We start from the raw sequence: 57,671 nt of genomic DNA, 5'->3' as shown, positions 1-57,671 counted from the left end.
CGGTGCGAAAGCACTAGTTATTCCTACCAATGAAGAGTGGGTAATCGCTCAACAGTCGGTGGAACTGCTGTAAAACGGCAAAAATTTTGGGAACTAAGTCAAAGCCCTTTCCTTTTTGGAAAGGGCTTTTTTTTGATCCAAATACATCCTTTCTCCATACAACTATCCGCATTAATACGGAGCTCTAATAGCTGCCAATTGCCTTAATATTGATAAATATATAAACAACTTGGGCGGTGAAGAAATTTCAGTATACTGCGCTTAAGCCATACCAAAGAAAAATAGCCTTATGTCATGTAGGTGTCTCAGCTCGGAGACAGGAATTGCGTTTGAAGAACGATCAAACGAAATCGTATCTTTGCAGGCTATTGGGCATATAAATAATAAACCGTTGACTAGTTCGAAGATTAGTCAAATGAGAGAAAGTTATGTTTTTTAATAAGTCGCTTCAGCAAGAAAACCAACGATTAAAGCAGGATCTGCAACGCTTGCAGCAAATCCAACACAGTTTAGATGAAGAAATGCTTCGCTTAACGCTGGATAAGAAAGGCTGCATTACCTCTGTAAATACAAAACTTCACCAACAACTCTTTTTCACTGATGCGGATATTTTAGCGAAACCGATTACCGAGTTGGTGCCATCAAATTCGCGCAATACAGAGCACTTTTATCGAATGGAGACAGCCGTTCAAGACAAAGTATTTTGGAATGGCGCGATGCAAGTACTTAAAGGCAACGGCGAAGAAGCGTGGTTACGAACGGTTATCCAGCCTGTTTTAAACGAACATCAAGAAGTCGAAAGCTTTTTTGTGTTTGCTTCTGAGCTTACGCGAACGATCAAAGCATCGCGTGAGCAAGAGGACATGCTGAATGCGTTGAGCCGTTCTATGGCGGTTATTGAGTTCACGTTAGATGGTAATGTATTAAAGGCCAATGATAATTTCCTTAGTACGATGGGTTATACACTGGATCAAATTAAAGGTAAGCATCATCGTATGTTCTGCGATCAGGAAGAGGCTGGTTCTGAAGCTTATCGCGAGTTCTGGCAACGTTTGGCAAAAGGACAGTTTGCTTCAGACCGATTTAAGCGAGTTAACCGTTACGGTGAAGAGGTATGGTTAGAAGCCTCCTATAATCCTATCCATAACGATAGAGGAGAGCTCTACAAGGTCGTCAAGTTCGCGACCGACATCACCCAGCAGGTGATGCAAGAGCAGCAAATGGCTCAGGCTGCGCAATTGGCTAATGAAGTTTCTCAAGAGACCGGAACACAAACACTGCAAGGTCAGCAAGTGATAGGTTCGACGCTAGAAAAGGTGCAAACACTGTCTGACCAGATGCAGCAAGCGAATACGGCCATTGACGAGCTCAAAGCGCACTCATCACGCATTAGTGAACTGGTTAATAGCATCAGTGGTATTGCAGACCAAACTAACTTACTAGCGTTAAATGCGGCGATAGAAGCAGCTCGCGCGGGTGAGCATGGTAGAGGCTTTGCCGTTGTTGCTGACGAGGTCAGACAGCTTGCCACAAGAACCAATGCGACCACTGATGAAATTGTCACAATGGTAACTGAAAACTTAGAGCGAACCGATAATGCTGTCCAACTGATCGCCAAATGCCAAAAAGAAGCACTAGATACGCTAGAGCTTTCAGAAAAAGCGGGGAATGTGATGAACGAAATACAAGATGGCGCTAGCCGTGTCGTAGAGGCTGTGGAGCAATTTAACCGCTCATTGTAGTGGGTTCTTCATGCTATCAATGGCTGTTTTCAGTTCCGATATAATCAACTTGTTTACTGCTGCTCATCGCCAACAAAGCGCTTTTTTTGGTGATGAGAAAGCTAATTATTTCCCTCCTTAATATTTCGTATTTCTATCTTAACGTGTCGCTATTTTACAACACTGTTAATAAAAAGTAGCGTAATTTAATCTCCTGTTAACTTGGTTGCGAATCACAGTTGGGGGAGACCTACTTGGACTTACTAAATTTCACCATAGATAACTTAGCGCTGCTAGGTACGCTTACCATGGAGCACATCTCTTTGGTCGCTCTGGCTGTTGGGCTTGCCATCTTAACTGGCGTACCTATCGGCATTCTTATCACACAAAATGAGCGCGTTGCGAAAGTGGTGCTTTACGTAGCGTCCATCATTATCACCATTCCTTCAATCGCACTGTTTGGTTTGATGATTCCTCTCTTATCGACCATTGGTCATGGGATTGGCTACGTGCCCGCCGTGATTACCGTACTGCTTTATTCTCAGCTACCTATTATTCGCAACACTTATACCGCCATTCACAACGTAGAACCGTCACTCCGAGAGGCAGCTCGCGGCATCGGGATGACGCCTTTTCAGCGTTTGAAAATGGTGGAAATTCCATTGGCGATTCCGGTGATTATGGCGGGTGTGAGAACGGCAGTAGTAATGAATATTGGCGTTATGGCGATCGCCGCGTATATCGGAGCAGGAGGGCTAGGCGTGTTTATCAGTCGTGGCATCTCGCAAAGTGATCCTCGACAACTGATCGTTGGTGCCATCGCCGTTAGCCTTCTGGCTATCATCGCGGATTACGGATTGATTCGACTACAAAAAAGATTAACGCCACCGGGCTTAACCGCTGCTCGATAAAGGATAAATAATAGGGACATTCAAATGATCAAAATTGACAAGCTAACCAAAATTTTTGAAACGCCTAATGGCCCGGTGACTGCCGCAGATCACATTGAGATGGAAGTTCCCAGTGGTGAAATTTGTGTGTTACTTGGCCCATCCGGTTGTGGCAAAACCACCACGCTGAAAATGGTCAACCGAATTATTCCCGCGACATCGGGCAAGATCTATCTTGGTGGTGAAGATACTTCTGGGATGGATACGGTCACTCTGCGCCGCAACATTGGCTATGTTATTCAGCAAATTGGCTTATTTCCCAACATGACGATCGGCGAAAACATCGCGGTGGTTCCCAAGTTATTAGGGTGGGATAAGGCAAGGTACATGACGCGTGCAAAAGAGCTATTGGAGATGGTGGCTCTTGATCCTAGTGTCTTCCTTAATCGTTATCCAAATGAGTTGTCTGGCGGACAGCAGCAACGAATTGGAGTTGCTCGAGCTCTAGCTGCGGATCCTCCCGTCATGCTGATGGATGAACCTTTTGGTGCGATTGACCCGATCAACCGTGAAGTAATTCAGGATGAGTTCCTTAAAATGCAGCAAGAGCTCAACAAGACCATCATGTTTGTCAGTCATGACATTGATGAAGCGGTCAAAATGGCCGATAGAATTGCGATTTTCCGTGATGGTCACCTGGTTCAGTACGATACGCCTGACGATTTGCTCGCACACCCGAAAGATGATTTCGTGAAAAACTTTGTCGGAGATGATCGCGCACTTAAACGTCTACGCTTAGTGACGGCTGAGTCCGTCATGCAGACCACTTTTGCGTACGTGAAACCTAACGATACGCTTGCCGACGCTCTAACCAAAATTGACGCGTATGGGTATCGCGACGCCGTGATATTAGTGAATGACCAACACCAACCTATCGGTTATGTGCCCAAAGCTACCGCAATCAATATGAAGGGGTACTGCGGCGAACATTATGTCGGCCTGAAAACAATCGCCCGAACCACGGATGATCTGCGTAAAGTCGCGTCGAAGATGTTCACGCACGACATTGTTTGGATGCCGTGTGTTGACGAGAATGGCCGCTTAGTGGGCGAAGTCACACAGCGCGGCATTACCCATTATCTAGGCGCAACTTATCAGCGCGATACCTCTCTTAGTGAGCCACAGCCATTGCATCAGGCTAAGGAGGCATCGTGACCAATCAGCTCAAACAAACCTACTATTTCGTTTTATTAGCGTGTGTCTTTGCGTTGGGTATTTATTTACAAGGCGCGGGTACGATCGATGATTTCCTCTACTACCAAGAAGACATTGTTTATTTGACGGTTCAGCACATTGAACTGGTGCTGCTGTCTGGTGGATTGGCGATCCTAATCGCGATTCCCGTCGGCGTATTGCTCAGCCGTCCCCGTTTTCAGAAAGTCGCAGAATCGGCGATGCAGATTTTGAATGTGGGGACCACGATTCCTACTTTAGCCATTCTTGCGCTGGCAATGAGCTTTCTTGGCATTGGCACCGTGCCAGCGGTATTTGGGCTGACGATTGCCTCGTTGTTACCGATTGTCAGAAACACCTATATCGGACTGAAAGAAGTGCCCGCTCATTTAAAAGAAGCGGCGTCAGGCATTGGTATGACCGAGTTACAAATGTTGTTTCAGGTTGAAATTCCTAATGCGCTGTTCGTCATTTTTGCCGGTATCCGCACGGCGTTAGCTGTCAACGTGGGCACCGTTCCACTGGCCTTCTTAATTGGTGGTGGTGGGTTAGGGGAGCTCATTTTTACCGGTATTGATCTGGATGAACCCATCATGATGCTGGCAGGCGCTATTCCTACAGCGATGCTGGCTATCGCTATCGACAGTGTGGTAGGAGCCGTTTCCTATGTCACTGTACCTAAAGGCTGTAACCCTATTAGAGCTAGACAATAACAATCCTAAAAATTGAACACAGACAGGAGTCAAACATGTTGAAGCAAATTACTCGCCGCTTGCTGGCCGTTGGTGTACTGCTTTCAAGTTTTCACGCATCTGCGGAAATCGTCGTAGGTGGTAAAAACTTTACAGAACAACAGCTTTTAACGGAGATCACGTCTCAATATTTAACCAAAAAAGGCTACGACGTTGATAAGCGCTCGGGCATGGGCAGTGCGGTTTTGCGTAAAGCGCAAGAAAACGGCCAGATTGATCTTTATTGGGAATACACGGGCACATCACTGATCATTTACAACAAAGTCAAAGACAAGCTCCCAGCAGAGCAAGTGTATCAACGCGTTAAGGAACTCGATGCGAAGAAAGGCCTAGTTTGGCTTAACCCTTCAAAAGCGAACAACACCTACGCGCTCGCTATGCGCAGTGACGATGCGAAACAACGTGGCATCTCAACCTTATCCGACTTCGCCGAGCAAATGCGCCAAGACCCGCCAATGACCATTGCTTTGAATGCGGAATTCTATGCACGAAAAGATGGCTTCCGACCTTTACAGAAAACCTACAAATTCAAAGCTTCACGTGACCAAGTGAAACGCATGGATACTGGGTTAACTTATGATGCGCTAAAAGGGAAAGAAGTCGATGCTGCGCTCGTATTCGCAACAGATGGTCGTATCAAAGCATTTGGTTTTACCGTTTTAACGGATGACAGACAGTTCTTCCCTGATTACGCGATCACTCCTGTGGTTCGCCAAGAAACGCTAGATGCGAACCCAGAGCTTGCCGAGCAAATGAACGCGCTTTCTGCGGCGATCGATGGCGATACGATGTCGACTTTGAATCAACAAGTTGATGTGGAGCGACGTTCGATCTCAGAAGTCGCAAGCCAGTTCCTATCTGAGCATAACTTGGGGTAATACCATGACTATCCTGCAAGTCAGTGTGGCCCAAATCAACGCCCAGTTAGGCGATGTGAATGCCAATCTGAATACTCATCAGGATTACATAAAGCAAGCTGCGGCTATAGGGTCGCAGCTATTGCTGTTTCCTGAACTCTCCTTGACCGGATACCAGCTCCAATCCTCTGTGCGTGAAGTCGCCATGAAGCGTGATGATGCTCGGCTTAAAGAGCTTGCGCAACTTGCGCCGCAGATGTCCGTGATTGTCGGCTTTGTGGAACAGGCCGCTCCGGGAGAGTACTACAACGCGATGGCTTGGTTGCTCGGTGGTACGGTGGTTGCTGTGCATCGCAAAATCAATTTACCAACCTATGGTGGGCTTGAAGAGGGCAAGTGGTTTCATTCGGGAGAGGCTACCACCAGCGTTTCTCTTGATGATAATTGGCGAGGCTCGGTTTTAATTTGTGCCGATTTATGGAATCCACCTTTGGTTCATTGCGCATTACTCGATAAGCCTGAAATTTTGCTCGCGCCGATCAACTCGGCCAGCAGTATTGTCAGTAAAGACTTTTCCAATGAAGACAACTGGTTAGTTAACGTTAAATTCTATGCGGTGCTCTACGGAACCCCAGTTTTGATGGCCAATCGTTACGGGCCAGAGGGCGAAGCGTGGTTTTGGGGAGGAAGCTGTATTTTGTCTGCAACGGGTGAGCTATTGGCGCAGGCAGAAGACGGTGAAACCTTGATAACTGCGACCTTGTCATTGGACGATATTGATAAAGCCAGATTCGAGCTGCCTACCATGCGAGACAGCAATACACCATTGATCACAACGCTATTGTCGAAGGCAAAACGCTAAAACTGGAGCAGTAGATGATGCAATCTATTCATCGATTTATTCACGAACTAACCTTTGAACAGCTTCCTGCTGACGTTATTGAACAAGCGAAATATTGCGTCTTGGATCTGTTAGGTGTCGCCGCAGCTGGTAAAGCGACGCAGCTGCAAAACATGGTAGCCAAACTCGCGCAGAAGCAGTTTTCCGGTGATACGCCGATGCTGTTTTCTGATCACACGGCCAGTGGTTGTGGGGCAACTCTATATGGCGGCATGTTGATTGACAGTATGGACGCGCACGACGGCCAAGTCCTGACGAAAGGCCATGTTGGCGTCGCTGTTTTTCCGGGGTTGCTCGCCAGTATGTATGAGTCAGCAGTTACGGGAGAAGAGTTATTAACGTCCCTCGTCATTGGCTACGAAATAGCAACTCGCGCCGGAATCGCGCTGCATCAAACCGCTTGTGATTATCATACTTCTGGTGCTTGGAATGCGTTGGGCGTCGCTGCGGTGTCTGCAAGAAGAAAAGAATTAACGGAGGCACAAACAGAGCATGCGCTCGGCATTGCCGAGTTCTATGGCCCGCGTAGCCAAATGATGCGTTGTATTGAACATCCAACCATGCTCAAAGACGGCTCTGGCTGGGGAGCGATGGCGGGCTTTGCCAGTGCAGAGCTGGCAGAAGAGGGCTTTACTGGCGCGCCAGCCGTGACTCTGCTGGACCAACAAACTCACGCTTTGTGGGCAGATTTAGGGCAGCGCTGGTATATTCTGGAGCAATACTTTAAACCGTATCCGGTTTGTCGTTGGGCTCAACCCGCGGTTGAAGCAGTGAGAGCGCTGCAACACGAAAATAAGCTAGAACCTGATGAGATTGAACTTATCGAAGTTCATAGCTTTCATCAGGCGGCGTGCTTGCATACCAAGCGCCCAGAGACAACCGAGCAGGCTCAGTACAGTTTGCCATTTTCAGTCGCGAGTGCGGTCATTGATAATACGGTCACGGTGGAGGCCGTCACCAAAGGACTGAAAGATCCTGCTCGCTTGGCACTTACGGAGCGGATGAGGTTAATTGAAGAGCCCGCTTACAATGATAAGTTTCCAGCCGAACGCTGGGCGCATGTCGTGGTGACGTTGAAAAATGGCGACAAACTGACTTCGCCTCCCTGTATTGCCCGAGGTAATCCTGAAAATCCTCTCAGTCGAGACGAGATGCGAGGTAAGTTTCGCACTTTGGCAGAGAAAGAATTGTCCGCTTCACGCGTGTCAGCGATAGAAGAGGGCTGTTTGCAACTTGATAAAGCCAGTAAAGAGCGGGTACTTGCTTGGCTATCATTGCTTTACCAAGGCACTTTGTCTGATAAGCCATCTGACACGTCGCCTAGCAAGTCACTATGAGATCGAAGAGATCGAACTTCTTTTCTTTTACTCAATCTTCTTTTCTTTTACTCAATCTTAAGCTAAACGTCGCTCTTCACGCGGCGTTTTTTCATAGCGTTTTTTGTAGCAGCGCGCAAAATACGATGTAGAACTGAACCCACAAGCGGTGCTGATTTGAGTGATGGACAGCATGGTTTGCAACAACAAATGTTGAGCGCGTTCTAAGCGCAATTGAAGGTAGTAATTGCCTGGTTTGTCTTGCAAGTATTGCAAAAATAATCTTTCCATCTGCCTGACCGACAACCCTACTTGCTCGCCAATTTCATAGCACTTTAGCGGTTCTTCCATGTTGGCTTCCATGATTTCTACAGCGTCGAGCAGGCGAGGGTGGCGGATGTTATGTTTACGAATTAACGACATCCGCTGTTTATCATGCGCGGGTCGAATCGCAGGGTGAATGCATTGCTCTGCCACTTGATTCGCCAAGTCACTCCCATGTTGGTTTGTAATTAAATGAAGCATCATATCCAAACCGGCTAAGCCGCCCGAACAAGTTGGTGTGCGTGGGTCGAATTCGTACAACTCACTGGTCACGTTAATGTTTGGAAACTCCTCTGCCAGGCTGTTGGCGGACTCCCAATGCACGGTACACGTTTTGTTTTTTAACAGGCCAGCTTTTGCTAACAACACGCTGCCTGTCGAAGTCGAGCCCACGGCGATGCCTTGACGAAGCGCCTGTTTTAACCACTGATTCACCGAGCCACTCGCAGCAGCAACATGGGCGCCAATACCTGCCACAACCAGCAGCAAGTCTAAATGAGCAATGTTGTTGATTGACTGTGTTGGCGAGAATGAAACGCCATTACTGGCCGACACTTCTTTATCTTCGAATCCATAAATATCCCACTGATACAAATCGCAACCAGCGAGGCGGTTGGCCATTCGAAGAGGTTCGATAACCGCCGAAAAAGAGAGCATCGAAAAATCAGGAATAAGGAAAAAACCAATGCGATACGTGTGTGTCGTTTTCATTCTCTGTGGTCACCAAGTGGGCAGTTCATCTATGTCGTATTTCTGGATAAGAATGTCGCAATTGTTAAATTATTGCTATCAAAATTCGAACATGATGTGACTTAAGACAAGGAGTTCTTTGTCGAGCATACACATTCATTTGGACGAGATAATTATGATTGAACAAAAAGCCCCAGTAATTAGTGATGGTCTACGCCTTGATGGCGCTTTCTTTACTGACGAGAACGTTAACAACCCAGACTTACCGATCGTTATTGTCTGCTCAGGCTTTACTGGGCAAAAAAATATTCACCCAGAGCGTTACGCGAGAGCCTTAACTGCGAAGGGCTTTACGGTATTCGGATTTGACTACCGTGGCTTTGGTGAATCTGAGGGTATTCGTGAGCGAGTTATCCTGGATGAACAAGTACGTGACATCGCCAATGCGGTTGCGGTTGTGAAACAGCGCGCTGACGAGGAAGGGCGCAAAGTCGTACTGGCTGGCTGGGGCATGGCGGGGGGATTAATTCTTGATGCTTACCGCGTTTGCCAAGATGCGATTGATGGCCTTATCTCCATGAACGGCTTTTATGATGCGGTACGTGTTCAGGTTGCTCAACGTGGCGAGCACGGTTGGAAAGCGTTCCGTCAATTTATGTTAGAAGAGCGTACACGTCTTGCTCTTGGTGGAGAAAAGCAGGGGATTGATCCATTTGAAATCTACCCGCTTGATCCAGTAAGCCGCGAATATGTATTCACTGAACTGGTCAAAGCGCCGGGCTACGGCGTGACATCTGATCTGGATTTTGCGGATTCTCTCATCAATTTCAAACCGGAAGCTCTACTGGACGAGCGATTTGCAGACGCGCCAATCTTGATTGCGCACGGTGCAGAAAACGACCTTCACCCAGTGACTGAGGCAAAGTCGCTGTACGCGAAATACCCTGGGCCGAAATCTCTATTCTTACTGCCTGAAGGTGGTCACACAGAGTGGATGTTGGACGACGATCCTAAGTTTATTCAGTTCTCTGGCGTGATCGCAAACTGGTTGAGTGAGAACTTCAGTTAAGTCTTCAAGAGGTGCTTTCGTTGATGGCACCTCTACCTTTCTGACAGGATGATTTTCGATGAGCATAATTCCATTTTGTGAAGCGGCTGACCCATTTGTACATAAACCAACAATTGCGATTCCTGCAGGCGCGGTTGATTGTCATGCCCACGTTTTTTCTTCACGTTATCCGTACAGTGAAACGCGAACCTACACGCCACCCGATGCCAGCGTCGGCGCGTACCTACATTTACACCAGCAATTAGGCATCCGTCATGGCGTGCTGGTTCAGCCGAGTGTGTATGGCAATGACAACCAGTTGCATCTTGATACATTACGGTATTTACGCCAGCAAGGTTACGACTACAAAGGCGTCGCGGTCGTGGATGCGGATGTTTCCGAGCAAACGCTGGATGAGCTACAAGAAGCCGGATTTTGTGGGGTGCGGATGAACCTGCTATTTAAAGGTGGTATTGAGTGGCGTGATGTTGAACGTTTAGCGGCTCGCCTTGCAGAGCGACACTGGCACCTTCAATGCTTAATTGATGTTTCGCAGTTTGATGACTTATATCAGCGATTAAGGGCTTTACCCGTGCCCGTAGTGATTGATCATCTTGGACATATGCCAACAAACAAGCTGATTTCTCATCCTGGTTTTCAAACCTTATTGAAGCTTAAGGCCGAAGGGAAAGTGTGGACAAAACTGTCGGCTCCGTATCGTTTGTCGCCTCAATCGCCGCCTTATGATGACGTTTCTCCATTTGCTCAAGCTTTGTTAGAAGCGAATGAAGAGCAATGTGTCTGGGGTTCGGATTGGCCTCACCCATGTTTTGCTGCTGAGATGCCAAATGATGGCCAGTTGTTAGATACCTTGTGGCACTGGACGCAAGATACGACACTGTTTAGCAAGATTCTGGTCGATAACCCCAAGCGCCTCTACCGCTTTTAACTCCGCATTTATGTTACCAACCTAAAAAGACAACCGTAAGGCACTGATTCAAATTATGCTTCCTGCACTTCCGCTACAGGTTTCCTCTGATCCTGTGGTTATCAAGTTCTTTAACACCCTTAAACAGCTTGGTTTCAAGGGGGATACTGATGCTCGCTATACCACTCGATTGAGTATGGCGACTGATAACAGCGTCTACCAGCAACTTCCTCTGTCGGTCGTCTTTCCTGCCAACCATCATGATGTGGTAATACTTGGCAAGGTCAGTGATCGTGATGAATTTAAGCACCTGACCTTTTCGCCCAGAGGAGGCGGAACGGGCACCAACGGACAATCATTGAACTCGGGGATCGTGGTTGATCTGTCTCGCTATATGAATCGAGTGTTAGAGATCAACGAGCAGGAAGGTTGGGTGAGAGTGGAAACTGGGATAGTCAAAGATCAACTCAACGACATCGTTCGCCCTTATGGTTATTTCTTCTCGCCAGATCTGTCGACCAGCAACCGCGCAACATTAGGTGGGATGATTAATACCGATGCATCAGGCCAAGGCTCTTTGCAATATGGTAAAACCTCGGATCATGTGTTGGCGCTCAAAGCCGTATTGGCGGATGGTTCGGTGCTCGATACCGAAGCAATTCAACAAAACAAATGGTTAAACAGTGATGTAGTATCGCGAGCGTTAAAAATTACGGAGGAAGTTTGTCGAGACAAGCGTCAACAGATTCTGGATAAGTTTCCTCCTCTGAATCGATTTCTTACTGGTTATGACCTAAAAAATGCCATCAACGACAAGAGTGAAGAGTTTGACGTCACGAGAATATTATGTGGCTCTGAAGGCACGTTAGCTTTTATCACTGAAGCCAAGCTCAATCTTACGCGAATACCTACCACGCGACGGTTAGTGAACGTTAAATACGATAGCTTTGATTCTGCATTGCGAAATGCTCCCTTGATGGTCGAAGCAGAGGCGCTATCGGTAGAGACGGTTGATGCAAAGGTGCTTAATCTTGCAAGAGAAGACATTGTCTGGCACTCGGTAAAACACGCGATCTCAGATGTGCGGGGCAAAGAGATGCAAGGGCTTAACTTTGTCGAGTTCGCAGGCAGTCACGACGATGATATTGAGGATAAAGTTGAACGCTTGCTTTCAATTCTCGATAAAGAAATGGCTCACCGACGCAGTGGTATCATCGGTTATCAAGTCTGTCGTGAACCCCAAGACATCCAGGCCATTTATGGCATGCGCAAGAAAGCGGTTGGGCTGCTTGGCGCGACCAAAGGTCAGGCAAAGCCGATTGCATTCGCGGAAGATACCTGTGTGCCGCCTGAAAATTTGGCGGACTTTATCGCGGAATTTCGTACGTTGCTAGACCGCAATAACCTGCATTATGGCATGTTTGGGCATGTGGATGCTGGCGTCCTTCACGTGCGTCCTGCGCTCGATATGTGTGACCCCGAACAAGAAGCGTTGATGCATCAACTGTCCGATGATGTGGTCGCGTTGGTGGCAAAATACAATGGTTTAATGTGGGGAGAGCACGGTAAAGGATATCGCTCAGAATATGGACCAGCCTTCTTTGGTGATGAGCTCTTTACTGAATTAAGGCGTATTAAAGCGGCGTTTGACCCCGACAATAAAATGAACCCGGGCAAGATTTGCACGCCACTGAATAGCGACGCTGAAATGGTAAAAGTCACAGCGACCAAGCGTGGCTACTATGATCGTCAGATCCCCGTAGAAGTCCGAGAGTCGCTTAAGCCCGTGCTGTCTTGCAATGGCAATGGGCTGTGTTTTAATTACGATGCTGATAGCCCAATGTGTCCATCATTTAAAGTAACAGCCGATCGTCGCCACTCTCCGAAAGGGAGGGCTGGGATAATGCGTGAATGGCTGCGTCGCCTTAATGACAGTGGCTTCGATTTGCTCGCTAACGAACAACAGCTTCTCAATCAAACATTATCGGTTAAGCTTTTGACTCAGAAGCTGAGTAAGTTGATATCTCGCCCCACATCTGATGATTTATCGCATGAAGTTTATGAGGTGATGAACGGTTGTCTAGCGTGCAAAGCATGTGCGAGTCAGTGTCCTGTTAAAGTTGATGTGCCTGATTTTAGAGCGCGTTTTTTACACCTCTATCACTCTCGTTATCGCAGACCTCTGCGCGACTATCTGGTGTCGAATATTGAGCAACTGCTGCCGATTATGGCAAAAGCCCCCAAGCTGGTTAATCAAATGGCATCTACTCGGCCCGTTACGCAAGTATTAGAGACATCCATCGGTTTTATTGATTCGCCAGTGCTATCTATCCCTACGTTGCAAAATCGATGTCAGGCACTTGGCGTGAGCCCGTTTGACTTTGCGTATCTAGAATCGCTTTCCCCAGAAGTGAAGCAAAATTACGTCTTGATTGTTCAAGATCCATTTACCAGCTTTTATGAAGCCGAGTTGGTTGCAGACTTTATTCAGTTATTGCAGCGGTTAGGGAAACACCCTGTTGTTCTGCCTTTCAAACCTAATGGGAAAGCTCAACATGTAAAAGGTTTCCTTAAGGCATTCGCCAGAAATGCACAAAACACTTCGGATTTTCTCAACCAAGTTGCTGAGCTTGAAATTCCTATGATCGGTATCGATGCTGCCTTAGTGCTTTGTTATCGTGATGAATACCATCAGGTTCTAAAAGAAAAGCGGGGCGAGTTTACAGTTTATACGGCTCATGAATGGCTGGTGGATACACTCAATGAATGGCCGCCAGTAAGTTTATCAGACGAAGAGCCTTGGTATTTGATGGCGCATTGCACAGAAAAGACCAAAGTACCGGAGACTGAGAAGTCTTGGCAGTCTATTTTTCATCACTTTGGTTTAAAGCTGCAAGTGATACCTACGGGATGTTGTGGCATGGCAGGGACATTCGGCCATGAAGTGGATAAGAAAAGTACGTCTGAAGCTATTTATCAGCTGAGTTGGAAACCGAATATAAAGAACCTGCCCACCGAGCGTGTGTTAGCCACGGGATATTCCTGCCGCAGTCAAGTTAAGCGTTTTGAAGGGGAGGTAGTTCGACATCCGGTCCAAGTTTTAGCCAGTTTGTTTAGTGCATAAGATGCTTAGGCAATTTAGTATACGAAAACGCTTGCCTTAAGACTTTACCTGCCTTTAATGTATCCGACCGCAGAACTTCAATCTGCTTAACAACACAGGAGAGAATTGGGCTTTCACTTCCGCTCGACAGAAACTCCTTTCAAATTGATACAACAGCGCAGCAAACTTCCCTTGCTGCGATACTGTGTTCCATATTTTGTGAGTACTTATGTTTAACTCAGAACGCAAAGCGACGGTTATTCTGGTTGCGACAACGATGATCGCGGCACTTGGTTGGATCTTTTCTAAGGAAACAATACAGGGTTTACCACCTTTCGGCTTTATCGGGGCGCGATTTACTATTGCATCGCTCTGTCTGCTGCCGTTGTGCTATCGACCTTTGTTGAAAGCGAATTTGAGAGATGTGCTTTCTGCTGGTGGTGTCGGGCTACTGTTAGGTAGTGCCGTTATGACATGGATTTACGCCATCTCCATCAGCGACACGCTCGGGGAAGGCGCATTTATCATGAGTCTCTCCATGCTATTTGTGCCGATTGTTGCGTGGGTTATGTTTCGTCAACGACCACAACGAATTTTCTGGCTTTCTTTGCCTATCGCGGTATTAGGTCTCGCCTGTCTCTCTTTAGTTGGCGGTTGGAAGCAATCGGCCAGTCAATTTTGGTTTCTTGGGGCGGCACTGGTTCTTGCGCTTCACTTTAATGTGAACAGTAAATATTCTCAAAAATTGCCTGTGTTGCTGCTTACTTGCGTGCAGCTTTTTTCTGCTGGTTGTTTAGGTTTGTTGGTTTCTTTCTTTATGGAGTCTTTTCCGGCAGAGGTTGACTCCTCCATTTGGTGGTGGTTCGCGTTGAGCACTTTGCTAGCGACGAGCTTGCGTTACGTAATGCAAACCATGGGGCAAAAATTTGTTCAGGCAGGTAATGCTGCCTTGATCATGATATTAGAGCCAGTTTGGACCGTCATTCTAAGCGTGCTGTGGTATGGCGAAGTGCTAACGGCAAATAAGCTAGTTGGCTGTGTGCTTATCTTATTCTCTCTTATTATTTATCGTACTGGCGGGCGATTTCGTTTGTCTATCCCTAGGTAGCTTCAAGAAATGTGGGTAGGGAACAATTTAGGAGTGAAGCATGGCCAATACTGAGCATCAGGAATCACTAGACTTTTTAGATATTTTAAGCGTCTGTTTATACCGTTTAGGAATTAGCGTATTTGCCTTTGGGCTTATCGCGATGACGATATCGGGTTTGCACCTTATTGAAGGTGCGGCATTTTATGATCGAAATGTGTTGCTGCTCATCGCCATTGCAGGTGTATTAACTGCAGCAAATATCCATGTCTACAGTAAAACTGTGCGTACTGTCATCAGCTGGTCAACTTGGGTGGGACTGCTCTTCATGGTGAGCGATCCAGACTTATCCCGCGTGTGGCTTTCTCTTGGTTTTGTCTTTGTCACTTTTTCCGGTGTGGCGCTGAAAGAATCCTTTTGTTTTAAAGTTCCAGGCTTGAAAGCGGTGCCAGTGCTACTTGCCATCGCAACCTTTGCGTTTTGTTTCGAAATACTGACGGTAGCGAATATTGCAACAGGGTTGTCTGGCTTAATTATGGGCTTCCTGTCTATATCAAAGTGGCGGATGCCACTTCATTTTGATATTGGTATCAAAGCAAACTACGAGGTTTAATAAACGCCTTAAGTTAGAGATGTCATACGGTTACGCAAAGCTAGCGATACTTTTGATGTGGGTTCTCGATTAAGCTCTTCGCTGATCATCCAGCCAGCTTTTGCTAACAGCTCCAAGTCGATCCCCGTTTCGATCCCTAATCCTTGGCATAAATACAGTACATCCTCCGTCGCGACATTCCCCGAGGCCCCATGAGCGTATGGGCATCCACCTAGCCCAGCTACACTACTGTCGATGGTATTGATGCCCATACTCAATGCTTGATGAATATTGGCGAGCGCTTGTCCCCATGTATCGTGGAAATGGACAGCAAGCAGGGGGAGAGGTGTAACCAACATGACGGCCTCCAGCATGGCTGCAATTCGATTTGGCGTGCCTGTGCCGATGGTGTCACCTAGAGACACCTCATAGCACCCTAAATCGATGAGGGATTTGGTCACGCTCGCCACCTGCCTAGGGTCTGTCGGACCGTCGTAAGGGCAATCGGCAACGCAGGATAGATAACCTCGAACAGGGATGCTGTGTTTGGTGGCTAATCGCATTACAGGCTCGAAGCGAGTTAAACTTTCTGCAATCGAGCAATTGATATTGTGTTGGCAGAATCCTTCTGATGATGAAGTGAAAATTGCGACCTGATTGGCACCAGCCTCCAAGGCTTGTTCGAATCCTTTTAGGTTTGGTGTCAGGGCAGAATAAGTAACATGATTTCGCCTTGTTATTGCTTTCATGACCTCTGTTGAGTCCGCCATTTGTGGCACCCATTTGGGCGAAACAAAAGAGCCCGCCTCAATATGCGTTAGCCCAGTATCAGAGAGTAAGTTGATCAACCGGATTTTAGTCTGGGTCGCAACAGGAGATTCATTTTGCAATCCATCTCGTGGACCTACTTCGACAATATTTACTTTGGAAGGCAGCATTACTTGTCCTGTGATTTGGTTACCCAACTTGGGCTTCGTTTTTCAAGAAACGCTTGCAAGCCATCTTGGCCTTGTGGCGATACCCTAATGTCCGCAATGAGCTTGCTAGTATAGTGAATCAGTTGTTGATCGATGGGGTTTTGATGACATTGGTGACAGAGCGTTTTCGCTTTGCGCATCGCATCTGGGCTATTAAGTAGTAACGTCTTGATCACGCTATCGACCGCACTTTCAAGTTGTTTGGCTTCTTTCACTTCGTGCACAATACCAAACCGTTCGGCATCCTCGGCTGAAATGACTTCACCACTTAAGATATAGCGTCTAGCTTGTCGATTCCCCATAGCGCGCATGACGTAAGGCGCAATGGTTGCCGGAACTAGACCAAGCTTAACTTCACTTAAGCAAAAGTTGGCACATTGGCTCGCGATGGCGATATCACTGCAACAAATCAATCCCAGCGCGCCGCCGTAAGCGGAGCCTTGTACAACCGCGATGGTGGGTTGAGGGAACGAATCTAGTGTTTCCATGAGTCTTGCCAAGTTTTGGGCATCAACGAAATTATCTTGCCTCGTGCTGTCGGCCATCGACTGCATCCAATTCAGGTCGGCTCCGGATGAAAAGTGCTTGCCGTTACTTCTTAATACCAAGCACCGCACATCCGTTCGTAAAGCGAGATAATCTAGACGATGGATCAGCAAGTCGATCGTACAAGCGTCAAAAGCATTGTGTTTGGCTGTTCTGTTTAGAGTGATGGTCGCTACGCCATTGTCATCGACATGCCAAAGAACATCATCTTGTCTTTGGGCGTTGGGAATAATGCTTGGTTGCATTTCCTGCATACTTACTTCCTTAATTTATCTCTGGATATTTACATTCTGAAGACGCCAAACTCGCTATCAGGAATGGGGGCATTTAATGCTGCCGTTAGCGCCTGACTCAACACCTGACGGGTTTGTTTGGGGTCAATAATTCCGTCATCCCATAGCCGAGCGCTCGCAAAATAGGGATGTCCTTGTGTTTCATACAAGTCTATGATTGATTCTCTAAAAGTGTGTTCTTCTTGCTCTGACCACGCTTCTCCCTGGCGTTCCTTCGCGTCTTTTCGAACTTGTGTTAAGACGCCTGCCGCTTGTTCTCCGCCCATCACAGAAATACGCGCGTTAGGCCACATCCACATCATGGTTGGATCATAAGCTCGGCCGCACATGCCATAATTGCCAGCGCCGTACGACCCACCGATGATCACGGTAAACTTCGGTACGTCAGCACAAGCGACGGCCATCACCAGCTTGGCGCCATGTTTTGCGATGCCTTCTTCTTCCACCTTTTTCCCGACCATAAATCCGGTAATGTTTTGGAGAAAGAGAAGCGGTGTTTTCCGTTTGGCGCAAAGTTCAATAAAGTGCGCGCCTTTTTGTGCCGATTCAGAAAACAAGATACCGTTGTTTGCCACAATACCGATCAAGTGTCCGTGAATGCGAGCAAAGCCACACACTAACGTTCTGCCGTACAAGGCTTTGAATTCGTCAAAATCAGAATCATCGACGATGCGGGCAATGATTTCTCGAACGTCGAATGATAGTCGTAAGTTGGCATTCACGATTCCGTAGATTTCTTTTGCATCGTAGCGGGGAGGTAGCACGGTGTTTTCCGGCTTAATCGATTTCGCTCTATTGGCATTGGCAATGGCTTCTCGAGCAAGCATTAGGGCATGCTCATCATTTTCAGCGTAATAATCAGCAACACCAGATTTACGACAATGCACGTCTGCACCGCCGAGCTCTTCACCCGTCACGACTTCGCCAGTGGCCGCTTTCACCAGAGGCGGTCCCGCCAAAAATATGGTGCCTTGCTCTTTGACCATAATGGACACATCCGCCATGGCAGGAACATATGCGCCCCCAGCAGTGCAAAGCCCCATCACAACAGCAACCTGAGGGATGCCTTTTGCTGACATCCTCGCTTGGTTAAAGAAAATGCGACCAAAGTGTTCTTTGTCGGGGAAGACGTCGGACTGATGAGGGAGATTTGCGCCACCGGAGTCCACCAAGTATATGCAGGGGAGTTGGCAACGTTGGGCTATCTCTTGCGCTCTAAGGTGTTTTTTTACCGTGAGTGGGTAGTAGGTTCCGCCTTTTACCGAAGCATCGTTGGCGATGACCATACATTGAATCCCCGCTATGAAACCAATGCCGGCGATAACGCCAGCGCAGGGGATGGATTCGTCATACACTTGCCAGGCGGCAAACTGGCTGATTTCAAGAAAGTCAGTGTTGTCATCAAGCAAGCGCGCGATGCGTTCTCGTGCGGGGAGTTTTCCTTTTTGCCTCTGGTGCTGAATGGCTTTTTCACCGCCTCCTTGTTTGATGGTCTCGATATGTTGATTCAGTTGAGTGACCAACGTTTCCATCGCAGCTTTATTGGAAAGAAATAACTCGTCAGTTGGCTTAGTTTTACTTTTGATAATGGCCATAATGACTTCCTTATCGTATGTTCCTTTAGCGAGATTCTTCGAACAGTTCTCGGCCTATTAACATGCGGCGAATCTCTGAGGTACCCGCACCGATTTCATAAAGCTTTGCATCACGTAGCAAACGACCAGCAGGGTATTCATTGATGTAGCCATTCCCACCGAGCAATTGGATTGCATCGAGTGCCATTTGTGTGGCGAGTTCTGCACTGTATAGAATCGCTCCTGCGGCATCTTTACGCGTTGCGTTACCTCGATCACAAGCCGCTGCGACGGTATATACATACGCTTTTGCTGCACTCATTCGAGAGTACATATCGGCGATCTTGCCCTGAACTAACTGAAACTCGCCAATGGATTTTCCAAACTGCTCTCGTTCATGTGCGTACGGGACCACAATGTCCATGCAAGCTTGCATTATCCCGAGTGGTCCGGCAGCGAGGACGACGCGCTCGTAATCTAGTCCACTCATTAACACCTCGACGCCTTGATTCAGATCGCCAAGAATATTCTCTTTCGGCACTACGCAATTGTTAAACACAAGTTCGCAAGTGTTCGAGCCTCTCATGCCTAGTTTGTCCAGCTTTTGAGCATGGCTGAAACCTTCGACGTTGCGTTCAACAATGAATGCGGTAATACCTCGTGAACCTGCATTGACATCCGTTTTAGCGTAAAGCACCACTATGTCAGCGTCGGGACCGTTGGTGATCCACATTTTGTTGCCATTTAGTACAAAATGGTCGCCCTTGTTCTCTGCTTTCAGTTGCATGCTTATCACGTCTGAACCTGCATTGGGCTCACTCATAGCTAGGGCGCCAACGTGCGTACCATCGATGAGTTTGGGAAGGTATTTCTTGCGTTGAGAAGGAGTGCCATTGCGAAAGATCTGATTGACGCACAGATTAGAATGAGCGCCGTAGCTTAAAGCGACGGAGGCAGAGGCACGGCTGATTTCTTCCATCGCCACAACGTGAGCGAGGTATCCCATGCCTGCACCACCAAATTCTTCATCGACGGTGACACCAAGCAACCCCATATCTCCAAACAAAGGCCACAAATGCTTCGGAAACTGGTTATCGCGGTCTATATCTGCGGCGATGGGAGCAATATGTTCCGTAGAAAAGGCATTAACGTGGTCTCGGAGCATATCGATGGTATCACCAAGTCCGAAATTCAGTGGGGCGTAGGTGCTTTTCATAACGTCTCCCGATATCAGAGGTAAGGTGGAAAAGCCGATTGCAGTGTCGCTATTTGAGTATAGCGGTTATGTCTCTTTGCTTTTGAGTGTTTGAATACAGCGTTCTTTAGCGGCATTCAACTCTGCCATTACGACGCTGATGTCATTGAGTTGCTGTTGTAGGACTGCTTGTTTCTCTTCAATGATATTGAGCATTTTCAATAACTGTCCTTCGGTTTGTTGCATGTCATAGAGCTCGAAAAGTTCACGAATTTCTGCCAGTGAAAAACCGAGCCGTTTCCCTCTCAAAATCAGTTTGAGACGAATTTTATCTCTGCGTTGATAAACGCGCATGTTGCCTTTTCGCTCTGGTTCAATCAGACCTACGTCCTCATAAAACCGGATACTGCGAGTGGTAATATCAAACTCCTTGGCGAGGTCACTGATCTTGTATTTTTCCATAACATACTTACCTCGAATAAAAATCCAGTTTCTGGAAATCGAACCTTCAACGGAAAGGCCGAACGCAAATTTTGAAAGATAAACGCCTACTTGGTGTGTTTTTTCATCTCATTGTAAAGGCTAGTGCTATGCTTACGTAAACGTCAAGAAATCGCAGTATGAAAGTTTGTCAGTGAGAAAGGGCGACAAAGACTGGCGTAGCACTTGGTAAGCAATGTCATGCAAGGGCGTTATCAGTCAGTCTAGTGTTCACATATACCTCAAGGGAATGCGAATCATGGAAAAAGACATCTGGATTGTCAGCGCGAAGAGAACGCCGATCGGGCGCTTTCAAGGAAAGTTGCAAACTTACTCCGCTCCCCAATTAGGTGCACAAGCGATAAAAGCTGCGATGCATGAAGTGAATGTGACATCTGTAGATGAAGTTTTCATGGGATGTGTGCTCCCTGCGGGTTGTGGGCAAGCCCCGGCGAGACAAGCGGCAATTGGTGCGGATTTACCCATGAGTGTAGGGTGCACGACTATCAATAAAGTGTGTGGCTCGGGCATGAAGAGCGTCATGTTGGCGCACGATCTTATCAAAGCTGGAATGATTCGAACGGCCATTGCTGGTGGTATGGAGAGTATGACCAATGCGCCGTATTTATTGAAAGAGGCGAGAAAGGGAATGCGCATGGGCCACCAGTCGACGTATGACCACATGTTTCTCGATGGATTGCAAGATGCGTATGAAGGGCACTTAATGGGTGTTTATGCTCAGCACGTCGCAGACAGGCTTAAGTTTACCAGAGAGCAAATGGACGAATGGGCAGTGATGTCGGCAAAACGTGCGTTGGAAGCTCAAGAGCGAGGCTTATTTGCAGACGAGCTCTCACCGATTGAATTCAACACCAAGTCTGAACAAGGAACGTTGGATTACGATGAGCACCCGCGCTCGATTGTTCTGGATAAAATCCCTCAACTCAAACCTGCATTCGATAAAAAAGGCACGGTGACCGCTGCTAATTCGAGTGCGATTTCCGATGGCGCTGCAGCGCTTGTTCTAATGGATGAAGAGACTGCGATCCACCAAGGTCTTGAGCCACTCGCCGTTATCAAGTCTCACGCCACACACGCCAGAAAACCTGCTGAATATACTTTGGCTCCCGTTTATGCGATTGAACAGTTGTTGTCTCAATTGGATTGGTCAATTGACGAAGTGGATCTGTGGGAGATAAATGAAGCCTTTGCTGTCGTGACACAAATCGCGGTAGCAGAACTTGGGCTTGATATGAGTAAAGTCAATATTAAAGGCGGAGCGTGTGCACTGGGACATCCGATAGGCGCAAGTGGCGCACGAATTCTGGTGACATTGATTCATAGTTTGCGTCAGCTACAAGCTTTAGGTACCGACGGTGATCTAGACGCCAAAAAAGTGATGCGAGGCGTTGCGTCACTTTGTATCGGTGGTGGAGAGGCAACGGCGATAGGCATTGAAATACCGCTTTAATTGAAATCAGAAGGAGTAAATGATGACTCGTTTGGTTCCCTTGTTTATTGGTGGAGAGTTTCGTGAATCTCAAACTTCGGATTGGGTTGAGGTGACCAATCCTGCCACTAATGATGTCATTGCGTACGTTCCCTGCTCAACGGATCACGAGATGGAAGCCGCCATTGATAATGCGAAAGAGACATTCCAATCCTGGAAGGAAGTGGCAGTATCCGAGCGTGCCAGAGTCATGCTTCGTTATCAGCACCTTCTCAAAGAACATCATGATGAGCTTGCCACACTGCTTTCTCATGAAACGGGTAAGATTTTAGCGGATGCTAAAGGCGATGTGTGGCGAGGTATAGAGGTTGTTGAGCAGGCTGCAAACATTGCCAGCAATATGATGGGCGAAACCGTCGAAAATGTTGCCACGGATATTGATAGTTACTCAATGATTCAGCCCCTAGGTGTGTGTTGCGGCATTACGCCGTTTAACTTTCCTGCCATGATTCCGTTGTGGATGTTCCCAATCGCTATCGCGGCGGGCAATACGTTTGTGCTCAAACCTTCCGAACAAGTGCCGTTGACTTCTATCCGTCTAGCCGAACTATTTGAGCAAGCTGGCGCGCCGAAAGGAGTGTTGCAAATCGTTCACGGTTGCAAAGACCAAGTCGACTTCCTACTGGCTCATCCTGACATTCGAGCGGTGTCATTTGTTGGCTCGGTTCCTGTTGCCCGTTATATCTACACCACGGGTACGAAACACTTTAAACGCGTTCAAGCTTTTGCTGGTGCTAAAAATCACATGGTGATCATGCCTGATGCGAACAAAGAACAAGTGGTGAATAACCTAGTGGGGTCCTCCGTTGGGGCGGCGGGGCAGCGTTGTATGGCGATTTCTGTTGCGGTATTTGTCGGCGATTCAAAACAATGGATTACAGACCTCAAACAGGCAATGGCGAAAGTACACCCAGGGCCTTGGGACGATGAGCAAGCTGCTTATGGCCCACTCATCAGTGAACAAGCTAAACAACGCGTATTGGACCTAATTGAAGATGGAAAACAACAAGGCGCAGTGTGTGAACTCGATGGCAGTCAGTGTGAAGTGGAAGGCTTTCCCGATGGAAACTGGATTGGCCCAACCTTGTTTAGCGGTGTAACAGCGAATATGTCGATTTACACGCAAGAGATATTTGGCCCTGTTTTGGTTTGCATGGAAGTGGATACGTTACAAGAAGCTATTGAGTTAGTGAATCGCAACCCATACGGGAACGGCACTTCCATTTTTACGGCTAATGGCGCTGCTGCAAGAAAATATCAGCATGACATTCAAGTCGGTCAGGTTGGGATCAATGTGCCTATTCCGGTACCTTTGCCATTTTTCTCTTTTACAGGCTGGAGAGGCAGTTTCTATGGCGATTTGCATGCGTATGGTAAACAAGCGGTACGTTTTTATACCGAGACTAAAACGGTGACGGCACGTTGGTTTGATGACGATATTCCAACGGGGCCTAATTTGACCATCCAACTGCGCTGAGTGAATAGAAGGAGCTTTTATGGACTTTGAACTTAATGAAGATCAACGTGCATTTGCCGATACCGCTCAGCAATTTGCCGATGAGCGTTTAGCGCCGATGGCGGCGGAGTGGGATGAAAAACAGATCTTCCCCAAAGACGTATTGAGAGAGTCGGGAGAGTTAGGTTTCCTGAGTCTCTACACTCCAGAAGCGCAAGGTGGCCTAGGGCTGAGTCGCTTAGATGCTTCAATTATCTTTGAACAACTGGCCATGGGATGTACGTCCACTACGGCGTTTATGACGATTCACAACATGGTCAGTTGGATGATAGCCAGTTTTGCTACCGATGAAGCCAAAACGCAGTTCTGCCCGAAGTTAGTTACTGGGGAATGGTTAGGCTCCTATTGCTTAACCGAGCCCAACGCAGGATCAGACGCCGCTGCACTGACCACTTCCGCTACAAAAAAGGGGGATAAGTATGTCCTCAACGGTGGCAAAACCTTTATCTCTGGCGCAGGAGAGACAGATGTTTTGGTCGTGATGGCGAGAACCGGAGAAGCGGGTGCCAAAGGCGTGTCTGCATGTGTTGTTCCTGCTCAAACAGATGGTATCAGCTATGGGCGCAAAGAACTCAAAATGGGTTGGAACAGCCAACCAACACGAGCGGTTACTTTTGAAAATGTCGTTATTCCAGCTAGCCATTTACTGGGCGAAGAAGGGCACGGTTTTGTCTTTGCGATGAAAGGGCTTGATGGAGGGCGTATAAACATTGCGACCTGCTCCGTCGGTACGGCTCAACAGGCCCTTAATCAGGCGACACGGTACATTCAAGAACGTAAGCAGTTCGGCAAGCCGCTTGCGCAGTTTCAAGCCTTACAATTCAAATTGGCAGACATGGCGACAGAGCTAGTGGCTGCGCGGCAGTTGGTGCGCTATGCCGCCAGTAAGCTCGACCGAAATGACCCAGATGCCACTGCTTATTGCGCGATGGCAAAACGGTTCGCAACCGATGTGGGCTTTCAGGTTTGCGACCAAGCGCTGCAGCTTTATGGCGGCTATGGTTATATCAAAGAGTATCCAATGGAACGTCATTTCAGAGATGTGCGTGTGCATCAAATTCTGGAGGGAACGAACGAAATTATGCGTTTAATCATCGCGCGCCGTTTGCTCTCTGAGGAGTCGACCTTGCTGTAGCGAAGTATTGGATTTGTTCATTGAGAAAGGATTCATATATGCCATTAACCCAAGAAGCCATTCAACATACGATCGCTAATCACGTTGCGGTGGTGACGATGAACAACCCGCCAGCCAATACGTGGACAGCAGAGAGCCTCAAGGCATTGAAGTCGCTCATACTCACACTTAACAATGATAAGCAGGTCTACGCACTGGTTTTAACCGGCAGTGGAGAAAAGTTTTTCTCTGCAGGTGCGGATCTCAAGCTATTTTCTGATGGTGACAAAGCGGTTGCGTTAGACATGGCGCGATGCTTTGGTGAAGCTTTTGAAACGCTCTCGGAATTCCGTGGTGTTTCCATTGCCGCCATTAATGGTTACGCCATGGGCGGAGGTTTAGAAGTGGCATTAGCTTGTGATATTCGAGTAGTTGAAGAGCAAGCGGTACTTGCTTTACCTGAAGCCAAAGTCGGACTTTTGCCCTGCGCTGGCGGTACCCAAAACCTCACAGCGTTAGTAGGAGAAGGCTGGGCAAAGCGCATCATTTTATGTGGAGAACAAGTTAGCGCTGACAAAGCAAAAGAACTAGGCTTGGCTGAGGAGTTGGTTCCCAAAGGCGAAGCTTTAAGTAAAGCGTTGGAGCTTGCTGAATCTGTTGCGAACCAGTCACCATCTTCTGTCGCCGCATGTAAGGCGCTCATTCAAAATATGCGCTCTGCGCCACTTAAGCACGGCTTAATGAAAGAGCGAGAGTTGTTTCTGAATCTTTTTGATACGGAAGATCAAGTTGAGGGTGTTCGCGCCTTTTTAGAAAAACGCCCACCGCAATGGAAAAACCGATAGGAGGCCACATGGCAGGGATGGTAACCATCAGTGAAATAGAGTGCTTAGATGGCGTGCACCGCATTGGTATCGCAACGTTAGACAACACCGCTTCATTGAATGCATTGACGTATGACATGTTAGTCCAACTTAACGATCAGCTTATCAAGTGGCAAGACGATCCGCATGTGACTTGTGTGGTACTCACTGGCGCTGGTGAAAAAGCATTCTGCGCTGGTGGCGATGTTCGAGCTATGTATCACGTCATGCATAACGAGAGTAAAGAAAAAATCGTAGAGTTCTGTACGGACTATTTCTCGTTGGAGTATGGGTGTGACTATCTTATCCACACTTACAACAAACCCATTATCGGCTGGGGAGAAGGTATTGTCATGGGTGGTGGGATGGGGCTTTTTATGGGAACCAGCCATAAAGTTGTGACAACAACATCACGCCTTGCTATGCCAGAAATCAATATCGGACTGTATCCTGATGTGGGAGGTACGTGGTTTTTAAGCCAGATAGATCCGCAAGTGGGTTTATTCCTCGGATTGACAGGTTCCATGGCGAATTCAAGTGACGCTGTCACTATTGGTTTGGCCGATTGGTTACTGTTGGAAGAGCAGTATCCCACCTTACTGGATGAGCTAAAGCGGCTCCAGTGGGGCAAAGAAGATGCGAAAGAGTTGGTAACTGCGCTACTACAATTAATGGAAGAACAGGTTATTGATAGCAAACCAACCACGCAAATTTGTCCATACTTAGATCAGATAGAGGAAGCGTGCAAAGGCTTTGATCTTAATGCAATAGCACAGCGAATCATGGCTATCGAAGGGAACAGTCAGTGGATAGAAAACGCGAAACAAACGTTCGCCGCGGGCAGTCCGATCACCGCACATATTTGCTTCAGACAAGTGAAAGAATACCACAGCTTACCACTTGCAGATTGCTTCCGCTTGGAGCTGAGTTTATCGGTTCGCAGCGCCTTATTAGGTGAGTTTAAAGAGGGCGTCCGTTCTCGGCTTATTGACCGGGATGGCGAACCTAACTGGATGTTTAACAGTGTCAGTGAAGTCGATGAAGATGTCATCGATACCTTGTTTACCTCACTTTGGCCGGATGACGAACATCCGCTTGCTGATTTGGGTGAACAAACACTAGGTCAATAAGGAGAATGATCATGAGTACCATCGCATTTATCGGTTTAGGAAGAATGGGGCATCCGATGGCGCAAAACTTATTAGCGTCTGGATTTAACGTGCAAGTATTTGATGTCGATAGCGAAGCGGCAAAGCAACTTGCACCTTTTGGTGCGGTGGTGGCGAGCTCTATTGAGGAAGTCGTGGATGGTGCAAGCACAGTCATCACGATGCTACCAGCAGGTTCTCACGTTCGTTCCGTGTATCTTGGTGACTTACACGGCGGCGTAGGTGTCCTCAATCTTGTCTCGCCAAGTACCTTGATGATTGATTGTTCAACTATTGATCCGGACTCTGCGCGATTAGTCGCCAATGAAGCGGCAAATAAACGCGTGTTGTTTGTCGACGCGCCCGTTTCGGGTGGCGTTGCCGGCGCTAAAGCGGCGACATTAACCTTTATTGTTGGTGGCTCGGATGAAGCATTTTCTAAAGCCAATGCCATTTTGCAGTACATGGGAAAAAATGTTTTCCATGCCGGTAAAGCGGGCGATGGTCAAATGGCGAAAATCTGTAACAACCTTATGCTCGGCATTTTAATGTCTGGTACGTGCGAGGCGCTAAATCTAGGTATCGATCATGGGCTCGATCCCAAAGTGTTATCAAACATCATGCTTCAAAGCTCAGGCCGAAATTGGGCATTGGAGCTTTACAATCCTTGCCCAGGCGTGATGGACAGTGCACCAGCCAGCAACGATTACCAACCGGGCTTTATGAGCAAACTTATGTTGAAAGATCTCGGTTTGGGGTTAGATGCGGCGTTACAAACACACTCTTCGGTTCCGATGGGCTCACTGGCGCGTAATTTATATTCTTTCCACAACGCGAGCGGCCATGGCGAGCTCGACTTCTCAAGCTTGTTTGAGTTTTACAAGAGTAAGAAGGGCTAGACTGAGTTTTGCTACAAAACCGTCTGAAATGGTGAAGTAAAACTCATCATTTCGGACCTCCTAAACAGGCTTGAAATAGGGAACATTATTAGCGACGGAGTGCAGTAACTATGGATATTAAAAATAGTGTCATTGCCATTACAGGTGCAGGGCAGGGACTTGGGCAAATGATGGCAATTACGCTTGCTCAAGCCGGTGCAGATTTAGCGTTATTAGATGTAAACGTTAGCGGCTTAATGGAAACACAAGAGCAGTGCCGAATGCTGAGCGCAAAAGCGTTGACTTATCAAGTGGATGTAACGAGCGAAATCGATGTTGAAAACACGTTTGAAGCGGTTATCCAAGATTTTGGCCAACTCAATGGGCTAGTCAATAACGCTGGCGTGCTAAGAGATGGGTTACTTGTAAAATCAAAAGACGGCGTGATCAGTAAGATGTCTTTGGATCAATTCAATTTGGTCATGAACGTCAACGTTACGGGGACATTTTTGTGTGGGCGTGAAGCTGCCGTCAAGATGATTGAGAGCGGTTCACAAGGCGTTATCATCAATATTTCTAGTGTCGCGAGAGCAGGGAATATCGGTCAAACCAATTATTCTGCATCTAAAGCGGCGGTCGCAACCATGGCAACAACGTGGGCCCGTGAGTTAGCAAGATACGGTATCCGCGCGGCGGCGATTGCACCAGGTGTGGTACATACCGCGATGGCAGAGCAAATGAAACCAGAAGCCATAGAACGGCTAGAAAAGATGATCCCAATTGGAAGGATGGGTGAAACAAGTGAAATCGCGCATGCAGTAAAATACATTCTTGAGAGTGATTACTTTACTGGCAGAGTTTTAGAAGTAGATGGAGGCATTCGTATGTAAAGCCCTAGGGTTAGGCCCCACAGACCGGAATGACAAGCTTCTTTCCCTTTCAACATTTCCTATTTTTCCGAGAGCCAGCTCTGGGCAACGTAAGTGTGTTTATTACTCATGTTTGGATTCGCCCTGCGAATGGTTTGCCAAAAGTAAATAATGAGAAGTAAATACCACTCAAATACTAAGTGAAATCATTATTTTGACATTAATCACAATTTTCCACTTTTAATTTCCCCTTCGTAATCAAGCTATCTATGTAAATGCAGTTGATAGTCAGTCTCATCAAAATGAATTTGCAACTGTCTGTTTCAAAAGACATTAACTGTGAAACACGTGAAATTCGTGTTGAGGTTAATCTCCTATTTTAAGAGTGTGGGTTTCATTAATGGAAGGTTAGTTTCCAGTTGTGGCTAATGAGCTTTAACTTTTTACTCCTCATAATGCGCCAAATGTAACATTGTGTTTCAAAGTGTAACAATAAACTCACACTAATAGTGTGGTTTTGATCTCCACTCAATTCCGTTTTGTTTCGCTCTGATCCCGACGTTACTCATGCTCAACACATAAACATTCTAATGACTATAACAACTGGTTCTTAGCTTGATACCAATCGTAGCAAGTAATTGTTCATTCTAGCTGGTTAAGATGCTTGATAACGGCGCTGAAAAATTTGTAAGTAGAATAACTACTTATCAAAATTTTTGCCTTTTTATCAAACATTCCCCTGCGCTGTTTCTGAGCTCTTATTTACTGTGATTGGCATTTGTTTTGAAACCAGACAACCATCGAGAAAGTTAATGGAAGCCTCAAGATATAAACGCATCTTGTCGAGGGGAAGTTTGGCGTCCGTCATACTTATGCTCTCAGGATGTAATTCAGCTTTACTTGACCCCAAAGGTGCCATTGGTGTGCAGGAAAAAGAGCTAATTATTACTGCTCTTTTGCTGATGTTGATCGTTGTAATCCCTGTGATTCTAATGACGATTTACTTTGCTTACCGATACCGCGCCTCTAACACTGAAGAAGAGTACGCACCCGAGTGGTCACACTCGACCAAAATCGAAGTGGTGGTATGGACAATTCCAATCATCATCATTGCGATTCTTGCGACGATCACATGGCGTTCGACTCATGAACTAGAGCCATCCAAACCTTTGGAAAGTGATGTTAAACCAATGACCATCGAAGTGGTGTCACTCGATTGGAAATGGTTGTTCATTTATCCAGAAGAAAACATTGCGACGGTGAACTATGTGGCGTTCCCGAAAGATGTGCCAGTGCAGTTCAAACTGACTTCGGACAACATCATGAACGCGTTTTTCATCCCTCGCTTAGGTACACAGATCTACGCGATGCCAGGAATGGTTACCAAGCTCAACCTGATAGCGAACCACGAAGGTGACTACAAGGGTTTTGCATCGAACTACAGCGGCGAAGGCTTTTCGCAAATGAAGTTCACAGCCTCCGCAATGTCTGATCGTGCAGCGTTCCTAAATTGGGTGCAGAAAGTGAAGGCGAGCCCTGATCGTATTGAAGATTGGGAGCAATACAGCTCACTGGCAGCGCCAAGTATCGCAGAGCCAGTCACTTTGTTCTCTAGCGTTCCTCCGTTCTTGTTCACCGACGTTGTGACTCAGCATCCTGGTTCAATGAACTGTTTGCCTGAAAACCAAGGATAATCGTAATGTTTGGAAGATTAACTCTTGATTCAGTTCCATTCCACGAACCTATTATCGTCATCACCTTAGCGGTTGTGGCGCTGGTTGGTTTAGCCGTAGTTTACGCGGTAACTAAAGCCGGAAAGTGGCAATATTTGTGGAATGAATGGTTTACTTCAGTAGACCATAAAAAACTTGGCTTCATGTACATCGCAGTAGCGATGGTGATGCTTGTTCGTGGTTTTGCTGACGCAGTCATGATGCGTAGTCAGCAACTCCTTTCTTCTGCGGGTGAAGCAGGTTACTTACCACCGCATCACTACGATCAAATTTTTACTGCCCATGGCGTGATCATGATCTTCTTCGTAGCGATGCCATTGGTTATTGGTCTGATGAACATCATCGTGCCATTGCAGATTGGTGCGCGTGACGTAGCTTTCCCGTATCTGAATAACTTGAGCTTCTGGCTGTTTGTTGTTGGTGTCATCCTAACAAACATGTCTCTCGGCTTAGGTGAATTTGGTCGCACCGGTTGGTTGGCGTATCCGCCGCTTTCAGGTATTGAGGCTAGCCCAGGAGTCGGGGTCGATTATTGGATTTGGGCGCTACAGATATCAGGGGTTGGTACGACGTTAACAGGCGTGAACTTCTTCGCGACCATTTTGCGTATGCGTACACCGTCTATGCCAATGATGAAGATGCCAGTTTTCACTTGGGCGTCTCTGTGTGCAAACATTTTGATCATCATTTCATTCCCAATCCTAACGGTGACTATCGCTCTGCTAACGCTGGATAGATACCTAGGCATGCACTTCTTTACCAATGATCTTGGCGGCAACGTAATGATGTACGTCAACCTGATTTGGGCTTGGGGCCACCCAGAAGTGTACATTTTGATCTTGCCAATTTTTGGTGTGTTCTCAGAGGTCACCGCAACCTTCTCACGTAAAAAGTTGTTCGGTTACACATCGCTAGTTTGGGCTACCGTAGTTATCACGATTCTTGCGTTTGTCGTTTGGCTACACCACTTCTTTACGATGGGATCTGGCGCGAACGTAAATGCCTTCTTCGGTATTGCCACGATGATCATTTCTATCCCAACAGGGGTGAAGATCTTCAACTGGCTATTCACCATGTACAAAGGCCGCATCCGCTTTACGACGCCAATGATGTGGACGGTGGGCTTCCTGATCACCTTTACTGTTGGTGGTATGACAGGCGTACTCATGGCTGTTCCGGGCGCAGATTTCGTTCTGCATAACTCAGTATTCCTGATTGCTCACTTCCACAACGTTATCATCGGTGGTGTAGTCTTTGGATGTTTCGCTGCGATCACTTACTGGTTCCCGAAAGCGACAGGCTTTACCATGAATGAAACTTGGGGCAAACGTGCGTTCTATCTTTGGATTATTGGTTTCTTAATGGCGTTCCTACCGCTTTACGCGCTGGGCTTTATGGGTATGACTCGTCGTTTAAGCCAAGACATCAACCCTGAATACTTCCCACTGTTGTCGATTGCCGCAGCAGGTACGGTTGTGATTGCGCTGGGCGTATTGTCTCAGTTCATCCAAATTTACGTGAGTATCCGTGACCGCGAGCAAAACCGTGACCTAACTGGTGACCCGTGGGGTGGTCGTACTCTTGAGTGGGCAACATCGTCTCCACCGCCGTTCTACAACTTTGCACACCTGCCAAAAGGTGATGTGCTGGATGCCTTCTGGTACCAGAAACAAAGTGGCGAGTTCGATCCAACTAAAGAAGTGGAATACGAACGTATTCATATGCCAAAAAACACGGCAACAGGCATCTACGTGTCGGCTTGGTCGCTCCTATTTGGCTTCGGCATGATTTGGTACATCTGGTGGCTAGCGGCAGCAAGTTTGGTCGGTATTATCGTGACGTGTATTCAGCACAGCTACAACGATGACGTGGATTACTACGTGGAAGTTGAAGAGATCAAAGCAATTGAGGCCGAGCGTCGAGCTCAGCTTGAAGAAGCGAAGAAAAACTCAGTGAAAGACAGCGAAAGTAAAGATGATCTGGAGGTGACGTATGCAAACTAATATCGCAGCACATCACGACCATGATCACCACCATGACACGAATGGCAACAAGCTATTTGGCTTTTGGGTTTACCTGATGAGTGACTGCGTACTGTTTGCGACCTTGTTCGCGACATACGCTGTGCTGTCGAGCAATTCAATTGCGGGCCCAACAGGTAAAGACATTTTCGAACTCCCATTCGTGTTTGTCGAAACCATGCTGCTGCTGTTTAGCAGTATCACATTTGGTTTTGGCATTATCGCGATGAAGCGCAACAACGTTGCTGGTCTCAAACGTTGGATGTTAGTAACGTTCGCGCTTGGTCTTGGCTTTATCTGTATGGAGGTCTATGAGTTCCATCACCTGATTGAAGAAGGCTATGGTCCACAAACAAGTGCATTCCTATCGGCATTCTTTACGTTGGTTGGTACGCACGGCCTGCACGTAACCTTTGGTCTGATTTGGTTAGCGGTAGCGTACCATCAACTGTCGACGAAAGGTCTGAACGACAATATGGCAATGCGCTTTAACTGCTTAAGCCTATTCTGGCACTTTCTAGATATCGTCTGGATTTGTGTCTTTACCATCGTTTACTTACTGGGGGTAATGTAATGGATCAACATGTAGAAACCAGTGCATCAGATTACGTGAAAGGCTTCATTGCCTCACTGATTCTGACGGTAATTCCGTTCTACTTTGTTTGGACGAAATCATTACCAGATACAACAACCTATGCGATTCTATTTGGATGTGCATTAGTGCAGATATTTGTTCACTTCAAATACTTCTTGCACATGGAAACAAAAACATCCGACGGACGTTGGAACCTTGTATCACTGATGTTTACCGCCATTGTTGTACTTATCCTTATCGCTGGCTCGGTATGGATCATCTACAACATGAACGTCAACATGAAGTTGTAGGCTAAGGTATGCTGAAAAGTTATTTGTCTATCACCAAACCGGGCATTATTTTCGGCAACCTGATTTCTGTTGCGGCGGGGTTCTTCCTCGCCGCAAAAACAGAACCAGCCAGTCTAATGTTGTTCGTTACAACGTTAGTTGGTGTGGGGTTAGTCATCGCTTCAGGTTGTGTGGTGAATAATATTTTTGATCGTGATATCGACCAAAAGATGGCACGTACACAAAATCGTGAAACAGTGAAAGGCAACATCAATATCGATATTGCGTTTGTTTATGCACTTGCTTTATTGCTGGTAGGAACCGCACTGTTATTTATCCGAGTGAACCCACTATCCGCTGTCGTCGTTTTGCTTGGCTACGTGTATTACGTGTTCTTTTACACGATGTGGTACAAACGTAACTCGGTGTATGGAACTTTAGTGGGAAGTATTTCAGGCGCAGTTCCGCCATTGGTGGGTTACTTGGCGGTAACAAACTTTATTAGCTTGGAAGCGATTTTACTCTTTACCATGTTCTGTCTCTGGCAAATGCCGCACTCGTACGCGATTGCCATGTTCCGGATGCAAGACTACCGAGAAGCCGGGATTCCCGTATTACCAGTTAAAGAGGGCATTCATAAAGCGCATCGACACATGAAAGCGTATGTCGTGGCGTTTGGGGCCGTATCGTTGGGGTTATTTTTACTTGGTGAAGCCGGGTATGAATACTTAGCGGTTGCAGCGGTTGTTTGCTTTATGTGGACGAAAGTGACCTTTCGCAGTATTGACGACAGCAACTACATCGCTTGGTCAAAGTCGGTGTTTAAAGTCTCACTGCTAGTGGTGATGGGGATTAGTGGTGTACTAGGATTAGAGCTTATTCCGTTGCCGTTTATTTATTGAGTTTGAAGTTTTTTAATATCACTTCCATGTAGCTCCCATTCTGAGAGCTACATGCTTTGCTAGACTCGAATTCATGCCTAAAAGAGATAATATGATTATCCCTTTTTACTATGGTCTTGGTTCATGTTTCGTCGTTTTACTCTTTTTTCAATTGTTGCAATTTCTTCATGCGTATTAGCCCAAGTTCCGTCCTCGGTTAGCTCCGTGGAAACTTATCGCATTGAAGATATTCTTGTCAGGCTTATTATCCACAACATGGAGATTAATCCAGTGATTGAAGTCGATACAATTAATCGTTCAGATTATGAAATAAATGATGTATTTCGACTTTCCTCCATTTCTCTAGATAATGAAAAACTGGATTTCAACCAGAGTGCTGGCGTGTTTGTAGAAGAGTATGGAGAGCGTGATAATAAAGTATTTTTCGTGCTTGATTACTTTTACCTACATGGGGGAGGAAGCGTTCTTGTGGATTGTGAAGTCTCATTCGAAAAAGAGAAGATCTTACCCCCAGAATGTAGAGTGAAGGTAAACTGAGAAATCGGCCGAGTTGCTTTGCTTACAAGCTTATCTCACTAAACCTTAATCCAGATTAAAGTTTTGCCACCCACGAGGCATTAAGGTGCGCCTGTAGTTTGCAGGTCTCACGGATTCAGAGAAGGAACAGCCATACGTTGTGTATCGCTGTTCCTTTTTTGTTCTTGGTTACTTGGGAAAAGATAGAACCATAAAGACAACATTAAGAGGACTGGTTTTGAGCATTTTGTTTTCCAAAGCCCGCATTGGCAGCATGACCCTAAAGAACCGTTTTGTGCGCAGCGCAACGTGGGAGAACATGGCGACCGAAAATGGCCACATGACGGATAAGCTTTACGATATTTACGAAGAGTTGGCGAAAGGTGAAGTGGGTCTAATTGTGACCGGTTATGCCAATATCGTGGAAGAAGAGAAACCCAACGCTGGGATGATGGGGATCTACAACGACTCTTTTATTGAAGAATACAAAAAGCTAACAGAGCTAGTACATCAACACGATTCTAAAATCGTAATGCAAATTGCTTACGGTGGAACCAAAACCACATACAACGTCGGTGAGCGTGTCATCTTCGCTCCGAGTGACGTGCCTGAGCGTGGCACGAATACGCAAGGCAAAGCGATGACTAAGGACGAGATCGATTACATCGTAAAGGCATTCGCATTGGCGAGTAAACGTGCTCAAGACGCTGGTTTTGACGGCGTAGAGATTCATGCGGCGCACACTTACTTAATTAACCAGTTTTTAAGCCCGTACTATAATCGTCGCGAAGACGAATACGGTGGTAGCTTAGAAAATCGCATGCGTTTCCTTTTAGAAATTTTTTCTGAAACCAGAAAGCTGGTTGGGAATACTTTCCCAATCCTTGTGAAGCTTACCGCGACAGAATTCTTTGACGGCGGTTTAACGTTCGATGAAACTCGCGTCGTCTGTAAGAAACTTGAAGAAGTAGGTGTTGATGCGATCATCGTGTCTGGCAATATTCACGGCAGAGCAAACGAACTTGTTGGTGAAACGTTCGATGGTTATACACTACAAGAAGAAGGTTACTTTCACGAATATGGGCACGTGATCAGTCAGGACGTTAACATACCGGTGATTACTGTCGGCGGATTGAGTGACATTGATGCGATTGAGAAAATTGCAGAAAACACAGATATCCAATTTTTTGCTGTGTCACGCCCTTTATTGGCTGAACCACAGTTGATCAGACGTTGGAAAGAAGGCAATCGCGCACCAGTAGATTGCGAACGTTGCTCAAAGTGTCGTACCAAGCGTGGTAACTTTTGCGTGGTGTATAAGAACCGAAATCGTCGCAAAAAATAGAACGAAGCGAATACACAAATACAAATTAGCCTCCACTCTGAATATGGAGGCTTTCAATTATCTGCATGTTAATCGAACCATTATTTATCTTCTTTTTGGTAGTTTAAATAGTGCACACAAAGATCGTGAAATGCTTTAGCTTGAGGCGAGATCGTGCGATCGGTTAACGTAAATATACCAATTTTCCTTTCAAGCGGTGGATCGATAAGCGGGATCCAAACCAAGCGTGTTTCATTGGTTGGGAAAGCAAGCTTCGGTAGGGTCGTGACACCAATCCCAAGTTCTAAGACAGAAAACAGCGAAGTGATATTCTCGACCGAATAGAGCGCTTGCTCACTCAGTGCTCTGGCTGGGGTTGGATCGAGAAGCGTACAGGTGCCGTTACGAATAAAAGGTTGTTCGAGCAAAGTTTGCCACTCGATTCCCTCTGTTTGATTGGCAATAGGGTTATCTTTTAAACACACCACGCCAATGGGGTCGGACAACAGCGGCGTAAAGTCAATGCCGCCCTCATCGAGGTGAGAGGGGTTACCGAGCGCTAAGTCAACCTCACCGGAGAGTAGGCGAGCCTCGACGCCCGCCGCGTTATCATCGATCAAGCTTACTTCTACATTTGGATACTGCTCGCAAAAGGCACCCAACACGCTCGGGATGAGTTTCGCTGCAACAGAAGGAACGCTCGCAATTCGCACTCTCCCTTGCTGTCCGGCCGCGGCAGCTTTGAGATCGTTGTCCAGCGCACTGTAGATATTGAGAAACTGAACCACCTTGGGCAAACAAATCTCACCAAAAGGCGTTAATTTGGTTTTGTGGCCGGGCTCAAACAGCGTTTGTCCTAGCATTTTCTCTAGCTCTTTTATCGACGTGGAGAGCGCAGCCTGAGATCGATTTGCACGATGTGAAGCGGCTCGAAAGCCCCCTTCCTCGACTACCATCACAAAATGCATTAATTGTTGAAGCTTAATACTCATCCCTAATGCCTCTTAATCCCTTTATTTACGTTATTCTCAATGAGGTGATAAGTTTTATTTATCAAATGTAAAAAATTTACCGTTAGATTTATCGCCTGTCAATGTGCATCATTTAACTGTATTGAAACAAAGTTGTTACAAAGGTTGAAAGGCACGTGAATACTTCTACTAAAAAACATCCAGTAAAAACCAGTCTATTTGCTTCTAAAGCGCCGCTTGAATGGGCGATTGTTAACAATGGAACTCTGTATACAGCACAAATTCCTATTGATGATACAGGCGCGGTTGTTGAAGGTGGCATCGAAGCACAAACACGTCAAACCTTTAACAATCTCATTCACACCCTGGAGTGTGCAGGGGAGTCTTTGGACTCTGTATTGCAGGTCCTGATTTACGTGACCGACAGAGAATACTTAAAAACCGTTAACCAAGTGTACGCGGAATATTTTGAAGCGCCGTACCCAAATCGCGCCGCCATGGTGGTTGCAGGGTTAGCACGAGAAGAAATGTTGGTGGAGTTTGTCGTCTACGCGTCGGCAAGCCAACCAGAATAAATCCAACAAGAATAATTGAGATCAGTGAGTGGGTGGCTTGCCATCACAAATCGGAAGAACAAGGAAAGAACCATGACTTTTATTAACAATGTTCAAGCAGAAAAATCCCTCTATATAGCAGGTGAATGGCAATCGGGCATGGACACCATCGCCAATATTAACCCTTCTGATATCAGCGAAAACATTGGCGATTTCGCACAAGCGAGTGTGTCTCAAGTAGAGCAAGCGATTCAAGCGGCTAAATCAGCGCAGCCAGAGTGGGAAAAAACACCAATCGAGCGCAAACAAGCAGTGCTGCAAGCGATTGGTGATGAGCTCATTGCACGATGTGACGAATTGGGCACTTTGCTGTCGCGTGAAGAAGGTAAGCCATTTGCTGAAGGTCGAGGTGAGATTTACCGTGCCGGCCAATTCTTCCAATACTTTGCTGCTGAGGTACTGCGTCAAATTGGCGATAACGCTGCTTCCGTCCGTCCAGGTGTCTCCGTTGAAGTTACTCGCGAAGCCGTCGGCGTTATCGCCATTATCTCTCCTTGGAACTTCCCAACAGCAACAGCGGCTTGGAAAATCGCGCCAGCACTTGCGTTTGGCAACAGTGTCGTCTGGAAGCCTGCCAACCTAACTCCAGCAAGTGCCGTTGCACTGACTGAGATTATCCATCGCCAAGGTTTACCTGCTGGCACGTTTAACCTCGTTTTGGGTAGCGGTTCGCAAGTTGGTAATACCCTTATCAATTCGAAAGATGTGAACGGCGTGAGCTTCACTGGCTCTGTGGACACAGGCCGTAAAGTAGCGGCGGCAACGGCACCAAACTTTGTGCGTTGTCAGCTAGAAATGGGCAGCAAAAACGCGCTCGTAGTGGCAGATGATGCAGATATTCAAATTGCCGTTGAAGCCACAATCGCAGGCTCATTCTCGGGTGCGGGTCAAAAGTGCACCGCGTCTTCTCGTCTTGTGGTTATGGACGGAATTCACGACGCGTATGTTGAAGCGCTAATCAAACGCATGAGCGAACTTAAAGTGGGTCACGCACTGGAAGAGGGCGTATTCATGGGTCCTGTTGTTGATGGTAACCAGCTGAATGCGAACTTTGAGTGGATCGAAAACGCTCGCCAAGCGGGCGCAGAGCTGGCTTTTGGTGGCGAGCGTCTGAGCCTAGAGCATGACGGGTACTACATGTCACCAACCCTGTTCTTGAACACACAAAACAGCTGGGAAGTGAACCAAGAAGAAGTCTTTGCACCAATGGCAAGCGTGATTCGCGTTTCTGATCTGGATGAGGCAATTGCGGTCGCGAACGATACGCGCTTTGGCCTGACAGGCGGCATTATCACGCAAAGCCTGCGCAATAGCGCGATCTTCAAACAGCAAGTCCAAACGGGCTGCGTCATGGTTAACTTGCCAACTGCGGGTACAGATTATCACGTCCCATTTGGTGGCCGTAAAGAATCTAGCTTTGGTCCTCGTGAGCAAGGTCAGTATGCCAAAGAGTTCTACACCGTGGTGAAAACCGCTTATCAGCGCCCTTACTAAGAACAGCAGGGTAGCTGATGGTGTCAGTTACCCGCACTGAAAGGCTAAGAAATTGTTTAAGGAGTGGTTATGTACCAACAACGGATTGTGATTGACGGATTGCAGTACTGCAATTGGGATCGAGAGTATTTCCAAACGCTTAAGGCGAGTGGCATTACCGCCGTTCATGCCACCATCGTCTACCACGAAACTGCGCGCGAAACCTTAACGCGTTTTGCTGAGTGGAACTTGCGCTTCGAGCAAAATGCGGACCTCATCATGCCTATTTATTCAATGGCAGATGTAGAAAAAGCCAAAGCAGAAGGCAAAGTCGGCATCTTCTTCGGCGCGCAAAATTGCTCACCAATTGATGATGAAATTGGCCTGATTGAAGTGATGCGCCGCCAAGGTCTGCTGATCATGCAACTGACCTACAACAACCAAAGCTTACTGGCGACAGGTTGTTACGAACAAAACGATTCCGGCGTAACTCGTTTTGGTAAGCAAGCGATTGAAGAGATGAACCGAGTCGGGATGATCATTGATATGTCCCACAGCGCGGAGCGTTCAACGTTGGAAGCTATCGAGCTCTCTTCGCGTCCAATTTGTATCAGCCATGCTAACCCGACATTTGCGCATGACGCACTGCGCAACAAGTCCAACACCGTGATCAAAGCACTGACGGAGCGCGGTGGTTTGATTGGATTCAGTTTATATCCATTCCATTTGCCAAATGGCAGCCAGTGCACGCTGGATGATTTCTGCCAGATGGTTGCGAAAACCGCAGACATGTTTGGCGTTGACCATTTAGGTATCGGTAGCGATTTGTGCCTAAATCAGCCGCAACAAGTGTTGGAGTGGATGCGCAACGGTCGTTGGTCAAAAGCGATGGATTACGGCGAAGGTTCTGCAAGTAACTCGGGATGGCCAGATGCGCTGCCATGGTTCTGCGGCAGTGCAGGGATGGAGAACATCTACAACGGATTAATGCGTTACGGATTTAGTGAATCTGAGGCAGGAAAAATATTGGGTGAAAACTGGTTCAACTTCCTCAAAGAAGGATTAGAGCCTATTTCATAGTACTCCCAAAATTAGGAACCGCCTGCCTACATAACAACAATACGGCAGGCGTAAAACTCACATTTGTAGCCAGTCTTTGGCAGCTGCAAAGAACCTCTGGAGCCAGAGTATGTCTGATTTAACCAATAGCATGAAAGCTTCCACGATGAGCGTGTCATCGGGCAAGTCAAAAGCAACACACAACACATCAACAACAGAAAACACGACGGACAAATTAGGACTGAATAACCCGGCCTTTTGGTATAGCGGTGGTTTTATCGCGTTGTTCGTTGCCATTGCACTTTATGACGGCGAGCTATTATCTACGATCGTTAACGCCGGCTTTGGCTGGGCAGTTCAGGTGTTTGGTCCTTACTGGCAGTTACTGCTGCTTCTCACTTTTCTTATTGGTCTTGGCTTGGCTGCAGGGCGAACAGGCAAGGTGATGTTGGGTGGGATTGCGAAACCAGAAATGGATTCTTTCCGCTGGATGGCGATTATTTTCTGTACCTTATTGGCTGGTGGTGGCGTTTTTTGGGCCGCGGCTGAGCCTATCGCACACTATGTTAGCCCACCACCTTTGTACGGCGCGCAAGATAACCCGCAGCAAGGCGCGGTGAATGCGTTGTCGCAATCCTTTATGCACTGGGGCTTTCTGGCTTGGGCGATTGTAGGTAGCTTAACTTCCATAGTGGTGATGCACCTGCATTACGACAAAGGCTTACCGCTAAAACCCCGTATTTTGCTTTATCCAGTCTTGGGCGAACGAGCGCTTAAAGGCCAGCTCGGTGCATTGATTGACGCATGCTGCATTATCGCGGTAGCCGCGGGCACCATTGGTCCAATTGGGTTTCTGGGTTTGCAGGTTAGCTACGCGTTAAATGCATTGTTTGATATTCCTGATGGCTTTACGACTCAGCTTATCATCATCTTGTTTGCGATTGCGCTTTACACCTTGTCAGCACTCAGTGGATTAAGCCGAGGCATGCAACTGCTTAGTCGTTACAACGTGATTCTGGCAATGGCATTGATGGTTTACATCCTGTTTTTTGGTCCTACGAATTTTATCTTTAACGGATACATTCAAGGGGTCGGAAGCATGTTGGATAACTTTATCCCAATGGCGACCTATCGCGGTGACGAAGGTTGGCTAAGTTGGTGGACAGTATTTTTCTGGGGCTGGTTCCTCGGTTATGGTCCGATGATGGCAATCTTTATTGCGCGTATTTCTCGTGGTCGCACTATTCGCCAAGTTATTTCAACCATCAGTATTGTGGCTCCGCTCACCACCTGTTTTTGGTTCACGATTGTAGGCGGCTCTGGCCTTGCGTTTGAAATTGCTGAGCCGGGTAGTGTGAGTGCGGCGTTTGAAGGCTTTAACTTGCCAGGTGCTTTGCTTGCGGTGACTCAGCAACTACCAATGCCAATGCTGACTTCAATTCTATTTCTGGTTTTAACCACGATCTTCATCGTCACGACGGGCGACTCAATGACCTACACAATCAGTGTCGTGATCAGTGGTGAAACGGAGCCGAATGCGATCATCCGTACCTTCTGGGGCGTAATGATGGGTGTGACAGCACTGATCCTGATTTCGCTTGGCTCTGGCGGCATCTCTGCACTGCAATCTTTCATTGTGATTACCGCGGTTCCGGTTTCGCTGATTCTGTTGCCGTCACTTTGGAATGCACCGCAAATCGCAATCAAAATGGCGAAAGAGCAAGGGCTATAACAATTATCTAATTCAAACAACGTGGAGCTTGTGCGGGTGTTTTCCTCCTACATCCGCACAAACCCTAGTATTCTTACAATAACAAATAGGTGGTGAGCAAAATGGATGCACATCGTTCTACTTATACGGAAGCAACTATGCGCGACGCAGCGATTGTCATGGCAGCCGAAAGGCTTGGCGCAATGCACCAAAACCGAATCAGCTTTGTTCGTAGTCTGATTCGTAATATGGCAAGCCAAAACTGGCAAGTAACCAAGCATGAGTGGCAACTTTGTCCGCGTGGTTATGGTCACGTTATTTACAAGTTGACCACGCCAGAGCACGTTTATCATTTGGTGGTGTTCTGTGATGAAATTGCTGATGACGAGCGTAATGACCGCGTCATTGCTGAAAAGTGGGACGTCACATTCGCACTGGTTCAAGGCGATGTTGATGTTACTTTGTTGGAAAGATTGCGAGCAAATGTACCGCTGCAAGAAGCGGGACGTAATCCAAACAACGTACTTGTTCTGGCTCGCGCAAACAAAAGCGTGCGCGTGTTTGAACACATTGTTAGCGCTCTTTCTCAAGGCAAGCAGCCCGAGCCAAAAGAGCTGGCGGAAGTGGGTTATATCCTGCGTACCACAGCTGTTTATGGTAACGGAAAGTTTGGTATCGCCGATTTCAAACTGTTAGAGAATAACCCAGATTTCAGCCAGTCTTTTAGTGCGCAAATGTGTGCAGTATATATGTTGCGTGAATTCAGCTTGGATTGGGTGCACTACCTAGCACTTCAGCAAGGTCGCGACAACGCGGTAGCTTTGCATCGTGGCTTGCAGCGCTACCTTGGTGTCGGCAATGCGACTGGCTTAGGCATGGCTCCATACTTGATTAATCACCCGTGCATCGTTGACCAATGGATGACCTCTCGCGAGCGTGCGGTAGCGCGAGTCTTTGCGATGCCATGTGAAGCTTCATTCCATGCTCCTTTGCAAGGATTACTACAAAAAGCGCAGCGTCATTTAGAGCAAGTCATCACCATCAATGAACATCAAGACAGGCTCAATCATCAAGCGACAGCAGACATCAAACAACTGCTATCGGAGCTAACAACGTTAATGGCATCGCATCCGAACTGGGCGAGTTTGGTCGAGCAAATGAAAACAATGAGTGTAGAAGCCCAAGAAATCCTCACCTCTTGCTTGATTGAACTCTACCCATCTTTGGTGGACGAATTTGCCAGCCAAATGAATACGGATGAAACGCTATCGATTCCGGGCGGGAAAAAGATCCAAGATTTACTGGAAGTGTTGCAAAGCAAATACCGCTGGGCGATTGATGCGGATTACTCACTAGCCGAGAACAACTACTGGTTCTGGTATCGCTCACAAGACAAAGAAGAGCCAAGGCTTGGTGTTCGTGGCGAGGAAGCAGGAGAAGAAAAAGAGCTGCCGCTTGATATCGGCAGACAAGTGAATCGCTTGTACCACGCCTTGCTTGGTTGTGATGAAGAAATGTCCGTAGCAGAGTTTCTGTTGCAAAATCCGACTTACCGTTCGATCACACGTCGCGTATGGACGTTAGGCAACCGAGCAATGGGTGATATTCAAATGAACGTGCTGCGTAAAGATGCGTTACCAATGCACTTATTGCGCTGTAAGTTGGCGATCTTTGGTGCGACTAAGTTTGATCCGCGCTCGGATCGTTGGGTTCGAGTAACTTTCTTCCAAGGTGCGCCGCTGTTAGATGAAATTCACGATCCTAAACTGGCGGACACATGGATTTTCCCAAGCATGCCGGAACGAGAAGAAATTGCGCAAAGTGACAATCAAAAAATCAACGGAGGATTTGCATTATGATCGTCTCTCACAACGAATTGGTGGCCGCGGTTAATAAGGCATTTCTTGGCATGCGCCGTCACTGTGGTGAGGCGGATGTCATTGCGAGCATGGTGGCGGATTTGCAAATGGTTGGTTTGCATGGAGTTCGCCATTTTAATAACGCCAGCCTGTTTCTTGGGTTAGATTCGGACTGCGCCGTATCGGTGACCAACAGCACGCCATCGAGTATCGAGATGGATTTACACAATGGCAGTGTGGCGTGCCACTTACCCGCCGTGTTGGATTTCGCACTTGAGAAAATGATTAACAGTAAGTCGATTACTATCACGTTGAAGCAGTGCCATAACCGTTGGCTAGGTTTTAGTGAGTTGTTGAAGCTCTCTGCAAAAGGCATTGCGTGCCGTGCACAATGGGTCAATGGCTCTAGTCCCAAGCGAACGCTTTATGTGTTAAACCGTGGACGAATCGCGCCAGAAGTCTTTTTCTCGGATCAGTTTGATGGGCATGATACGGATTTGCATAGTATGGTTATCGAACTCTCTGTGAACGATTTCGATATCGAGAAAAGCGCACAAGGGTACACCATTCACATTGAAGGCGATGAGTTAAGCAACACACAACAAGCCTCTTGGCAAAATGGTATTTTTGTCGAAGACCAAGAGTGGGAAACACTGAAACAAACCGCAACTGCATTGCTAGTGGAGAACAGTGAGCGTTCCAAGCAGGGCGCTGGTGGTGTGGTTTAAGCTCTGAAGGGACGGTGATTCCAAGTTTCAAGTTATGAAGGCTGCGGTTTAGCGGCCTTTTTTGTGCGCGATGTTCGGTCACTTCTTAGGTTCTAAGACTATGATTATCGTTAAATACCAAGTAGAGCGACATAGGGAAGAAAAATGGACCTGCAAGAGAACAAAAGAAATGCCATTGCGTTTTACGAAACCGCCTATCGAGGTAATCCAAGAAAGGCGGTTGAAGACTACGTTGGCGATGAGTACATCCAGCACAATCCATTAGTTGGAAACGGCCCCGAGGCTTTTATCGAGTATTTTGAGCGGATGCAAAATGAGTATCCCGATAAAGACATTACGTTTGTGCGAGCTATTGCTGAAGGGAATCTGGTGGCACTACACACTCACCAAACATGGCCTAATGATATTGAATACGTGACGATGGATTTCTTTCGTTTTGATCATAATGGGAAAATCGTCGAACATTGGGACGCTCTGCAAGAGATTCCTAAAGAAACATTGAATGGTCACACCATGTATTAACGAATCGTTGATTAGTCTCCCATGTCGTTTATTCAAACGGTATGGGAGGTTAAATGATTTGTGGCACTTTAAGTATTAATCATCAAAGCGCTTTTTCGATTCTCACCGCTACGTCTTCAGATACCCAACCTTTCCATAAGTCAGGGTAGGTATTAAAGAAGTAAAACATCGCTTCTTCACCATCCGCGTAGTTATCTTCCATCCAGGCCAGCATTTCACTCATTTGCTCGTTGGTAAATCCGCGTTTCTGCAAGTACGCAAATGCTTGGGGTTCTTTGCTCGCAAACGCCTCAGTTGTTACTGTGCGAACTGGAGAAGGTGGGTACATTGTTACTTTGGGAGAAGTACAATCAGGCTGGGTGGTACAGTTGCGATACTCTTCCAGATCCGTTCCGCTACCAAAATCCACTTTGACCATATCATACTTGCCCAATACGGGTGTTGGTGACCAGTAGTAACCAAACCAAGGCATTTTGCGATCATAGGCTTTGGCGATGGTGCCAGCTAATGCTGCGCCAGAGCCTGGGTCAACCATCTCAAAGCCGTGCTCACTTAACCCTAATGCATTAAACAAGTGACCGGAGGTGATTTGGCATGTCCAACCAGCAGGGCAGCTATAAAAGGCGAACTTGTCATCATCCTCAGGGTGTTCAAACAGCTTGGCGTGTTTAATGACGCCTTCTATCGTCGCGAGCTCTGGATACTGTTTTACCAGATAGGCGGGAACCCAAAACCCTTCTTCACCGCCATTGACAAGCGACTCACCAGCGATGCGCAAGCGTTTATCAGCAATGCCTTTATCAAGCGCTTCTTTAATGCCGTTTGTCCATAACTCTGGCGCAACGTCAGGTTGTCCCTTTTCAATCATAGAGGTGCCCGTAGGAACGCTATCACCAGGGAGCAATTCCGCATCGCACTGGTAGCCTTCATTTAAGACAAATTGGTCGATGTGCGCCATTAAGCTGGCCGAATTCCAATTCATATCCGCGATGGTTATTTTTCCACATTCATCCGCATTTGCATGAGTTGATAATGCTGATAGCAGCAGAACAGAGAGCATTGAAGGTGTGGTCTTCATGTGACTGAATTTCCTTGTCGTTGTCATTTACTTCAGTATATACATCGGTTTATAAAGATTCAGTGAACAAGGTTTTTTCAGTGACGTTAAGCATAAAAACGGCTATTTATGAAGCGTTTAGTGAGAGTGGTTGAAAGGGAGTTAATACAGCAAGAACACCCCTTCGTAGCCGCCGATCTCAATGTGAGAAACATAATCGCCGATGTTACCGTCTTGATCTACAGGTCGCATAGGTTCTGGAAGTGCGATAGTTATCTTCGGTGAGGAGAAATAATCGATATTCTTGCCAAAGAAATCAGTCCGATACAGCACTCGGCCTTTGGTGAATTCGCGGGCTAACACCATCTCCGTAGGGCCATGCATCACTACCGTATCTTCTGAGCGATACGCAAAGTACGTATGGGTTGGTAACAAATCGATAGCGCCATTAGGCAAGTCAGGATGAGCCACTTTGCTCATAGAAGCATCTCCAATCACCGTGTAATCGGCGGAATAGGGCGTGCTGGTGGACATCATTAGCGGAGTCGCCTGATACCCATCTGGGATTTGATTGGCTGGTGTACCTAAATCAACGGCAAGCAAGGTGCTAGGTTGATAAGCAATATTCTTTGGTACGCCTGCCTTCCAGAAGTTGTCACCTGTTGTGTTATTACTTCCATATAAGTAGCCATTGTTCCACTGATTAAAGTAACTGCGCTCAGGGTGATAGTTTAAGTAGAACACCGCTAGTGCAGAGTATTGTTCCTGTTTCCAATTGTCTTCTGTGTTACCAAAGTATTGAACGCGACCATAACGCGTTGTCGCTTGATAAATCACTTTCTGGCCAGCTTTGGCGAGTGCAGAGTTATCCCAAAACTTAGCCAAGCCAGCATAGCCACTAAAGCCAGTGGAAGGGAAAAGGTAGTGCTCGCGCAAGTACAAGGAGCCAGCACCAACCAAGTGGTTTTGGCCGTTACGACCGAATAAGTTGGCCGTGCCTATGTTGAGGCCAATTAACGCATCCGCATCCAGCGTCGCCAATTTGTTTAAGAACGCCGAGAATTGCGCTTTGTATGCATCATCAGCGGCTTGGCTTCCCGCCAACAAACCAAGCTCATCCACCCCACCACCGGAATAAACGTAGAACTGATTTTCTCCGAGTAACTTATTCGTATCGTCGTTGTACGCACCGTTTAAACCTTGTTTCGCCCATTCAGCTTGATAATAGTGGCGCATTGTATTGGCAAAATCGGGATTGCCGAGATTAGTCAATGCCCAAGAAGAGGTTTGATTCCACATGCGACCAAATGGAATAACGCGTGACTCCCAACGAAATCGTGCTGTTGCATTCTTATTTGAGCGGTTCTTGAACTCTTGCCAAGAAAGATAATTATCTTGGTTTCGATCAGCTGATTCGTCAAAACCTCGAATTTGTCGCCAGCGCTGAATGGTTTGACCTTCAGGTGTCTCCGTTGGTGCTCCTAAGACATTGACGACAGGGAAGCTATCTTTGAGTTGAATGTTTTCGAGGCGTGGGCGGTTTTCTATGTTGTCGTCATGCCAAGTAATTTTCGCAACGTAAAGGCGGCCGCCGTCGCGTAAAAAAGTGGACCCAAAATACTGACCGCCACCATAGGTTTGTCCGCTACCATCGTGTGTCGTAGCGCGAACCCAATCCGAAGGAACAGACCAGTTTACCGTTTGGTTTTTAGTCATGTTCTCAGTCTTGTCTTTTTTAATTGCGAAGTTTTTCCATTCTGTTACCAGACCGAATGAATCGATGGCAGAAGGGTATTCAATTATGAAGTTGCCACCTTGAGCAAACTGGGAAAACGTAAGGGTTAAGCGGTCGAACTTCTCTGAGTGATAAACATAGAGGGCACCACCATTATTCGCCTGACCGAATACATCAGCATCCCATGGCGGTGGTTGATATAGCCAAAAACCGGCGTGGTCAGCACTAGCCGTATAACCAACAATCATCGGTTTTCGATTGAGCAGAGTATTCTCGCCATGGCTTGAGTCGACTTCAGCTAGGATAGTGTCTTCCGAAAAATGAAGAAAAAAGTCCTCATAATCGATGTTATTTATTTCTGCTTGGTTACGTATATCGTTTTCCAGCCAACCTGAGTTAAGTTCCAGCTTTTGGTTGTACATGTAACCAAGCGCTTTTACACGCTCGTTATCACTCTTATTTTCGTAAGCTCCAAACACGATATCGGCATTATCCAACTCCCATTCAAGTGCAGCGGCAGCAGAGATAGGCTTATCTTGAAGATCAATACCCTGTTCATGCAACCCAGGTAACACGATTGCTGTTCTACTCCAAACGTTGGGTACAGAAAGCAAGCTCAGAGAAGCGAGTGTAACGAGAGAAAAACAATGCGACTTCAACATGGAGTTATCCCATTAATACTTAGATGACTCAAATTAAGAGTCAGATACAAAGAGAAATTATAGTCCATTCGCGAAGTCGTAATCAGGACCCTGCCATAGAGGACTTTACAGGAAAATCAACAGGGGATGCTGTGCAAAAATGAGCGGGTGTACTTGGAATAGATCATCCTCATAGACTCAAAGCTTCCTCTACACGTCAGCACAAAAGTAACCACCATTTTAACCTTGTTTCGGTCGTCACCATGTTGTTGGATTTTTCTTCAACAAATTCAGTTAAAACTAACTCTTCAAACCAGTCAGATACTCTGTCTTGGTGGTTTCTGATCATACAAAAAATTAACAAATTAAATTTTTATACATTTTTATTGCATAAAAAGTCCAATTGAGTAATATAAATACCAAGTGACAATTAATGCGGTATGTCAGCATGACTATTCAGGTAAGCGGAATCAATAAATCCTACGGTGAGACACAAGTGCTTCACGATGTCAGCTTTAAGTGTGAAAGCGGGGAAACACTGGTTTTACTCGGTCCAAGTGGCGCAGGGAAGAGCTCTCTACTACGAGTTCTTAACCTTCTTGAAGGTGCGGATAACGGCAAGCTAAACATCGCAAATGATGTTTTTGATTTCTCTACTGAAATCAAAGAGAAACAAGGTTTAGCACTTCGTCGTAAAGTAGGCATGGTGTTCCAACAGTACAACTTATGGCCGCACATGACAGTGATGGAGAACCTGATGGAGGCTCCGGTAAAAGTATCTGGCATGGATAAAGAAGAAGCGAAGAACCAAGCAATGCAAATTCTCGCAACGCTGCATTTGGCAGATAAAGCGGACGCATGGCCGATGCAGCTTTCTGGTGGTCAGCAACAACGTGTGGCGATTGCTCGTGCACTGATGATGAAACCGGAAGTCTTGCTTTTTGATGAACCGACCGCAGCGCTTGATCCGGAAATTACTAACCAAGTCGTTAAGATTATTAAAGATTTAAGCGAAACTGGCATCACCCAAGTCGTAGTAACGCATGAGGTCGATTTTGCTAAGAAAATCGCTAGCCACGTACTGTATCTAGAAAAAGGATACATCGTCGAGCACGGCACAAATGATTCGTTTTCTAACCCGCAAACCGCCCAGTTTGCTGACTACCTAAATCACTAAATTACGTTTTTAAAGTTCAGTCTATTTAACAGATAAGCTCGGCTGTCATTGCGAGTGTCAGCCCACTAAGTACACACGGAGTATTGCAATGAAAAAGATTCTACTGGCTTCACTAATCGGCCTTTCTTCTGCAACTATGGCAGCAAACGCAGTAGCACAAGAAGAGATCAAATTCGCGATGGAAGCGACGTACGCACCGTTCGAATACATGGATGAAAACAACCAAATCCAAGGTTTTGATGTGGATCTGGCGAACGCACTATGTAAAGAAATCGAAGCAAAATGCACCTTCCACAACCAATCTTTTGACAGCCTGATCCCAGCATTAAAATTCAAGCGCTACGATGCGGCAATCTCTGCAATGGACATTACTGAGGCGCGTTTGGAGCAAGTGAATTTCACGAATGCATACTATGACAACTCAGCAGCGTTTGTTTCTATCAAAGAAAAAGTGGCTGATCAAAAAGCACTAGAAGGTAAGCGCGTTGGTGTTCAAAACGGTTCAACACACCAAAGTTACCTGATTGAGCAAATGCCGGGCGTAACCGCGGTTCCTTACTCTAGCTACCAAGACGCATTCATCGATATGAAGAACGGTCGTATTGATTCTGTATTTGGTGATACAGCAGTCGTAGCTGAATGGTTCAAGAAAGAAGACAATCTAGCATACGTGGGCGAGCACGTAACCAACCCTAAATATTTCGGTAACGGTTTCGGTATCGCAGTAAACAAAGGTAACGACGAGCTAGTGAACAAGCTGAACACGGCACTGAAAACAGTGAAAGCGAACGGCGAATACGACGTAATCTACAACAAGTACTTCGGTAAGTAATATGGCACTAACGGGTTACTCTTTATCGCTTGTTCAAGCTAGTTGGATGACTGTCCAGCTAGCCTTCACAAGCCTCTTAGTCGGTTTGATTCTGGCAGTGGTATTCGCCAGTGGTGAAATGTCTCGCCGCGTTTTCGTTAAATGGCCAATGACGGCGTTTGTGACGATTGTACGTGGCTTGCCAGAAATCCTTGTCGTGTTGTTCATCTATTTTGGTTCGACGCAGGTTCTGTTTTTAATCACCGGCGACTTTATTGAAGTTAGCCCGTTCTTGTCTGGCGTGGTGGCGTTGTCATTGATCTTCGCTTCCTACGCTTCTCAAACTCTACGTGGCGCATTAAAAGCCGTTGGAAGAGGGCAGAGAGAAGCAGCAAGTGCACTTGGCATCAGTCAGGCACACGCTTTCGTTCGCATTGTTTTACCACAAGCAGTAAGACACGCACTACCAGGTTTAACTAACCAATGGTTGGTTCTGCTGAAAGACACCGCGCTTGTATCACTGATTGGCGTAACGGATTTGTTGAAACAAGCGCAGCTAACATCTGCAGCGACGCATGAAGCGTTTACATGGTACGCAACCGCTGCGGCGATTTACTTAGGCATTACTTTGATTACGCAACGTGCCGTAAAACTGATTGATAAGAAATTCTCAATTCAAGGTATGAGCATGGGACAGGAGGCGACCGCATGAACGAACAACACGTTTGGCAAATGCTGGATGGCTTAGGCACTAGCCTCCAATTGACCGCCGCTTCCTTGGTTGTGGGCTGTCTCTTAGCTCTGATGATGACGCTGACTCTGATCCTGCGTACTCCGGGTTTGCATTGGTTAAGTCGTGGCATCATCACCTTGTTTACTGGTACACCTTTGTTGGTACAGATCTTCTTGGTTTACTACGGACCAGGTCAGTTTGATGTCATAAGAGAAAGCGTATTCTGGACATGGTTAAGCCAACCTTGGTTTTGTGCGATGTTAGCGCTAGCACTGAATACCGCTGCATACAGCACTCAGCTGTTTAAAGGCGCGTTTAACGCGATCCCTTCTGGTCAATGGCAAGCGTGTCGTGCTCTAGGGATGAACAAAACCGCAACGCTAAAAGTGCTGCTGCCATACGCTATTCGTCGTGCCGTTCCGGCTTATTCGAACGAAGTGATTTTGGTCTTCAAAGGTACTTCACTAGCAAGCACGATCACGATCATGGATCTGATGGGTTACGCGCAGCGCATTAACGCACAAACTTACGATACGTTGACGGTATTTGGTATTGCAGGCGCGTTTTATTTAACCGTAAATGGTGTGCTCACTCTTATCTTCCGTCAGGTAGAGAAGAAAGCACTAGCCTTTGAAGCCGTTTAATTATTAGTAGCTAATTTGTAAATGCCTCTGTTCAGCGTTGCCCTGAACAGAGGCATGTTTGTTTTAGTGTACTGCTACGCTGGAAAAATCATCAAGAATCACCAAACTTAAGTAAGGCAAACAATCACTGGTGATGATATGGAACGTCGACACTTCTTAGCTTTATGGTCGCTAATATTTGCGCCTTCGCTAAAATCCGCTAGCCCAATGAAGCCGACACCGCCTCAAACGGAAGGACCATTCTATCCCGTGGTTCCAGTGCCATTTCGTCAAAATTTGATTTTGCAGTCGAAAGGTCTTATTGGTGAGCCCATTTTTCTTCAGGGTAAGGTAATGGATACAGCAGGGAATCCATTGTCTGGAATGAAAATAGAAATATGGCAATGTGATGGACAAGGCATCTATGATCACCCGAATCAACCTAACAATAATAAGTTTGATCCTCACTTTGCAGGCTTTGGTGCAGTTTTAACTGGCGAAGATGGGAATTACCTTTTTCAAACGTTATTTCCGGTTCCATATAGCTCTCGACCTCCCCACATCCACGTAAAATTGTGGCGTGGAGAGAAAGAGCTGTTAACGACTCAGCTTTATTTGAAAGGGCGAACTGGTAACGAGTGGTGGGGCGGAAAAGCCCGTGATTATTTGCAGTTTGAGCCTGTCAACATTGATGGTCGAGTCGTCGGTGAGTTCAATTTTGTGCTCGCTTAGTGTGATTAAGCATTATTTTGAAAACTCACATCGTAGATTACAAAAGTAATTAGTAAACAGAAGCTTCTAATAGATTAGTCTTGTCCGGCCCTGACTCTTAGTTTGTAGAAATCACTGTACCCAGATTTACGGAGTTGAACACCGCTTACACCTTTCGCTCTGGTGATTTTTTCTTGCCCCCAGAACAATGGTAAGATTGTTGTATCATCTCTGAGCTCTGAGAGTATTCCCTCCAAACGTTTTTCAGGCGTGGGATCTGAGACTGCATCGTGTACGTGATTAACATGCTGTTCAAATTCATCAGAGTGAAGAGCAAATCGAATACCTGTACCTGTTAATAGCCACTCATAAATTCCATAGGTTAAAGGTGGCTCAACGACATCTTCGACAAAGAGCAAGTCGGCTTGTTCTTTTACAAGTTGAGGATTACTAGCGTCAGTTAGCTCCACAAATTCTACATGCAACCCAGTTTGACGGATTAAATCTACGATCCATTGGTTCGCTTTACTTAAATAATCAATCGTCCACTTTGGATGGGTTATGACCAACGTTCCCTCAAGCTGAGGAACATTCTCGTTGTGAGAGCTATCATCGAGAATGTGCATCGTTTCCAAGCCATTCGCTTTGGCAAATTCAAATCTACGACTCTCGATAAAAGAAAATAGGCGCTGCCAAGTTTGCTCGCTTAGTGAGCACTCGGCGCGACGGTTACGTGCTAGAAAAGAAAATGCCTGAATCATATAACATTCGGTATCGTCAGTTTCCTGATTATAACTGATGTATTGATCCAGCTCAGTCCCCTGATGAGAGAGCGTGATTTGCTCCAATAATGCCTTTTTTGCGAAATAGTTATGATGTTTCTTCAGTACTATTTTGTCGGTATCCCAATGCCTAAGTACAAACGGGCCAGTACCTATTGTGATACTGCGACCTTTAAAGCTCTTCTGACGTCGAGTAGTGATAGACGCATTTGCGGTTGCTAAGCAGTAAATGAATAAGTTATTAGGCTGCTTTAAGTCAATACGTATAGCTTGTTTGGCATTATCGAAGCTGATACGAGTGACTTGCTGAAGTAATTTTTGGACGGGACCATCTGTTGTAATGAGCTTATTTAAAGAGTGTACGACATCTTCTGCTTGTAATGTTAGCCCATCGTGACAGTAGATATCAGGGCGGAGCCAAATATATATACAACTGCCTTCATTTTTGTACTCACAAGCGAGGTGATTTTTTAATTGACCGTAGTGATCAACGGTAAATAGGGTGTCATACAAGCTGCGTATTACCTGCAGTTCTGAAAAACGATAAGTCAGTGAAGGGGTTAGCTCATCTACCCAAGGATACTGGCTGACGATGAGTGTATTTGAATCTTTGTTTTCTTCTGAAACTTCTGCGAGTGCTTGGCTAAGTGCGCTTACAGCGGTGCTACGGTAATGCTCAAGTAACCTCGAGATGACGTCAAAACTACCATTGTTGATTTCATTACGAATCGTAAAGTAGAGGGCTTGGTGTATTGTTACCGTCACTTTTAGTGTGCTGGCTTTCCCACGGCCACGACCTGGCTCCCAGTGGATCCAATTGTAGCTGTCAAGTATTCTCAGTATATTAGATATATTGCGTCTAGAAGTTGAAAAAACCAGTTCTAAATCGTCGAGGTTTACCTGATACGTTTGAGAGTGTTTGTAATGTTTTAATAACTGGCTCAATCTACGAAGACATGTTTCTGTCATGTTTTATTATGTTTCCTCAATAGATGATTGATTTATTAAAGCTATATAATAAATTGATTTCATATTGTGGTGAAGAAAGGTGATTGCTTAAACCCCTCAGTGTTATTGATTGGCTTATCTTCTTCCCATTTAAAAGTATTGGTGGTTTTCATTTTGACTCTAATATATTACTACTAATATAGAGTAAAGGCTCACTTTTTAATTTTTGCCATAATATTAGTGAGTTATGATTAATGTTAGTGTTTGTTTTATTAGTTGTGTCTAATTAGTTAGGCGTAATGACATGAAAATACCCCCACTCATCTATGCAAATAAGCAGGGGTATAAGTTTATTTTACTTCTGGGAAGGTAGTGAATATCGTCCACTTATCTTTAACCATCCCTTGCTGGCCGACAACAGTGGCAGTAACGCGGCGGTTTAATGCGTGGCTGACACGATCCATACCCGGCTCTGCTAGCTGTGTGTCGCCAAAAGCAATAATTGCGAGGCGGTCACCCGGGATTCCTTTTTCTATCAATAGATCGCGTACATTCTCTGCACGATGGCGAGATAGGTTTAAATTGTATTCTGCGCGTCCTACCTTACTTGCGTATCCTTGTATCTCTATAGAAGTGGTTGGATTCTTTTTAAGAAATGCAGCCAACTCATCTATCTTGTTTTTAAAAAATTGGTTAATAAGAGCAGAGTCATTATCAAACAAAATCTTAAGTTGGTATTGCTCTTCTTTATGCAAATAGGTTTCACAACCATCATTGTCCACTTCTGCCCCTATTGGAGTACCTGCGCAAAGATCACGAGCGTTTATCACACCATCTTGGTCCAAGTCGTTTAGGTCAGCAATCTGATTCGCCTTTGGTATAGGAATGTACGCCAGCTCATCTTTTGCGTATGCACTATGATGACTCATTATGACTAAAGCCAGAGTGATTAGAAGATTCTTTTTCATTGTATTTAGTACTCCACCGATTGAGTCCACTCTTCCGGTATGTCGACGCGCAATGCGTCTAAAAGCTGCCCGGTTGAAGTCAGGGTTCGATATTGTGCGTATTGCTGCGCAAATTGTGTTTCTAAGTAGTTTTTGCGTGATTCAAACAACTCGTTTTCAGTGTTCAGCAGATCAAGTAGGGTGCGCTTTCCAATACGATATTGTTTTTGGTATGCAATAACGGTGTTTGACATGGAATCAACGTGTTGTATTAAAAAAGACTTTTGTTGTTTAGTCAGCTCAAGAGCGCTCCAAGAAAGGCGGAGCTCTTGCTCCACACTTCGGTATGCTCGCTCTCTGAGGTCTTTCGCTTTATTGAGTTGGTAGGCCATACTGTCACTGTTTGCAGAGTCTCGGCCACCGTTGTAAAGGTTGTATCGGACACGGAGCATTGCTTGTGTTTCAGAGTTGAGACCATTTACTCCTCCTACATCATCGTTCCAGCTTTGTTTCGCTTCAAATGAGATGACTGGGAAATAGTTTGCATCTGCTTGTTTATATTGGAACCTGGCAGAATCGACATCTGCGAGTGCTATTTTTATGACAGGATGATTGTCAAAAGCCTGCGATTGGGCCTCGTCTAGAGAATTGGGGATAAAGTTTTGGTCTGCGTGCGGAAAAATAAGGTTAGTTGGTGCTTCACCAACTAAGCGAAAGAATGCTGTTTGAGCGTCTTTATGGTTATTTTGTGCAGCTAAAACATTACTTTGAGCTTTTGCTAAACGAGCTTTAACCTGGTTAAGGTCGGCAACTGAGCCAATTCCTGACTCTGTACGCTTTTTAATATCAGTATAAATTCGCTTATGTGTGTTTAGGTTGCTAGTGGAAAGCGCAGTCAGCTTTTGTGTTTTTACTACATCCAAATAAGCTTTGATGACTTCTAACGCAACATTTTGGGCATCTGCAAGTAACTGATAACGCACAGACTCTGCATCTGCAGAGGTACGATCAATGTCATATAGGGTTTTTGAACCATCCCAGATCAACTGGGTAAGAGTAATTGCCATATCTTTGCGGGTCATCTCGGTATCACTCTTACCAGTAGAGTCGGAAGGGTGAATGCTCTCGTAACCGATACCCGCGTCAATATCGAGACTAGGTTTATATGCTCCACGTGATTTATCGATAATATAACGACTACTCATATACTCGTTAAACGCACTTTTGATATCAGGGTTCGTTGCAAATGTTGTCGCTATTGCTTGTTCTAAAGTTTGTGCGCTAGAAACCAGTGGTATTAGCAAACCAAAACACGCGATACTAATATTACTTAGCTTCACTAAAATCTCCCCAAATAATTTAACGCCAGTTATTTTTCAAAAATAAATATTAAAGATTACTAATGTTACCCAAGGCAAACGTTTCCCTTTGCTTGCTTTTTTGGAATGTAAGCTGCTATTTCAATGAAAATTTAATGACAAGTTTAAAGAATATTAAAAATAGGTCGCATAACATATGTTTTTACGGTGCAAAATAAAACAAATTTAAAACATGAAAATTATTGATAGGATAATTGCGTGTTTTAGGTGGGTTAATTGATGCTAGCTTACGCCCAATTGTGTATATCGCTTCTTGAAAATAAGTCTTATTACTTTCTTAGTTTTATGGACTTTGAGATTTTTGTATTTACTAAATGAGGTATAAGCTCTTGGTTGGACCATCAAAATTAACCGCACAAACCTATGTTGTAATCGGCCTAGATGGTCAAATTAAAGCTTTTGCGTCTAAAGAAAACTTGTTACCGGGAGAAGTGGTCGTTGAATTAGTAGAGGGGAAGATCCAACCTCAGCATGTATATATTGCTGACACAGAAGGTGAAGCTCAAACTGATTCTACCGACAAGCTTGCGAAAATATTAGAGGCCATCGAAAAAGGACAAGACCCGAGTGAACTAGGTGATGAATATGCTACTGAAGCTGGTGAAGTTACGGGTTCAAGTTTGACGGCCTCTGGTACTGTTGAACGAACGGGGGCAGAAGTACTAGCCAGTACTTTTTTTGAAACCGCCGGCGTGACGACAGAGCAAAGTACAACGCTATTTAATATTTCTCGATTCACAACCTCAGAGCTTGGTGAAACTGAAGCGTTGATTGATGGTGAAGATAGAGGTGCCGTTCAAGAAGACGTGACGCTTGGAACTTCTGGCAACCTCAGTGTTACTGATCCAAATACAGGTGAAGCGTTATTCCAATCACAGAGTGAGGTTCAAGATAGTTATTGGGGCGTCTTCTCAATTGATGCTTTCGGTAACTGGAATTATCAGCTGAATAATGAGCACGAAGAAGTGCAGGCTTTGGATCATGACAGTGATCCAGTCATCAGAAGTATTACCGTTTTATCTGTAGATGGCACTGAGCATGAAGTTGTGATCTCTATTACGGGCACCGAAGACACGCCAGTCGTGACAGGTACGTTTACCGGTAAGGTGACTGAAGGCAATCTCGGTGATGTTGTGACCGCAACCGGCACCATTGCTATTACTGATGTTGATAATGGCGATGAGCCAGTGTTCAGCAACACTACAGCGACGGGCACTTACGGTGAACTGGTATTGTTGGATGGAAAGTGGACGTATACGTTGAACCAAAGCCAGGTTCAACAGCTGGACGAGGGCGACCAGGTGCAAGACACCATCACCCTGACGGCAACCGATGGCACCCAACAAAACATCGTGATTGATATTACGGGCACCGAAGACAAGCCAGTCGTGACGGGTACGTTCACCGGCAAGGTGATCGAAGGCA

At 46.3% G+C, this 57,671-nt stretch carries 52 protein-coding genes and 1 pseudogene (1 of these 53 running past the window's edge); 41 read left to right on the top strand and 12 right to left on the bottom strand.

Going from position 1 to position 57,671, the window contains the following annotated elements; genetic code table 11:
* From D8S93_RS14370 to D8S93_RS14335, 9 genes and pseudogenes are all read left to right on the top strand, one after another.
* Positions 1–73, top strand: the end of a protein-coding gene (locus D8S93_RS14370; RefSeq protein WP_006742422.1) for an acetate/propionate family kinase. It extends 1,121 nt beyond the left edge of the window; only the last 73 of its 1,194 coding nucleotides appear in the window; its start codon lies beyond the left edge, outside the window; the stop codon is at positions 71–73.
* 355 nt (positions 74–428) lie between these two features.
* Positions 429–1,208: pseudogene (locus D8S93_RS25425) on the top strand (PAS domain-containing protein); the annotation flags it as partial.
* Entirely contained in the window at positions 1,206–1,742 is a 537-nt protein-coding gene (locus D8S93_RS25420) for a methyl-accepting chemotaxis protein (RefSeq protein ID WP_370687804.1), read from the top strand. The pseudogene D8S93_RS25425 and the gene D8S93_RS25420, both read left to right, overlap by 3 nt.
* Before the next feature lie 287 nt (positions 1,743–2,029).
* Complete coding sequence (locus D8S93_RS14360; protein WP_005391019.1) at positions 2,030–2,632, top strand: ABC transporter permease; 603 nt, start codon at positions 2,030–2,032, stop codon at positions 2,630–2,632.
* Between the two features lie 24 nt (positions 2,633–2,656).
* On the top strand, positions 2,657–3,826 hold the full coding sequence (locus tag D8S93_RS14355; RefSeq protein WP_048625214.1) for an ABC transporter ATP-binding protein: 1,170 nt from the start codon (positions 2,657–2,659) through the stop codon (positions 3,824–3,826).
* Entirely contained in the window at positions 3,823–4,557 is a 735-nt protein-coding gene (locus tag D8S93_RS14350) for an ABC transporter permease (protein WP_046873660.1), read from the top strand. Before D8S93_RS14355 ends, D8S93_RS14350 begins: the two co-directional genes overlap by 4 nt.
* A gap of 35 nt (positions 4,558–4,592) precedes the next feature.
* Entirely contained in the window at positions 4,593–5,474 is an 882-nt protein-coding gene (locus D8S93_RS14345) for a glycine betaine ABC transporter substrate-binding protein (protein WP_152813887.1), read from the top strand.
* 4 nt (positions 5,475–5,478) lie between these two features.
* Positions 5,479–6,315, top strand: a complete 837-nt coding sequence (locus D8S93_RS14340) for a nitrilase-related carbon-nitrogen hydrolase (RefSeq protein ID WP_152813885.1) — start codon at positions 5,479–5,481, stop codon at positions 6,313–6,315.
* 14 nt (positions 6,316–6,329) lie between these two features.
* Positions 6,330–7,691: an MmgE/PrpD family protein gene (locus D8S93_RS14335; protein WP_152813883.1), complete on the top strand. Its 1,362-nt coding sequence runs from the start codon at positions 6,330–6,332 to the stop codon at positions 7,689–7,691.
* Positions 7,692–7,748: 57 nt separating this feature from the next.
* On the opposite strand, the gene D8S93_RS14330 is transcribed toward D8S93_RS14335, so the two are convergent.
* Positions 7,749–8,705: a GlxA family transcriptional regulator gene (locus D8S93_RS14330; protein WP_047009304.1), complete on the bottom strand. Its 957-nt coding sequence runs from the start codon at positions 8,703–8,705 to the stop codon at positions 7,749–7,751.
* 154 nt (positions 8,706–8,859) lie between these two features.
* Here D8S93_RS14330 and D8S93_RS14325 point away from each other — a divergent pair, with 154 nt between their 5' ends.
* The 5 genes from D8S93_RS14325 to D8S93_RS14305 all read left to right on the top strand — a co-directional run bounded on the left by D8S93_RS14325 (position 8,860) and on the right by D8S93_RS14305 (position 15,463).
* The gene (locus D8S93_RS14325) at positions 8,860–9,753 is read left to right on the top strand and encodes an alpha/beta hydrolase (RefSeq protein WP_005375755.1); all 894 of its coding nucleotides are present in this window, start codon (positions 8,860–8,862) and stop codon (positions 9,751–9,753) included.
* A gap of 58 nt (positions 9,754–9,811) precedes the next feature.
* Complete coding sequence (locus D8S93_RS14320) at positions 9,812–10,681, top strand: amidohydrolase family protein (RefSeq protein WP_152813881.1); 870 nt, start codon at positions 9,812–9,814, stop codon at positions 10,679–10,681.
* A gap of 55 nt (positions 10,682–10,736) precedes the next feature.
* The gene (locus D8S93_RS14315; RefSeq protein WP_152813879.1) at positions 10,737–13,784 is read left to right on the top strand and encodes an FAD-binding and (Fe-S)-binding domain-containing protein; all 3,048 of its coding nucleotides are present in this window, start codon (positions 10,737–10,739) and stop codon (positions 13,782–13,784) included.
* 208 nt (positions 13,785–13,992) lie between these two features.
* A complete protein-coding gene (locus tag D8S93_RS14310; protein ID WP_048625206.1) occupies positions 13,993–14,871 on the top strand; it encodes a DMT family transporter in 879 nt (292 codons plus the stop codon).
* A 40-nt stretch (positions 14,872–14,911) separates the two neighbouring features.
* Positions 14,912–15,463, top strand: a complete 552-nt coding sequence (locus D8S93_RS14305; protein WP_114322936.1) for a DUF2301 domain-containing membrane protein — start codon at positions 14,912–14,914, stop codon at positions 15,461–15,463.
* A gap of 8 nt (positions 15,464–15,471) precedes the next feature.
* Here the strand turns inward: D8S93_RS14305 and D8S93_RS14300 are convergent, their stop codons facing one another.
* From D8S93_RS14300 to D8S93_RS14280, 5 genes are all read right to left on the bottom strand, one after another.
* Positions 15,472–16,380: a hydroxymethylglutaryl-CoA lyase gene (locus tag D8S93_RS14300; RefSeq protein ID WP_152814042.1), complete on the bottom strand. Its 909-nt coding sequence runs from the start codon at positions 16,378–16,380 to the stop codon at positions 15,472–15,474.
* Entirely contained in the window at positions 16,380–17,219 is an 840-nt protein-coding gene (locus D8S93_RS14295; RefSeq protein ID WP_145535327.1) for an enoyl-CoA hydratase-related protein, read from the bottom strand. The genes D8S93_RS14300 and D8S93_RS14295 overlap by 1 nt, the downstream gene beginning before the upstream one ends.
* A gap of 29 nt (positions 17,220–17,248) precedes the next feature.
* Positions 17,249–18,853, bottom strand: a complete 1,605-nt coding sequence (locus D8S93_RS14290) for a carboxyl transferase domain-containing protein (RefSeq protein WP_152813877.1) — start codon at positions 18,851–18,853, stop codon at positions 17,249–17,251.
* Between the two features lie 25 nt (positions 18,854–18,878).
* A complete protein-coding gene (locus D8S93_RS14285; RefSeq protein WP_152813875.1) occupies positions 18,879–20,048 on the bottom strand; it encodes an isovaleryl-CoA dehydrogenase in 1,170 nt (389 codons plus the stop codon).
* A gap of 66 nt (positions 20,049–20,114) precedes the next feature.
* A complete protein-coding gene (locus D8S93_RS14280) occupies positions 20,115–20,489 on the bottom strand; it encodes a MerR family transcriptional regulator (protein WP_012842485.1) in 375 nt (124 codons plus the stop codon).
* 277 nt (positions 20,490–20,766) lie between these two features.
* Between D8S93_RS14280 and D8S93_RS14275 the strand changes: the two genes are divergently transcribed.
* The 14 genes from D8S93_RS14275 (at position 20,767) to D8S93_RS14210 (ending at position 35,786) form a co-directional block, all read left to right on the top strand.
* Complete coding sequence (locus tag D8S93_RS14275; RefSeq protein WP_152813873.1) at positions 20,767–21,978, top strand: thiolase family protein; 1,212 nt, start codon at positions 20,767–20,769, stop codon at positions 21,976–21,978.
* A gap of 22 nt (positions 21,979–22,000) precedes the next feature.
* A complete protein-coding gene (locus tag D8S93_RS14270) occupies positions 22,001–23,494 on the top strand; it encodes a CoA-acylating methylmalonate-semialdehyde dehydrogenase (RefSeq protein ID WP_152814040.1) in 1,494 nt (497 codons plus the stop codon).
* A gap of 19 nt (positions 23,495–23,513) precedes the next feature.
* Positions 23,514–24,668 (top strand): acyl-CoA dehydrogenase family protein, encoded by a 1,155-nt coding sequence (locus D8S93_RS14265; RefSeq protein ID WP_152813871.1) that lies wholly within the window; start codon positions 23,514–23,516, stop codon positions 24,666–24,668.
* A gap of 38 nt (positions 24,669–24,706) precedes the next feature.
* Positions 24,707–25,492 carry an enoyl-CoA hydratase gene (locus tag D8S93_RS14260; protein WP_152813869.1) on the top strand — a complete coding sequence of 262 codons (786 nt, stop codon included), beginning with the start codon at positions 24,707–24,709 and terminating at the stop codon, positions 25,490–25,492.
* 8 nt (positions 25,493–25,500) lie between these two features.
* Positions 25,501–26,640 (top strand): enoyl-CoA hydratase/isomerase family protein, encoded by a 1,140-nt coding sequence (locus tag D8S93_RS14255; RefSeq protein ID WP_152813867.1) that lies wholly within the window; start codon positions 25,501–25,503, stop codon positions 26,638–26,640.
* 11 nt (positions 26,641–26,651) lie between these two features.
* Positions 26,652–27,557 carry a 3-hydroxyisobutyrate dehydrogenase gene (mmsB, locus tag D8S93_RS14250; protein WP_005390978.1) on the top strand — a complete coding sequence of 302 codons (906 nt, stop codon included), beginning with the start codon at positions 26,652–26,654 and terminating at the stop codon, positions 27,555–27,557.
* Between the two features lie 110 nt (positions 27,558–27,667).
* Positions 27,668–28,426: an SDR family oxidoreductase gene (locus tag D8S93_RS14245; RefSeq protein WP_152813865.1), complete on the top strand. Its 759-nt coding sequence runs from the start codon at positions 27,668–27,670 to the stop codon at positions 28,424–28,426.
* 791 nt (positions 28,427–29,217) lie between these two features.
* The gene (gene cyoA / locus D8S93_RS14240) at positions 29,218–30,099 is read left to right on the top strand and encodes a ubiquinol oxidase subunit II (protein ID WP_005388604.1); all 882 of its coding nucleotides are present in this window, start codon (positions 29,218–29,220) and stop codon (positions 30,097–30,099) included.
* Positions 30,100–30,104: 5 nt separating this feature from the next.
* On the top strand, positions 30,105–32,141 hold the full coding sequence (cyoB, locus tag D8S93_RS14235) for a cytochrome o ubiquinol oxidase subunit I (RefSeq protein ID WP_005375781.1): 2,037 nt from the start codon (positions 30,105–30,107) through the stop codon (positions 32,139–32,141).
* The gene (gene cyoC, locus D8S93_RS14230) at positions 32,131–32,733 is read left to right on the top strand and encodes a cytochrome o ubiquinol oxidase subunit III (RefSeq protein ID WP_005375782.1); all 603 of its coding nucleotides are present in this window, start codon (positions 32,131–32,133) and stop codon (positions 32,731–32,733) included. The genes cyoB and cyoC overlap by 11 nt, the downstream gene beginning before the upstream one ends.
* Entirely contained in the window at positions 32,733–33,044 is a 312-nt protein-coding gene (gene cyoD / locus D8S93_RS14225; protein WP_012842490.1) for a cytochrome o ubiquinol oxidase subunit IV, read from the top strand. The genes cyoC and cyoD overlap by 1 nt, the downstream gene beginning before the upstream one ends.
* Positions 33,045–33,052: 8 nt before the next feature.
* Complete coding sequence (gene cyoE / locus D8S93_RS14220) at positions 33,053–33,925, top strand: heme o synthase (protein WP_101911873.1); 873 nt, start codon at positions 33,053–33,055, stop codon at positions 33,923–33,925.
* Positions 33,926–34,048: 123 nt separating this feature from the next.
* On the top strand, positions 34,049–34,462 hold the full coding sequence (locus D8S93_RS14215; protein WP_227483989.1) for a hypothetical protein: 414 nt from the start codon (positions 34,049–34,051) through the stop codon (positions 34,460–34,462).
* Between the two features lie 217 nt (positions 34,463–34,679).
* Positions 34,680–35,786 (top strand): NADH:flavin oxidoreductase, encoded by a 1,107-nt coding sequence (locus D8S93_RS14210; protein ID WP_152813864.1) that lies wholly within the window; start codon positions 34,680–34,682, stop codon positions 35,784–35,786.
* A gap of 80 nt (positions 35,787–35,866) precedes the next feature.
* On the opposite strand, the gene D8S93_RS14205 is transcribed toward D8S93_RS14210, so the two are convergent.
* Complete coding sequence (locus D8S93_RS14205) at positions 35,867–36,757, bottom strand: LysR family transcriptional regulator (RefSeq protein WP_152813862.1); 891 nt, start codon at positions 36,755–36,757, stop codon at positions 35,867–35,869.
* A 155-nt stretch (positions 36,758–36,912) separates the two neighbouring features.
* On the opposite strand from D8S93_RS14205, the gene D8S93_RS14200 reads away from it, so the two are divergent.
* The 7 genes from D8S93_RS14200 to D8S93_RS14170 all read left to right on the top strand — a co-directional run bounded on the left by D8S93_RS14200 (position 36,913) and on the right by D8S93_RS14170 (position 44,702).
* Entirely contained in the window at positions 36,913–37,311 is a 399-nt protein-coding gene (locus D8S93_RS14200; RefSeq protein ID WP_012842492.1) for a RidA family protein, read from the top strand.
* A 72-nt stretch (positions 37,312–37,383) separates the two neighbouring features.
* Positions 37,384–38,844, top strand: coding sequence for an aldehyde dehydrogenase family protein (locus D8S93_RS14195; RefSeq protein ID WP_053349978.1), 1,461 nt, complete (start codon positions 37,384–37,386; stop codon positions 38,842–38,844).
* Positions 38,845–38,913: 69 nt separating this feature from the next.
* Entirely contained in the window at positions 38,914–39,903 is a 990-nt protein-coding gene (locus tag D8S93_RS14190) for a membrane dipeptidase (protein WP_152813859.1), read from the top strand.
* Positions 39,904–40,012: 109 nt separating this feature from the next.
* On the top strand, positions 40,013–41,614 hold the full coding sequence (locus D8S93_RS14185) for a BCCT family transporter (protein ID WP_046873635.1): 1,602 nt from the start codon (positions 40,013–40,015) through the stop codon (positions 41,612–41,614).
* Positions 41,615–41,715: 101 nt separating this feature from the next.
* Positions 41,716–43,452 carry a hypothetical protein gene (locus D8S93_RS14180; protein WP_152813857.1) on the top strand — a complete coding sequence of 579 codons (1,737 nt, stop codon included), beginning with the start codon at positions 41,716–41,718 and terminating at the stop codon, positions 43,450–43,452.
* A complete protein-coding gene (locus D8S93_RS14175; protein ID WP_152813855.1) occupies positions 43,449–44,180 on the top strand; it encodes a DUF3726 domain-containing protein in 732 nt (243 codons plus the stop codon). Before D8S93_RS14180 ends, D8S93_RS14175 begins: the two co-directional genes overlap by 4 nt.
* Before the next feature lie 144 nt (positions 44,181–44,324).
* Entirely contained in the window at positions 44,325–44,702 is a 378-nt protein-coding gene (locus D8S93_RS14170; protein ID WP_031777276.1) for a nuclear transport factor 2 family protein, read from the top strand.
* Between the two features lie 82 nt (positions 44,703–44,784).
* Here the strand turns inward: D8S93_RS14170 and D8S93_RS14165 are convergent, their stop codons facing one another.
* The gene (locus D8S93_RS14165; RefSeq protein ID WP_152813853.1) at positions 44,785–45,780 is read right to left on the bottom strand and encodes an ABC transporter substrate-binding protein; all 996 of its coding nucleotides are present in this window, start codon (positions 45,778–45,780) and stop codon (positions 44,785–44,787) included.
* A gap of 141 nt (positions 45,781–45,921) precedes the next feature.
* Complete coding sequence (locus D8S93_RS14160; protein ID WP_152813851.1) at positions 45,922–48,156, bottom strand: hypothetical protein; 2,235 nt, start codon at positions 48,154–48,156, stop codon at positions 45,922–45,924.
* A 427-nt stretch (positions 48,157–48,583) separates the two neighbouring features.
* Between D8S93_RS14160 and artP the strand changes: the two genes are divergently transcribed.
* The 5 genes from artP to D8S93_RS14135 all read left to right on the top strand — a co-directional run bounded on the left by artP (position 48,584) and on the right by D8S93_RS14135 (position 52,211).
* Positions 48,584–49,312 (top strand): arginine ABC transporter ATP-binding protein ArtP, encoded by a 729-nt coding sequence (gene artP, locus D8S93_RS14155; protein ID WP_152813849.1) that lies wholly within the window; start codon positions 48,584–48,586, stop codon positions 49,310–49,312.
* A gap of 88 nt (positions 49,313–49,400) precedes the next feature.
* Positions 49,401–50,144, top strand: coding sequence for an arginine ABC transporter substrate-binding protein (locus tag D8S93_RS14150; RefSeq protein ID WP_152813847.1), 744 nt, complete (start codon positions 49,401–49,403; stop codon positions 50,142–50,144).
* Between the two features lies 1 nt (position 50,145).
* A complete protein-coding gene (gene artQ, locus D8S93_RS14145) occupies positions 50,146–50,835 on the top strand; it encodes an arginine ABC transporter permease ArtQ (protein ID WP_005388570.1) in 690 nt (229 codons plus the stop codon).
* Positions 50,832–51,500, top strand: coding sequence for an arginine ABC transporter permease ArtM (artM, locus tag D8S93_RS14140; RefSeq protein ID WP_152813845.1), 669 nt, complete (start codon positions 50,832–50,834; stop codon positions 51,498–51,500). The genes artQ and artM overlap by 4 nt, the downstream gene beginning before the upstream one ends.
* A 138-nt stretch (positions 51,501–51,638) precedes the next feature.
* Positions 51,639–52,211 carry a protocatechuate 3,4-dioxygenase gene (locus D8S93_RS14135; protein WP_152813843.1) on the top strand — a complete coding sequence of 191 codons (573 nt, stop codon included), beginning with the start codon at positions 51,639–51,641 and terminating at the stop codon, positions 52,209–52,211.
* A gap of 74 nt (positions 52,212–52,285) precedes the next feature.
* On the opposite strand, the gene D8S93_RS14130 is transcribed toward D8S93_RS14135, so the two are convergent.
* The 3 genes from D8S93_RS14130 to D8S93_RS14115 form a co-directional block, all read right to left on the bottom strand.
* Positions 52,286–53,941 (bottom strand): ABC transporter substrate-binding protein, encoded by a 1,656-nt coding sequence (locus D8S93_RS14130; RefSeq protein ID WP_152813841.1) that lies wholly within the window; start codon positions 53,939–53,941, stop codon positions 52,286–52,288.
* Positions 53,942–54,270: 329 nt separating this feature from the next.
* Positions 54,271–54,888: an OmpA family protein gene (locus tag D8S93_RS14120; RefSeq protein WP_152813838.1), complete on the bottom strand. Its 618-nt coding sequence runs from the start codon at positions 54,886–54,888 to the stop codon at positions 54,271–54,273.
* Between the two features lie 5 nt (positions 54,889–54,893).
* Positions 54,894–56,207 (bottom strand): TolC family outer membrane protein, encoded by a 1,314-nt coding sequence (locus D8S93_RS14115; RefSeq protein ID WP_048625183.1) that lies wholly within the window; start codon positions 56,205–56,207, stop codon positions 54,894–54,896.
* A gap of 368 nt (positions 56,208–56,575) precedes the next feature.
* Between D8S93_RS14115 and D8S93_RS14110 the strand changes: the two genes are divergently transcribed.
* Positions 56,576–57,671, top strand: a 1,096-nt coding sequence (locus tag D8S93_RS14110) for a VCBS domain-containing protein (RefSeq protein ID WP_227483988.1), incomplete at its 3' end; no start/stop codon positions are given.

The organism is Vibrio sp. VGrn 2, from assembly GCF_009361695.1.
In the GTDB taxonomy this organism is placed as follows: Bacteria; Pseudomonadota; Gammaproteobacteria; order Enterobacterales; family Vibrionaceae; genus Vibrio; species Vibrio diabolicus.
This window is presented reverse-complemented; position numbering and strand designations above follow the sequence as displayed.

Bases quoted from the DNA above. Each gene is read 5' to 3' on its own strand.
- D8S93_RS14290 (WP_152813877.1), bottom strand. From the start codon at position 18,853: ATGGCCATTATCAAAAGTAAAACTAAGCCAACTGACGAGTTATTTCTT.
- D8S93_RS14185 (WP_046873635.1), top strand. From the start codon at position 40,013: ATGTCTGATTTAACCAATAGCATGAAAGCTTCCACGATGAGCGTGTCA.
- D8S93_RS14330 (WP_047009304.1), bottom strand. From the start codon at position 8,705: ATGAAAACGACACACACGTATCGCATTGGTTTTTTCCTTATTCCTGAT.
- D8S93_RS14325 (WP_005375755.1), top strand. From the start codon at position 8,860: ATGATTGAACAAAAAGCCCCAGTAATTAGTGATGGTCTACGCCTTGAT.
- D8S93_RS14150 (WP_152813847.1), top strand. From the start codon at position 49,401: ATGAAAAAGATTCTACTGGCTTCACTAATCGGCCTTTCTTCTGCAACT.
- D8S93_RS14130 (WP_152813841.1), bottom strand. From the start codon at position 53,941: ATGACAGAAACATGTCTTCGTAGATTGAGCCAGTTATTAAAACATTAC.
- cyoB (WP_005375781.1), top strand. From the start codon at position 30,105: ATGTTTGGAAGATTAACTCTTGATTCAGTTCCATTCCACGAACCTATT.
- D8S93_RS14215 (WP_227483989.1), top strand. From the start codon at position 34,049: ATGTTTCGTCGTTTTACTCTTTTTTCAATTGTTGCAATTTCTTCATGC.
- D8S93_RS14120 (WP_152813838.1), bottom strand. From the start codon at position 54,888: ATGAAAAAGAATCTTCTAATCACTCTGGCTTTAGTCATAATGAGTCAT.
- D8S93_RS25420 (WP_370687804.1), top strand. From the start codon at position 1,206: ATGCAAGAGCAGCAAATGGCTCAGGCTGCGCAATTGGCTAATGAAGTT.
- mmsB (WP_005390978.1), top strand. From the start codon at position 26,652: ATGAGTACCATCGCATTTATCGGTTTAGGAAGAATGGGGCATCCGATG.
- D8S93_RS14340 (WP_152813885.1), top strand. From the start codon at position 5,479: ATGACTATCCTGCAAGTCAGTGTGGCCCAAATCAACGCCCAGTTAGGC.
- D8S93_RS14170 (WP_031777276.1), top strand. From the start codon at position 44,325: ATGGACCTGCAAGAGAACAAAAGAAATGCCATTGCGTTTTACGAAACC.
- cyoA (WP_005388604.1), top strand. From the start codon at position 29,218: ATGGAAGCCTCAAGATATAAACGCATCTTGTCGAGGGGAAGTTTGGCG.
- artQ (WP_005388570.1), top strand. From the start codon at position 50,146: ATGGCACTAACGGGTTACTCTTTATCGCTTGTTCAAGCTAGTTGGATG.
- artP (WP_152813849.1), top strand. From the start codon at position 48,584: ATGACTATTCAGGTAAGCGGAATCAATAAATCCTACGGTGAGACACAA.
- D8S93_RS14335 (WP_152813883.1), top strand. From the start codon at position 6,330: ATGATGCAATCTATTCATCGATTTATTCACGAACTAACCTTTGAACAG.
- D8S93_RS14165 (WP_152813853.1), bottom strand. From the start codon at position 45,780: ATGAAGACCACACCTTCAATGCTCTCTGTTCTGCTGCTATCAGCATTA.
- D8S93_RS14275 (WP_152813873.1), top strand. From the start codon at position 20,767: ATGGAAAAAGACATCTGGATTGTCAGCGCGAAGAGAACGCCGATCGGG.
- cyoE (WP_101911873.1), top strand. From the start codon at position 33,053: ATGCTGAAAAGTTATTTGTCTATCACCAAACCGGGCATTATTTTCGGC.
- D8S93_RS14270 (WP_152814040.1), top strand. From the start codon at position 22,001: ATGACTCGTTTGGTTCCCTTGTTTATTGGTGGAGAGTTTCGTGAATCT.
- D8S93_RS14255 (WP_152813867.1), top strand. From the start codon at position 25,501: ATGGCAGGGATGGTAACCATCAGTGAAATAGAGTGCTTAGATGGCGTG.
- D8S93_RS14280 (WP_012842485.1), bottom strand. From the start codon at position 20,489: ATGGAAAAATACAAGATCAGTGACCTCGCCAAGGAGTTTGATATTACC.
- D8S93_RS14175 (WP_152813855.1), top strand. From the start codon at position 43,449: ATGATCGTCTCTCACAACGAATTGGTGGCCGCGGTTAATAAGGCATTT.
- D8S93_RS14135 (WP_152813843.1), top strand. From the start codon at position 51,639: ATGGAACGTCGACACTTCTTAGCTTTATGGTCGCTAATATTTGCGCCT.
- D8S93_RS14260 (WP_152813869.1), top strand. From the start codon at position 24,707: ATGCCATTAACCCAAGAAGCCATTCAACATACGATCGCTAATCACGTT.
- D8S93_RS14360 (WP_005391019.1), top strand. From the start codon at position 2,030: ATGGAGCACATCTCTTTGGTCGCTCTGGCTGTTGGGCTTGCCATCTTA.
- D8S93_RS14355 (WP_048625214.1), top strand. From the start codon at position 2,657: ATGATCAAAATTGACAAGCTAACCAAAATTTTTGAAACGCCTAATGGC.
- artM (WP_152813845.1), top strand. From the start codon at position 50,832: ATGAACGAACAACACGTTTGGCAAATGCTGGATGGCTTAGGCACTAGC.
- D8S93_RS14195 (WP_053349978.1), top strand. From the start codon at position 37,384: ATGACTTTTATTAACAATGTTCAAGCAGAAAAATCCCTCTATATAGCA.
- D8S93_RS14300 (WP_152814042.1), bottom strand. From the start codon at position 16,380: ATGCTGCCTTCCAAAGTAAATATTGTCGAAGTAGGTCCACGAGATGGA.
- D8S93_RS14305 (WP_114322936.1), top strand. From the start codon at position 14,912: ATGGCCAATACTGAGCATCAGGAATCACTAGACTTTTTAGATATTTTA.
- D8S93_RS14160 (WP_152813851.1), bottom strand. From the start codon at position 48,156: ATGTTGAAGTCGCATTGTTTTTCTCTCGTTACACTCGCTTCTCTGAGC.
- D8S93_RS14190 (WP_152813859.1), top strand. From the start codon at position 38,914: ATGTACCAACAACGGATTGTGATTGACGGATTGCAGTACTGCAATTGG.
- cyoD (WP_012842490.1), top strand. From the start codon at position 32,733: ATGGATCAACATGTAGAAACCAGTGCATCAGATTACGTGAAAGGCTTC.
- D8S93_RS14315 (WP_152813879.1), top strand. From the start codon at position 10,737: ATGCTTCCTGCACTTCCGCTACAGGTTTCCTCTGATCCTGTGGTTATC.
- D8S93_RS14245 (WP_152813865.1), top strand. From the start codon at position 27,668: ATGGATATTAAAAATAGTGTCATTGCCATTACAGGTGCAGGGCAGGGA.
- D8S93_RS14205 (WP_152813862.1), bottom strand. From the start codon at position 36,757: ATGAGTATTAAGCTTCAACAATTAATGCATTTTGTGATGGTAGTCGAG.
- D8S93_RS14345 (WP_152813887.1), top strand. From the start codon at position 4,593: ATGTTGAAGCAAATTACTCGCCGCTTGCTGGCCGTTGGTGTACTGCTT.
- D8S93_RS14285 (WP_152813875.1), bottom strand. From the start codon at position 20,048: ATGAAAAGCACCTACGCCCCACTGAATTTCGGACTTGGTGATACCATC.
- D8S93_RS14295 (WP_145535327.1), bottom strand. From the start codon at position 17,219: ATGCAGGAAATGCAACCAAGCATTATTCCCAACGCCCAAAGACAAGAT.
- D8S93_RS14265 (WP_152813871.1), top strand. From the start codon at position 23,514: ATGGACTTTGAACTTAATGAAGATCAACGTGCATTTGCCGATACCGCT.
- D8S93_RS14180 (WP_152813857.1), top strand. From the start codon at position 41,716: ATGGATGCACATCGTTCTACTTATACGGAAGCAACTATGCGCGACGCA.
- D8S93_RS14310 (WP_048625206.1), top strand. From the start codon at position 13,993: ATGTTTAACTCAGAACGCAAAGCGACGGTTATTCTGGTTGCGACAACG.
- cyoC (WP_005375782.1), top strand. From the start codon at position 32,131: ATGCAAACTAATATCGCAGCACATCACGACCATGATCACCACCATGAC.
- D8S93_RS14320 (WP_152813881.1), top strand. From the start codon at position 9,812: ATGAGCATAATTCCATTTTGTGAAGCGGCTGACCCATTTGTACATAAA.